47 protein-coding genes (2 of these 47 cut by a window edge) are annotated in these 57,301 nt (G+C 59.3%); 16 read left to right on the forward strand and 31 right to left on the reverse strand.

What is annotated here, in order from left to right:
* Positions 1-7, reverse strand: the 5' portion of a protein-coding gene (locus tag ABEB25_RS20825; RefSeq protein ID WP_345738372.1) for a hypothetical protein. The gene continues 599 nt to the left of window position 1, outside the view; only the first 7 of its 606 coding nucleotides appear in the window; the start codon lies at positions 5-7; its stop codon lies beyond the left edge, outside the window.
* Between the two features lie 84 nt (positions 8-91).
* Between ABEB25_RS20825 and ruvA the strand changes: the two genes are divergently transcribed.
* The gene (gene ruvA, locus ABEB25_RS20830; protein ID WP_345738373.1) at positions 92-700 is read left to right on the forward strand and encodes a Holliday junction branch migration protein RuvA; all 609 of its coding nucleotides are present in this window, start codon (positions 92-94) and stop codon (positions 698-700) included.
* A 9-nt stretch (positions 701-709) separates the two neighbouring features.
* Here ruvA and ABEB25_RS20835 read toward each other — a convergent pair whose 3' ends face one another.
* Positions 710-1,438 carry a hypothetical protein gene (locus tag ABEB25_RS20835; RefSeq protein WP_345738374.1) on the reverse strand — a complete coding sequence of 243 codons (729 nt, stop codon included), beginning with the start codon at positions 1,436-1,438 and terminating at the stop codon, positions 710-712.
* Between the two features lie 83 nt (positions 1,439-1,521).
* Between ABEB25_RS20835 and hemL the strand changes: the two genes are divergently transcribed.
* Positions 1,522-2,808: a glutamate-1-semialdehyde 2,1-aminomutase gene (gene hemL / locus ABEB25_RS20840; protein WP_345738375.1), complete on the forward strand. Its 1,287-nt coding sequence runs from the start codon at positions 1,522-1,524 to the stop codon at positions 2,806-2,808.
* A gap of 195 nt (positions 2,809-3,003) precedes the next feature.
* On the forward strand, positions 3,004-3,786 hold the full coding sequence (locus ABEB25_RS20845; protein ID WP_345738376.1) for an FkbM family methyltransferase: 783 nt from the start codon (positions 3,004-3,006) through the stop codon (positions 3,784-3,786).
* Here ABEB25_RS20845 and ABEB25_RS20850 read toward each other — a convergent pair.
* From ABEB25_RS20850 to ABEB25_RS20860, 3 genes are read right to left on the reverse strand one after another with little or no spacing between them, the layout of a single operon-like run.
* Positions 3,767-5,272 carry a lipopolysaccharide biosynthesis protein gene (locus ABEB25_RS20850; protein ID WP_345738377.1) on the reverse strand — a complete coding sequence of 502 codons (1,506 nt, stop codon included), beginning with the start codon at positions 5,270-5,272 and terminating at the stop codon, positions 3,767-3,769. The two genes, ABEB25_RS20845 and ABEB25_RS20850, sit on opposite strands and share 20 nt — an antisense overlap.
* Before the next feature lie 55 nt (positions 5,273-5,327).
* Entirely contained in the window at positions 5,328-6,485 is a 1,158-nt protein-coding gene (locus tag ABEB25_RS20855; protein ID WP_345738378.1) for a prenyltransferase/squalene oxidase repeat-containing protein, read from the reverse strand.
* Between the two features lie 40 nt (positions 6,486-6,525).
* Positions 6,526-7,836, reverse strand: a complete 1,311-nt coding sequence (locus ABEB25_RS20860) for a class I SAM-dependent methyltransferase (RefSeq protein WP_345738379.1) — start codon at positions 7,834-7,836, stop codon at positions 6,526-6,528.
* Positions 7,837-8,362: 526 nt separating this feature from the next.
* On the opposite strand from ABEB25_RS20860, the gene ABEB25_RS20865 reads away from it, so the two are divergent.
* The gene (locus ABEB25_RS20865) at positions 8,363-8,716 is read left to right on the forward strand and encodes a cupin domain-containing protein (protein WP_345738380.1); all 354 of its coding nucleotides are present in this window, start codon (positions 8,363-8,365) and stop codon (positions 8,714-8,716) included.
* Here the strand turns inward: ABEB25_RS20865 and ABEB25_RS20870 are convergent.
* From ABEB25_RS20870 to ABEB25_RS20925, 12 genes are all read right to left on the reverse strand, one after another.
* Positions 8,713-9,312, reverse strand: coding sequence for a hypothetical protein (locus ABEB25_RS20870; RefSeq protein ID WP_345738381.1), 600 nt, complete (start codon positions 9,310-9,312; stop codon positions 8,713-8,715). The two genes, ABEB25_RS20865 and ABEB25_RS20870, sit on opposite strands and share 4 nt — an antisense overlap.
* Entirely contained in the window at positions 9,309-10,928 is a 1,620-nt protein-coding gene (murJ, locus tag ABEB25_RS20875; protein ID WP_345738382.1) for a murein biosynthesis integral membrane protein MurJ, read from the reverse strand. Before murJ ends, ABEB25_RS20870 begins: the two co-directional genes overlap by 4 nt.
* 66 nt (positions 10,929-10,994) lie before the next feature.
* Entirely contained in the window at positions 10,995-12,524 is a 1,530-nt protein-coding gene (locus ABEB25_RS20880; protein WP_345738383.1) for a sulfatase, read from the reverse strand.
* Between the two features lie 89 nt (positions 12,525-12,613).
* Positions 12,614-15,880: a protein kinase domain-containing protein gene (locus ABEB25_RS20885; RefSeq protein WP_345738384.1), complete on the reverse strand. Its 3,267-nt coding sequence runs from the start codon at positions 15,878-15,880 to the stop codon at positions 12,614-12,616.
* A 202-nt stretch (positions 15,881-16,082) separates the two neighbouring features.
* Positions 16,083-16,406: a hypothetical protein gene (locus ABEB25_RS20890; protein ID WP_345738385.1), complete on the reverse strand. Its 324-nt coding sequence runs from the start codon at positions 16,404-16,406 to the stop codon at positions 16,083-16,085.
* A 311-nt stretch (positions 16,407-16,717) separates the two neighbouring features.
* Complete coding sequence (locus ABEB25_RS20895) at positions 16,718-18,094, reverse strand: hypothetical protein (RefSeq protein WP_345738386.1); 1,377 nt, start codon at positions 18,092-18,094, stop codon at positions 16,718-16,720.
* 22 nt (positions 18,095-18,116) lie between these two features.
* Positions 18,117-19,025 carry a sugar phosphate isomerase/epimerase family protein gene (locus tag ABEB25_RS20900; RefSeq protein ID WP_345738387.1) on the reverse strand — a complete coding sequence of 303 codons (909 nt, stop codon included), beginning with the start codon at positions 19,023-19,025 and terminating at the stop codon, positions 18,117-18,119.
* A gap of 113 nt (positions 19,026-19,138) precedes the next feature.
* Complete coding sequence (pyk, locus tag ABEB25_RS20905) at positions 19,139-20,557, reverse strand: pyruvate kinase (protein WP_345738388.1); 1,419 nt, start codon at positions 20,555-20,557, stop codon at positions 19,139-19,141.
* 83 nt (positions 20,558-20,640) lie between these two features.
* Positions 20,641-21,306 carry a hypothetical protein gene (locus tag ABEB25_RS20910; RefSeq protein ID WP_345738389.1) on the reverse strand — a complete coding sequence of 222 codons (666 nt, stop codon included), beginning with the start codon at positions 21,304-21,306 and terminating at the stop codon, positions 20,641-20,643.
* 1 nt (position 21,307) lies between these two features.
* Positions 21,308-22,342: an AAA family ATPase gene (locus ABEB25_RS20915; protein WP_345738390.1), complete on the reverse strand. Its 1,035-nt coding sequence runs from the start codon at positions 22,340-22,342 to the stop codon at positions 21,308-21,310.
* A gap of 54 nt (positions 22,343-22,396) precedes the next feature.
* Entirely contained in the window at positions 22,397-25,990 is a 3,594-nt protein-coding gene (gene dnaE, locus ABEB25_RS20920; protein ID WP_345738391.1) for a DNA polymerase III subunit alpha, read from the reverse strand.
* A 90-nt stretch (positions 25,991-26,080) separates the two neighbouring features.
* Positions 26,081-28,606 (reverse strand): transglycosylase domain-containing protein, encoded by a 2,526-nt coding sequence (locus tag ABEB25_RS20925; RefSeq protein WP_345738392.1) that lies wholly within the window; start codon positions 28,604-28,606, stop codon positions 26,081-26,083.
* 70 nt (positions 28,607-28,676) lie between these two features.
* Between ABEB25_RS20925 and ABEB25_RS20930 the strand changes: the two genes are divergently transcribed.
* Positions 28,677-29,738: a class I SAM-dependent methyltransferase gene (locus ABEB25_RS20930; RefSeq protein ID WP_345738393.1), complete on the forward strand. Its 1,062-nt coding sequence runs from the start codon at positions 28,677-28,679 to the stop codon at positions 29,736-29,738.
* A gap of 94 nt (positions 29,739-29,832) precedes the next feature.
* On the opposite strand, the gene ABEB25_RS20935 is transcribed toward ABEB25_RS20930, so the two are convergent.
* The gene (locus tag ABEB25_RS20935; protein ID WP_345738394.1) at positions 29,833-30,807 is read right to left on the reverse strand and encodes an SMP-30/gluconolactonase/LRE family protein; all 975 of its coding nucleotides are present in this window, start codon (positions 30,805-30,807) and stop codon (positions 29,833-29,835) included.
* An 88-nt stretch (positions 30,808-30,895) separates the two neighbouring features.
* Between ABEB25_RS20935 and ABEB25_RS20940 the strand changes: the two genes are divergently transcribed.
* Positions 30,896-32,596, forward strand: coding sequence for an amidohydrolase (locus ABEB25_RS20940; protein WP_345738395.1), 1,701 nt, complete (start codon positions 30,896-30,898; stop codon positions 32,594-32,596).
* 18 nt (positions 32,597-32,614) lie between these two features.
* On the opposite strand, the gene ABEB25_RS20945 is transcribed toward ABEB25_RS20940, so the two are convergent.
* Complete coding sequence (locus ABEB25_RS20945) at positions 32,615-34,165, reverse strand: sialate O-acetylesterase (RefSeq protein ID WP_345738396.1); 1,551 nt, start codon at positions 34,163-34,165, stop codon at positions 32,615-32,617.
* A 387-nt stretch (positions 34,166-34,552) separates the two neighbouring features.
* On the opposite strand from ABEB25_RS20945, the gene ABEB25_RS20950 reads away from it, so the two are divergent.
* Entirely contained in the window at positions 34,553-34,996 is a 444-nt protein-coding gene (locus ABEB25_RS20950; protein ID WP_345738397.1) for a TA system VapC family ribonuclease toxin, read from the forward strand.
* 17 nt (positions 34,997-35,013) lie between these two features.
* Here the strand turns inward: ABEB25_RS20950 and ABEB25_RS20955 are convergent, their stop codons facing one another.
* The 4 genes from ABEB25_RS20955 to ABEB25_RS20970 all read right to left on the reverse strand — a co-directional run bounded on the left by ABEB25_RS20955 (position 35,014) and on the right by ABEB25_RS20970 (position 37,667).
* Positions 35,014-35,583: an NADH-quinone oxidoreductase subunit C gene (locus ABEB25_RS20955; RefSeq protein WP_345738398.1), complete on the reverse strand. Its 570-nt coding sequence runs from the start codon at positions 35,581-35,583 to the stop codon at positions 35,014-35,016.
* A 52-nt stretch (positions 35,584-35,635) separates the two neighbouring features.
* Entirely contained in the window at positions 35,636-36,166 is a 531-nt protein-coding gene (gene nuoB / locus ABEB25_RS20960) for an NADH-quinone oxidoreductase subunit NuoB (RefSeq protein WP_184205827.1), read from the reverse strand.
* Positions 36,167-36,272: 106 nt separating this feature from the next.
* On the reverse strand, positions 36,273-36,890 hold the full coding sequence (locus tag ABEB25_RS20965) for a septal ring lytic transglycosylase RlpA family protein (protein WP_345738399.1): 618 nt from the start codon (positions 36,888-36,890) through the stop codon (positions 36,273-36,275).
* Positions 36,891-36,962: 72 nt separating this feature from the next.
* Positions 36,963-37,667 (reverse strand): alpha/beta fold hydrolase, encoded by a 705-nt coding sequence (locus ABEB25_RS20970; RefSeq protein ID WP_345738400.1) that lies wholly within the window; start codon positions 37,665-37,667, stop codon positions 36,963-36,965.
* A 155-nt stretch (positions 37,668-37,822) separates the two neighbouring features.
* Between ABEB25_RS20970 and ABEB25_RS20975 the strand changes: the two genes are divergently transcribed.
* Positions 37,823-39,427, forward strand: coding sequence for an L-fucose/L-arabinose isomerase family protein (locus tag ABEB25_RS20975; protein ID WP_345738401.1), 1,605 nt, complete (start codon positions 37,823-37,825; stop codon positions 39,425-39,427).
* A 119-nt stretch (positions 39,428-39,546) separates the two neighbouring features.
* Here the strand turns inward: ABEB25_RS20975 and ABEB25_RS20980 are convergent, their stop codons facing one another.
* Positions 39,547-40,209, reverse strand: a complete 663-nt coding sequence (locus ABEB25_RS20980) for a transposase (protein ID WP_345738402.1) — start codon at positions 40,207-40,209, stop codon at positions 39,547-39,549.
* A gap of 280 nt (positions 40,210-40,489) precedes the next feature.
* Here ABEB25_RS20980 and ABEB25_RS20985 point away from each other — a divergent pair, with 280 nt between their 5' ends.
* On the forward strand, positions 40,490-41,359 hold the full coding sequence (locus ABEB25_RS20985) for a LamG-like jellyroll fold domain-containing protein (RefSeq protein ID WP_345738403.1): 870 nt from the start codon (positions 40,490-40,492) through the stop codon (positions 41,357-41,359).
* 130 nt (positions 41,360-41,489) lie between these two features.
* Positions 41,490-43,502 carry an FG-GAP repeat domain-containing protein gene (locus tag ABEB25_RS20990; RefSeq protein WP_345738404.1) on the forward strand — a complete coding sequence of 671 codons (2,013 nt, stop codon included), beginning with the start codon at positions 41,490-41,492 and terminating at the stop codon, positions 43,500-43,502.
* A gap of 225 nt (positions 43,503-43,727) precedes the next feature.
* Here ABEB25_RS20990 and ABEB25_RS20995 read toward each other — a convergent pair whose 3' ends face one another.
* The 4 genes from ABEB25_RS20995 to ABEB25_RS21010 form a co-directional block, all read right to left on the reverse strand.
* A complete protein-coding gene (locus ABEB25_RS20995) occupies positions 43,728-45,218 on the reverse strand; it encodes a sulfatase family protein (protein ID WP_345738405.1) in 1,491 nt (496 codons plus the stop codon).
* An 85-nt stretch (positions 45,219-45,303) separates the two neighbouring features.
* On the reverse strand, positions 45,304-47,313 hold the full coding sequence (locus tag ABEB25_RS21000) for an ATP-dependent DNA helicase (protein WP_345738406.1): 2,010 nt from the start codon (positions 47,311-47,313) through the stop codon (positions 45,304-45,306).
* Between the two features lie 147 nt (positions 47,314-47,460).
* Positions 47,461-48,456: a peptidoglycan DD-metalloendopeptidase family protein gene (locus ABEB25_RS21005; RefSeq protein WP_345738407.1), complete on the reverse strand. Its 996-nt coding sequence runs from the start codon at positions 48,454-48,456 to the stop codon at positions 47,461-47,463.
* A 93-nt stretch (positions 48,457-48,549) separates the two neighbouring features.
* A complete protein-coding gene (locus ABEB25_RS21010) occupies positions 48,550-49,545 on the reverse strand; it encodes a malate dehydrogenase (RefSeq protein WP_345738408.1) in 996 nt (331 codons plus the stop codon).
* Positions 49,546-49,846: 301 nt separating this feature from the next.
* Here ABEB25_RS21010 and ABEB25_RS21015 point away from each other — a divergent pair, with 301 nt between their 5' ends.
* The 5 genes from ABEB25_RS21015 (at position 49,847) to ABEB25_RS21035 (ending at position 54,251) form a co-directional block, all read left to right on the forward strand.
* Positions 49,847-50,689 (forward strand): hypothetical protein, encoded by an 843-nt coding sequence (locus tag ABEB25_RS21015; RefSeq protein WP_345738409.1) that lies wholly within the window; start codon positions 49,847-49,849, stop codon positions 50,687-50,689.
* A gap of 108 nt (positions 50,690-50,797) precedes the next feature.
* Positions 50,798-51,316, forward strand: coding sequence for a hypothetical protein (locus tag ABEB25_RS21020; protein WP_345738410.1), 519 nt, complete (start codon positions 50,798-50,800; stop codon positions 51,314-51,316).
* A gap of 262 nt (positions 51,317-51,578) precedes the next feature.
* Positions 51,579-52,514, forward strand: coding sequence for a hypothetical protein (locus ABEB25_RS21025; protein ID WP_345738411.1), 936 nt, complete (start codon positions 51,579-51,581; stop codon positions 52,512-52,514).
* A gap of 91 nt (positions 52,515-52,605) precedes the next feature.
* Positions 52,606-53,133 (forward strand): HEAT repeat domain-containing protein, encoded by a 528-nt coding sequence (locus tag ABEB25_RS21030; protein WP_345738412.1) that lies wholly within the window; start codon positions 52,606-52,608, stop codon positions 53,131-53,133.
* A 176-nt stretch (positions 53,134-53,309) separates the two neighbouring features.
* A complete protein-coding gene (locus ABEB25_RS21035; RefSeq protein ID WP_345738413.1) occupies positions 53,310-54,251 on the forward strand; it encodes a hypothetical protein in 942 nt (313 codons plus the stop codon).
* A 56-nt stretch (positions 54,252-54,307) separates the two neighbouring features.
* Here ABEB25_RS21035 and ABEB25_RS21040 read toward each other — a convergent pair whose 3' ends face one another.
* Positions 54,308-55,150, reverse strand: coding sequence for an AraC family transcriptional regulator (locus tag ABEB25_RS21040; protein WP_345738414.1), 843 nt, complete (start codon positions 55,148-55,150; stop codon positions 54,308-54,310).
* 12 nt (positions 55,151-55,162) lie between these two features.
* Here ABEB25_RS21040 and ABEB25_RS21045 point away from each other — a divergent pair, with 12 nt between their 5' ends.
* Positions 55,163-55,858, forward strand: coding sequence for an orotidine 5'-phosphate decarboxylase / HUMPS family protein (locus tag ABEB25_RS21045; RefSeq protein ID WP_345738415.1), 696 nt, complete (start codon positions 55,163-55,165; stop codon positions 55,856-55,858).
* 7 nt (positions 55,859-55,865) lie between these two features.
* Here ABEB25_RS21045 and pdxA read toward each other — a convergent pair whose 3' ends face one another.
* Positions 55,866-56,861 (reverse strand): 4-hydroxythreonine-4-phosphate dehydrogenase PdxA, encoded by a 996-nt coding sequence (pdxA, locus tag ABEB25_RS21050; protein WP_345738416.1) that lies wholly within the window; start codon positions 56,859-56,861, stop codon positions 55,866-55,868.
* 69 nt (positions 56,862-56,930) lie between these two features.
* Positions 56,931-57,301, reverse strand: the end of a protein-coding gene (locus ABEB25_RS21055; RefSeq protein ID WP_345738417.1) for a sulfatase-like hydrolase/transferase. It continues 946 nt past the right edge of the window; only the last 371 of its 1,317 coding nucleotides appear in the window; its start codon lies beyond the right edge, outside the window — the gene reads right to left on this strand; its stop codon occupies positions 56,931-56,933.

Consider the following 57,301-nt stretch of genomic DNA (forward strand, 5'->3'; position numbering starts at 1 on the left):
GTTTCATGGGGCCTCAATGGAGCACGGGTCCCGCGGCTGCGCCAGCATCAAAGACCTTGCACGCGGGGCGAGTCCCGGCTTCATGGAGCGCATGATCGCATTCCTCCGTGGCAAACTTGCCGAAGCCTACCCGCATCAAGCCATCGTGGACGTCGGAGGGGTGGGTTATGCGACAAACATTCCGCTGACTACCTTTGACAAGCTGCCGCAGCAGGGCGCGGAAGTGCGGCTGCTGACGCATCATCATGTCACGGAACGCGAGCACACCTTGTTTGGCTTTTTCACGGAGGATGAGCGAGACCTCTTCCGCTTGCTGATTGACCGCGTCTCCGGCATCGGGCCGAAGATGGCGCTGTCTGTCCTGAGCGGTATGCCGGTAGCGGCTTTCAAAGATGCGGTGATCCGCAATGACACGGCCGCCCTGGCACGGATCAAGGGCGTGGGCAAGAAGACGGCGGAGCGCATCGTGCTGGAATTGAAGGACAAGGTGGGAGTGGTGGATGCCTGGCAGGCGGCCGAGGTGGCGCGGGGCACGCATGATCCGAAACAGGCGGCCATCAGCGATGCCGTGCTGGGTCTGATCGCCCTGGGTTACAAGCAGAGCGAGGCGCAGAAGACGGTGAATGAGCTGGTCAAAGCGAGCACGGAGCCAGTGCGCGCCGACAAGCTGATCCGCGAGGCGCTGCGGGCGATGCAGTAAACCGTCGTACTACCAGCCAAAGAAGATGGGGCCGGGGACGATCTTCACCCCGCCGCTGCCCAGGGGGTTGCCCTTGGTCTCCTCGATGCTCTCCACGACGTTTTCTTTGAGGTTCACGCTCATGCTGCCGGTCTCCACTTTGATATAAACCACGGTCTGGATAGGCCTGCCCAGCGCATCCAGGCCGGTATTGTATTGGGGGATGCGGTCATAGACGACGTACTCCAGTTTCTCTTCCTTGCCGCTGGCGCTGAGCTTGCTGGACTTGCGGTTGGGCTTGCCCAGGCTGGCGTGGACTTCCTCGCTGGTCATGCCGAGCGCGATTTGCTTGGCGGCGATCAGAGCCTCCACCTCGGTCTGGCGCTGGTGGAGTTTTTTGAGGTTGGGGACGAGGTTGGGGTCGGGGGAAAGTAGGTCGTCCATGCGCATCCAGCCGGAGACATCGCCATGACGGGCGCGGCCGCGAACGCGGTAAGCGGTGTCCGAAAGGCCGACGAGCTTCACCAAAGTGCCAGGGGCCATGGAGCCGAGGGCCTGATCCATCTTGGAGCGGCTGTAGATGGGAGATTCCTGGAGCACCTTGAGAGTGACTGGCTTCTTCAGCATGTCCTCCACATCCATGGTGCCGGGTTCCGGGGCCAGGAGGGAGGATTTGCGCGAGCTGGAGAGCTGCGCGGAAGCCACGCTGCCGACGGCGAGGAAACCAAAAACCACGAGGAAAAGTGGGGCCTTGTTCATGACGGGAGTGAGACTATCAAAGTCTGACGGGTTCAGGAAAGCTTTTGTTCGACGTGCGGGAGCTTTCGCGTATCCGTTTGGCAATGTCTAACGGACCTCTCTCGACCAAGCTCTTCGAACTCGCCAAGCAATACATCCCCGGCGGGGTGAACTCGCCCGTGCGTGCCTTCCGGAATGTCGGCGGGGATCCTTTCTTTGTCCGGCGGGCCAAGGGCTGCCGCATCTGGGATGTGGACGGGCGGGAGATGATTGATTTTGTGGGTACCTGGGGTCCGGCGATTCTGGGTCATGCGCCCGTTTCAGTCATCGAGGCCATCCACACGGCAGCGAAGGACGGGGTGAGCTTTGGCATCCCGAATCCTTACGAGGTGGACATGGCGCGGACGATTTGTGAGTGGGTGCCTTCGGTGAAAAAGGTGCGTTTGGTCAGCAGCGGCACGGAAGCCACGATGTCGGCCATCCGTCTGGCGCGCGGTTTCACCGGGCGGTCCCGGCTGGTGAAGTTCGATGGCTGCTACCACGGCCACTCAGACAGCCTGCTGGTGGCAGCGGGCAGCGGGGCGCTGACTCATGGCCACCCGGACAGCGCGGGCGTGCCAGCGGCCTTTGCGGAGCTGACGAGTGTGCTGCCTTTCAATGATGAAGCCGCCCTGGAAGAGCTCTTTGAAGCCAAGGGGCATGAGATCGCCGCCCTGATCGTCGAGCCCTATCCGGCCAATGCCGGCCTCATTTTGCCGAAGCCCGGCTTCCTGCAGAAGCTGCGCGACATCACCACGAAGTACGGTGCAGTGTTGATCTTTGATGAAGTGATGACCGGCTTCCGCCTCGCCAAGGGCGGGGTGCAGGAGCTGGAAGGCATCACGCCTGACCTGACCTGCTTTGGCAAGGTGATCGGCGGTGGGCTGCCGGTGGGGGCCTTTGGCGGGCGGGCGGATATCATGGATTACTTGGCACCGCTGGGGCCAGTGTACCAAGCCGGGACCCTGAGTGGGAATCCTTTGGCGATGGCCGCAGGTCTGGCGCAGCTTCGCGAGCTGGAGCGCCAGCAGGGCTTTGCGTATCTGGAAGAAATCGGTCAAGTGATGGAAGACGCCGTGCTGGACGTGCTGAAGCGCAAGGGCCTGGGCTACCGCTGGTATCGCAAAGGCAGCATGTTCTGCCTTTTCTTCACGGAGACGGAGGTGCATAACCTGCAGGATGCGAAGACCTCCGACCTGGTGGCGTTCCGGAAGTTCTTCCACCACTGCCTGGACCATGGAGTTTACTTTGCCCCCAGCCAGTTTGAGACCGGGTTCATCAGCATGGCTCACGCCAAGGCGGACATGGAGCTCACGGCAGAGGTGGCCGCAGCGGCCCTCGCGTCTCTGTAATGGCTGTGCAGGTGCAGCTTTCCCGGGCCCAGTGATGTGAGCGGGAGAGGCAGTGCAGGCAGGGAGGTGTGGGCGGCTGAAAGTTGGCCGCCCGCCCCAAAATCTTGTGGCCAAGAGCAAAAAAGTAACCACTAAGAGGCCTGCCTCATCTCCCACAGGTCTTCAGGCACAGAGTTCAGGAAACCAGACCGCCCCATGAAATCCCTCCTTCGCAAAATCCTCGAAGTGTTCTTTGCAAAGTTCGGATACAGCTTGGCCCCGACCAAGAAGTGGGAGGAGTACCAGAAGATCTATCTGCGGGACAAGATCGGTGGCCCCAGCGCCAAGCATCTGGCCCGGCTGCTGGAGACCTATCCGGTGGACTGTGTGTTTGATGTGGGGGCCAATGACGGAGGCTTTGCTGAAATGCTGAGGAATGAGGTCGGCTACAAAGGCTGGATCATCTCCTTTGAGCCGCTGAAAGAAGTCGCCGAGGTGCTGGCCAAAAAGGCGGAGCGCGACCCGAAGTGGGAAGTCATGACCGATGCCCTGGGTCGGGAGACGGGTGAAAAGGAGTTTCACCAGATGGCCGGGGACGTGTTCAGCTCCTTTTATCTGCCGGATCCTGACCAGCCGACAAAATACACGGATTCCAACCGCGTGTTGCGCACACTGCCCGTACAGGTAGAGACCATCAATAATCTCTGGCCGCAGATCAAGCAGCGCCTTGGGGTCAAGATGCTGCTGCTGAAGATGGACACGCAGGGCTTCGATGCTGAAGTCTTTGCTGGGGCCAGCGCCTGTCTGGACGACATCCCGATTGTGATGTCTGAGATTTCCTGCATTCGCCTCTACAAGCAGGCGCTGACTTTTCAGGAGGCGCTCGCTTCTTACGCCGCCTCCGGCTATGTGCCCAGCCTGCTGAATTCGATCAGCTTTGATGACCGCCAGGCAGCCATCGAAATGGATGCCTTGCTGGTCAGGAAGAAGCTCGACTGAGCTTCTTTCGGATCTTCGTCCACACATCGTGGTGTTCCTGTTGGCTGAGCATCAGCACAGGCAGCAGCAGGGCGCAGACGGCGGTATAGCCCGAGCCTGCGAGAAAGAGGCTGGGATACTCCGGTCTCACCATGCCATTGAACAGCCAAATGCCGAGCAAGGGCGGCCCGCAGGTGCGAAGGAAAGAGAGGAACAGATGCTTGAAGAGGTACTCGAAGGGGGAGATGTGAATCACCTTCGCCACCATGATAGGCAGCACGATCAGCCGGGAGAGCAACATCTCCACAGCGATGGCCGTGACTACACCTTGTAGCCCCCAGAAGGAGCCCAGCACCACGCTGAGGATGGCACTGAAGGCCCCCCCGATGATGGACATCCAGGACAGCCAGTGGTTCTTGTCCAGCGTGTACAACAGGTTGTGGGCTGGGTACTGCGCAAAGTAGAGCAGGTGAGGCGCGGCGACGATGTGCAGCACATCGGTGGCGCCCCAGAGATCCGGGCCCACCCAACGGTGAAAGAAGGGAGAGGCCAGCCAGCAGGCCCCGATGACAGCAAACATGCTGAAGGAGGCGGCCCAGCGGGAGCAGCGGAGAAACATCTCCCGCAGCCGCACATCGTCGCCGGCGCCATGCAACTGACTGAAGACTGACATCACCGGCCCGCCAAAGATGGCACCCACCATGTCCTGGATGATGGTGATCAGGCGCATGCCGATGGAATACAGCGGCACGGCGGACAGCCCGCTCACCCGGTCCACCACCACGGGATTGAGATTGCCCCGCAGGGACTCACCGATCATCAGGATGCTGATGGAGCGGGCATAGCGGAGCATGTTCTGACGCAGGTCTTTGACCTCGGTCGTTTCGGCGGCGGGAACGTGCGTGGGCACCAGCGGTGCGGCAAAGCGGTAGAGCAGGAACAGTTCCACCCCTTCCATCAAGATCTGCACCAGGGCCACGCCCACGATGGAGGGGTTGTGGGCCAGCAGCCAGATCAGGAAGCCTGCCTGGAGGAGTGAACGAATGATGGAGGCCTGGGCAATGAGATCGTAGCGCCCGTTGGCCCGCAGAAACACCACGGGAATGCGGAAGCGGAACCTCAGCACCAGCATGAGGCAGACCAGGAGCAGGGCGAGCTGGAAGTCATCGTGCCGGGCACCGGAGACCGTCAGCCCAGAGACCAGGACGATGATGGGCGTGAGGATCAGCAGCAGGCCGGAGATGTATCGAAAATACTGCCTCACGGTGGTGAAAATGAGACCCTGCTGGTCCACATTGCCCACGCCGACAGCCATCCCCAAAAAACGGGAGGCGGAAAAGGTGATGCCCATCTCCAGCAGGGCACCATAACCCGAGATGGAGGTGACGAGTACCCAGAGGCCGTAGCCTTCGACCTTCAGGGATTTGACCATGGCCGGTGTGATCACCAGGGTGATCGCCACCTTGAGGATCAAATCCAGGACGTTGATGCCCGATCCACGAAACAATCTGCTTTCAGAGAACCTTCGTTTGGGCGTTTCAGCGTTCGGTTCGGTGGCCACTCTAGATCTTTGAGGGTGAGGGGGATACGTTTTTTATATCACCTTCCAAAGTGCAGGCATCAATGAGAAACTTGCAGGCCCAGTTAATGAGCTGAAAGCGGCAGTAGTCCCCGCTCACAGGTAGGGAACCTTTCACCCCGCCGCAGAGGGGGGAATCTTCCTCCCCGATATGGAGCGTGCGGCGCACAAACTGGTTGGCCATCTCGGCCGCTTTCAAGTACTCAGCCCGTCCGGTATCCTGGTAGAGCATCAGCCAGCAGATCGCTGTCTGGGAAAGTCCCGTGAGGCAGATCCAAGGCACGGCAGGCTTCCAGTTCGAATCCAGCCGCCCGGGCAGCGCACCTTCGGGCGTGAGGGTTGTGAGCAGGGCATCGGCCGTCTGCACAGCGGCTGCGAGCAGGGCGGGATCGCCGGAAAAGCGGTAACCTTCGAGAATACCGCGCAGCGTGTAGGCGATCGAGTGGGTCAGCGGCGAGTTTTCATCTTTGCCGAGGCCGCAGTCCTGGTACCAGCCATTTTCCTGTTGGCGGGAGACAGCCCAGCGGATGTTGCGCAGTCCGGCCTCGCCATATGAAGCCTCACCTGAGACCCGTGAAGCCTCCAGAAGGCCCCAGGCGACATGGGTTTCCCAGACGTGATCGCCAGGGGTGGCAAAGGGATTTGGATGCCGCCAGGCCCCGTCCGTATCCTGCACGCTCATCAGCCACTGGGCGGCACGATGCATGGAGGTCATGTAGGGGCCTCCAAAGTTTGCTGCCGCAGCGGCGAGACCCAGCAGGATTTGGCCAGTGTCAAAAACCACGGGCGCGACGACCGCAGAGTGCATGTGACTTCCCCGGAAGGCCCCATCGGGCATCTGGATGGAAATCAGCCAGTCCATCATCCGCTGGGCCGCCTCGGCAAGCAGGGGGCAGTTCCGCCGTTTGGCATGCTCCAGCAGGGTCGGGATGATGTAGCCAGTGGTTTCCGGGTAGGAAGCAGCCCAGCCAGTGACCAGGCTGTAATGACGCGCTACGCCACCATCGGCGGAGGCAGAGTTTTTTTGGGCAAGCAGGATCCATTTCAGGCAGGCTTCGATAGCACGGTCCGAGCCCGGATCCTCCTGCAGACCGTGGACAAGATCCCGGAAAGTTTCCCGCTGGGCTTCCCAGGGAACCATCCACCGAGAACTTTTTTTGAAAATGTATTTAGCGGTCTTTTTAAGCGCTCGCATGTGTCGTGCCTTTCAGAAGAGGTGCCGGTTGTCCGTGCGCTTTTCGTTCGCCTACCCAGGCCAGGAACAACCCGTCTGTTCCTGAAATCCCGCCGTGATCAATTTGGTCCAGGACCTTCACGCGGAAGCCGTGGTCCTCCATCCAGCCAGTCATGGTCTCTTTGCCAAACCACTGTTCCCAGTCGCAAATCTGCAGGCTGCCCAGCTTCCGGACATCCTTGTCGAGGATCAGCAGGCGGCCTGTGGGGCTGGTGATGCGGCTCAGCTCGCGGACTCCTGCCTGGATGTTCACGGCGTGCTCCAGCGCCTCCACACAAAAGACCAGATCCGCCAGGCCATCCGGCAGGCCGTTATTCAGCAGCGTGCCTGGGCTGGCGTGAATGCTGGCGGGCAGCTCTCCCAGCATCGTGGTGGAAAGGTCCACGGCATAGGCTTCGATCTCCGGATGCCTTTCCTTCAGCAGCTTGATGAACCGCCCCTTGCCGCAGCCAATGTCGGCGACGACTTTCGGCCGGTATTGGGCCACCAGATCATCCACGATCTTAAAGCGCCCGTCATCGGCCGCGATCTGGGTGGGGAACCTCGGAGCTGTGGCCTCAAAGGTGCAGACCACGCGGTCACGCAGGGTCTCCAGAAAGGTAGCCGCCCGTAGCAGAGGAGAAAAACCGCCCTTTTCAGCAGGCACGGTTCCAAAGAAATTCTTGTGCCCTTTGGATTGTAGAAAGGCCCCATAGGCTGCTTCACCCGCTTTCAGATCCCCGGCCATGAACCAGGCCGAAGCCATTTCCAGCAAGCCGGTCAGGCAGTGCCGCTCCGAGAAGGCAGACTCTGGAAACATGCCCTTCTCGGACTGATGCGCGGCGGCCAGTTGGAGCAGACCTTCTGCCGACGCTCGGTCACCTTGGGTGAGCAAAAGCTTAATGCCGCGACCCAGTTGCTGCGAAGGCAACTGGCCAGAGCGCCAGGCAGCCTCAACGGTAGCAGCCAGTTCGCCACAGGGGTGCGCGGGGCTTTCAGCCGCTAGCCTTTCACGCACTTGCTTTAGGGCATCTCCCTGCCGGAGGATCTCTGGCTTGAGCGAGGCGGTCAGCAATTCGCTTTCCGGAACGGTCTTTGAGAGGGTTTCCAAACCCCAGGCCCGGGGCTGCTGGAGAAGATAGACTTCCAGACTGAGGGCGATTTCACGTTCACCCCACCAAATGAGAAGAGGCATCAGCCGCAACAGGGTGGCCACTTCGCTTGCAGAAAGAGGGTGGGAGTCTCGGATCTGCGGCATGGAATCCCGAAGGATCTTCATGGCCGCCTCAAAAACATCCACCGAAGGTGAGTTTTTGGGGTAACTTAGCCAGTGTTTAGCCCTTAACATCTGAAGCCAGTTATTAAGCTTAAAATACTTAGCGATCACAGTTCTTTAAAGAAAAATATTAGCCAAGTTCTATTGGGCGGATAAGCTCGACTTTGTAGGATAACGGAAAATATGGCGTTATGCAAATAATTAATAATTTGCTGAAAGGGAAATCTTTATCTGTAGATCTGCCTGTTACTCAATGTGATGGCCTGGATTCAAGGATTCGAAAGCATTCGAGAGGTACGATTTACCTTTAGTATAACATAACTTCGCAGACTATCGATTGCCAGAGAGAGTTGCACAATGCCTGTTTTTAGAAATGAGTAGCCATGACTCTCTCAGGGTTAGCTACTAAAGGCTGTTACATTCGTGCAGCTTGCAATCCAAGATTTCAAGAAACGTTTTGATCACAGGGTAAAATTCTGGAGGAAAGCATGTTCACTTGTGAAATGACTTCTGCGTTTCAACCTGGGTCATGTCCTCGCCCCGCTACGCAGTCGCCCAGTTGGATGAAATTCCGCCGACACCCTGTCCCTGTGGTCAGGCCAGACGGGCCTTCAATGAACCCTGGAACACTCTGGCCACCGTGCATCTGACGGACATCCATGCGGATGCGAAGCTGCACTACCACCAGAAGATGACCGAAATTTACATCGTCTTGGAGGGCGAGGGCTATCTGGAACTGGATGGGGAACGCATCCCGCTGAAGCCGATGACTTCCGTGATGATCCGCCCGGGTTGTGTACATCGGGCTGTGGGGAACCTGCGCATCATCAATGTGCCCATGCCGCCCTTTGATCCGGCGGATGAATTTGAGGTGGAGGGTTAACGGCGCAGTCCCTGCAGGCGGGACTGCATGTCCTCCAGCACGGGGGCGAGTTCCATCTTGGCTTTGGTGGAGGCATTGCGGAGAAAGAAGATGGGGTCTTCCTGGATCATGCTGTCCATAAACTCGCGGTCTTGTTCCGAGAGGCGGTCGCCTTCCTGGGCTCCGCTACGCAGGTTTTTCATGTCGCCGCGCATCCGGGTGATGAGGCGTTTGCGCTCCTCTTCGGGGATGGCTTTCAGGCCCCGTTCCAGGCGGTCGAGGTAGGGGTCCACCGTGCGGTTGACGTATTCCTTTTGCTCGTCCTCGGTGAGGGAGGCAAAGAACTTATCCACCACCGCTTGATCGTCTTCACGCAGCCGCCTTTTATGCTGCGCATCCAGGCGGTTGAGGTGGGTGATGACTAAGTTCAGATGTGGCTGGCGGGATTCGCGGCTGCCTTTGGCGTCCCCCTTCAGCCAGGGGCTTGCCTCCATGAGGGCGGTGACTTTTTCCGGCCAGGAGACGAGGTGGTCCGTCTGCTGCATGACCAGGGCGACGCCGCACCAGATCAACAGCAGGGCGGCGGCGGCGATGAGCCAGATGCGCGAACGTTTCATGACTTGGGCCGGAAGCGCTTGGAGACGATGCCCATGAATTCACCGGCCTCCTCCACCCGCAGCTTTTGCGTGATGAGGAAGTACACGCCGCCAGCCACGGCAATGGTGGCCCCCAGGGAGGCGACCTGGGTGATGAAATTCATCGTGGCCCAACCCGCCAGAAGGGTCTTTTGGGCCCCCAGGCACACGGCGGCCATGCAGCCGATGCCCACCATCAGCTTCAGCAGTGTTTGGCTGAGGGAACGGGTTTCCAGACCGTGGGCAAACTTGCGCATGCAGAGATAGAGCGTGGCAAAGTTGGCTGCCAGGCCCACGGCGGTGGCCCAGGCGAGGGCGGTGTGGTCCCAGCCCAGGATGAAGACGCTGGTGTAGTTCAGCACGAGGTTCAGCACGATGATGCCGATGCTGATCAGCATGGGGATGAAGCGCTTATCAATGGTGTAAAAGGCAGGCTGCAGCACCTTGATGGCGGAGTAAAACACCAGGCCAAAAGCGTAGGCTTGGAGAGGGCCGGCGGTGTTCAGCACATCATTCGCGGTGAATTTGCCGTGTTCAAAAAGCACAGAGATGATTGGTTCTGCCAGCAGGGAAAGGCCGACGGCGCAGGGCAGGGTGAGGAAGAGCACCAGCCGCAGGCTCTTGGCCAGGGCACCGCGAAAAGCTGGGGTCATGCCATCCGTCGCCAGGCGGGAGAGCATGGGCAGGGTGACGGTGGCCACGGCCACGCCAAAGAGGCCCAGGGGCAATTGCTGCAAGCGCTGCGCATTGGCCAGCCAGGCCAGGGAGGATTCCTTGCCTGGGGTGTAAGAGGCAAAGATGGAATTGAGCAGCACGGAAATCTGGGTGCCGCTGGCCGCCAGCATGGAGGGCCACATGAGCCGCAGCACATCCCGCACACCGCTGTCCTTCCAGCCGAAATCCAGGCCAAAACGAAAACCCACGCGGCGCAGGGAGGGCAGTTGCACCAGCAACTGCAACACGCCGCCGATCAGTGTGCCAAAGGCAAAGCCGGTGAGGCCCTTTTCAGTGATCTCCCCGTTGCGGAATCCAGGATCAATGAGCCAGGCGAGAACCACACCGCCCACGATGCAGCCGAGGTTGAAGAAGGCCGAAGCCACGGCGGGGATGAAGAAGACCTTCTTCGAATTCAGCATGCCCATCACCAGGGCGGTGACGGAGACGATGGCGATGAAGGGGTACATGATCTGGGCCAGCCAGGTGCCCAGCACCTTGGCCTCCTCCGAAAGGCCCGGAGTCAGCAGGCGAAAGATCCAGGGGGCCAACACCACCCCGGCCAAGGCGACCATCGTCATGAAGCAGATGGCCAGGGACAGCATCTTGCGTCCCAGCACCCAGGCCGCCTCGTCTCCCTCGTTCTTAATCTTCTTGGAAAAGGTGGTGACAAAGGCGGTGGAAAGAGCGCCTTCGGCAAAGAGGTCTCGCAGCATGTTCGGCGTGCGAAAGGCGGCGGTGAAGATGCCGGTGAAGGCGGAACCGAAGAGGCCGTTCAGGAGCTGGTCTCTCACCAGACCCAGCACACGGCTGCACAGGATAGCGATGGAAACGACGCTCGTGCTGCGTGCTTGGGAACCCGTGTCTTTCTTCTCTTCACTCATGATGCAAATGCGGCGGCACCTTCGATGGTGCCGCCGCTCTGGCAATCATATTCCTGAAAGGGATGGTTACGGATCGGTGAGGTTGGGAGCCCACATGCCAGTCTCTTTGACTTTGGGCGTCACGCCATCCGCCGGGTAGGTGGTTTTCACGATGCCAGCGAGTTGGGTAGAGAGCTCCTTGACGGTCGCTGCGTGGTCGGGTTTTTCCGCGAGGTTGGTCAGCTCTTTGGGGTCGGTGTCGTGATCATAAAGCTCCCGGCCTTCTTTGCCATCTGCCCACTCGGTGTAGCGCCACCGCGGCGTGCGCAGGGAGTAGCCAAAGATGCGTTTGCCATTGTCCCCCGCTGCGGCGCTGGCCCCCATGCGCTTGAAGCCGCCACCGCGCACCACCTGGCTGATCACCCAGCCGCGACCTTCAGCCTTGGGGTCTTTGAGCATGGGAACCAGGCTCTGACCCTGGAGATTGGCCGGGGCCTTTACGCCGCAGAGTTCGGTCAGCGTGGGATAGAGGTCAATGAGGCCCACCGGGGCTTGGGCGACAGCTCCTTGGGTGACACCCGGGCCTGCCATGATGAGGGGGACGCGGGCGCTTTCTTCAAAGAGGCTCTGCTTCTGCCAGAGGCCGTGCTCGCCCAAGTGGTAACCGTGGTCGCTGGTGAAGACGACGACGGTGTTTTCGCTCAGGCCCAGGCGGTCCAGGGTATCCAGCACGACACCGGCCTGGGCATCCATGAAACTGATGCTGGCCAGGTAAGCCTGGAGGGCTTGGCGGCGGAGATCATCGGTGAGGTTGTCCTGCTCCTTTTTGTAGCTGCCAAGGGCGTGCTTGGGCAGGTCGGCCTGGTCTTCCTTCACGCCTTGGACCACGGGCATCTTGTCCACTGGGTAACCTTCAAACCAGGTCTTGGGGGCAATGTAAGGCGTGTGGGGGCGGAAGAAACCGAGGGCCAGGAAAAACGGCCGCGACTTGTCCTTGGTGCAGCGTTCCAGCACCCAGGCGGCCTCGCGGGCCATGAGGCCATCGGTATGCTTTTCATCGGGATTCGGTGAGGCATACCAGCTCAGCGTGCCGCCGTAGCTGCCGGGGATGAGGCTGAAGGTGTGGTCCATGTCCTCCATGCGGTCGCTGCCCGTGGGATTGATCTCCATTTCCCAGGACCCCGGGTCATCGTGGCCATTGGTGCCGATGGAAAGGGGGACGTTGTAATGGTAGAGCTTGCCGATGCGGGCCGCGAAGTAGCCGCTGAGGCGGAAGGCCTGGGAGAGGCTCTGGTGGCTGGGGAGGGTCTGGCGAAAAAGCTGGCCGTTGGTGAGGATGCCGTTGGTGTTGGGGTAGAGGCCCGTGAGCATCGAGTTCCGACTCGGGCCGCAGAGGGGAAACTGGCAGGCGGCTTTTTCAAAACGCACCCCGCGTGCGGCCAGCTTGTCGAGGTTCGGCGTTTTCGCCAAGGGGTGGCCGTAGCTGCCCAGGCTGGTATTCAAGTCATCGGCAATGATGAAGAGGACATTGGGCCGGGCTTTTTCGGCAGCGGGCAGGATCGCTGGGACCAGAAGTCCGAGGCACAAAAGGAGACGGAGAGAACGCGCGGCAATCATGGTGGTGAGGTGGGAACCGGCGCTGAAACGCCAAGGGCTGCCCGCTTCTCTCCAAGGAAAATGCCAAAGCGCAGTGGGGCGCAGGGATTTCACTCCCCAGCCATCTTGACCCGGTAGCGCAGGGCCTCGGTGTGGGCACCGGGGTCTTTCTTCTTGGCCAGCTCCTGGACGTACTCTTCCAAGGGTTCATCCTCCTGCGGGGAAAGCGGGCGGATATCGGGGTCGCTCATCAGCCAGCGTGCCCAGCGCATGGCGGTGGCATCCTTGTCGTCTGCCTTTTTGGGCACTTGGGCCAGGGCATTGTGTACCTGGGCCAGCCCCAGGGTCTGGGCTTTGCCGTCTTCGGAGAGACGCCGCCGGGCCTGCGTCTCCGCGAGATTGAGGAACCAGTCCGGCAGCGTTTCCGGTGCCTGCGGCATGGGCAGAGAGAACCAGCCCTGACCTTCCATGCGAAAGACCATCTTTTGACCGTCGGCGCTCACATGCACCTCCGTCAGCCCACTGCCCTGGCGCAGGCCGGGGGTCAACCCATCGCCGGTGCGGGCATCCCAGACGCGGATTTCGCCCTCATCCGTGACGGTGACGAGATGACGGCCATCGCTGCTCATGGCCAGGGCATTGACGAAAGATTCATGGCGGATGGCAATGCCGGTGGCCTTGCCGCTGGGCACATCCCAGAGCCTCACTTCCTGGTCCCGGCCCGAGGTGGCGGCCAGCGTGCCATCTTCCGAAATGGCCACGGCACCGACGGCCGGAGGGTGGGTGAAGGAGGGACCCACAGGCTGGAAGCCGCCCGCCACCTTCAGCACGGAGACACGCCCCATGCCATCTGCGATGGCGAGGTGGGTGCCCGCACGGTTCCAGGCGCGTGTTTGGGCCTCCAGCACGGCGGGCGGGGCATCCTTCGGCAGCGTGGGCGTTTCCAGGTAAAATTCATGCGCCTCGGCCAGGTAGCGCCGGGTAGTCATGCGCTGGTAGGTGCTCCATACCTGCACGCTGGGCTCATGCCGGGGTGCGACGATGAGCATGGAGCCATCGGGCGTGACGCTGATCTGGGCGATGCTGTGACGTAGCCGCTGGGCCACGCGTTCGCCCGTCACCGTATTCCACACCTGCATCTCGCCGTGGCGGGAGACGCTGGTGACGAGCCCCTGCTCCAGGGCCTGGGCAGCGGTGAGAATCTCGCCATCGTGGGCCTGGGCCGGGGTGCGGGGCTGGCCCTTGGTCAAATCCCAGGCGTGCAGGTAGCCGCGGCTGTCGCCCACGGTCAGGGTACTGGCATCGGCATTCATGCTCAGGCACATGACGGAGGAAGGGTGGCCCAGGGGCGGCAGCAGCTCCGTCTCCGTGCGGAAGTTACCGACGTGGACGGTTCCCGAATGCAGGCCGACGGCGATCATTTCGCGCTCGCGATGAATCGCCAGGGAGGAGATGCCGTCCCGGGTTTCAAAAGGGTCGCCGATGGTTTTGCCACTGCTCAGATCCCAGACGACGGCCTGGCCTTTGACGTCCTGGCTTTCCACCACATGGGCCGCAGCCACCAGGGTGCCCAGGTAGTCGAGAGTGACCAGATGGACGGGAAAGGCGGCTGAATTCAGCACCCGTCCGGGCCGGTCCAGATGGCGCATGTCCCAGACCTGGATGGTGCCACCTTCACCACCGACCGCCAGAATCTGCCCATCGCCGGAGAGGGCTAGGCTGAGCACAGACTGCGGCAGCTTTGGCTGCAGCGGTGCATGCGTGCCATCGGTCAGGGACCAGCGTTCCACCTGCCCGTTGTCCAGGGCCAGGATCACGGTCTGTCCATCCTGAGAAACCGCCAAGCAGGTGGCGATGGTCTGGCGGGGCAGGGCGTGGTCGGTGCGCTCATGGGTGGTTGTGTCCCAGATGCTCAGCACGGATTTGGGGCTGCCTTTGTCCGACTTGGGCTGGACGGTGGAAACGGCCACCGCTTTGCCCGCTTGCCGGCTCAGGGCCACCAGTCTGGCCTCCTGCGCTCCAGGTGGCAGCGGTAGATCCGGCGTGGTGGGGTGCAGCAGGTGCTTGTGCTGCAGCAGGCTCAGCAGGTTGGTGGCGGCCAGGCGGTTGCCAGGGTCGGTGCGCAGCGCGCGGGTCAGCCAGGCCACGGACTCGGTGTAGTCGCGCCGCTCGGTGAACTGGCGGGCCATGACCTCATCCGACCGGGAGTATTCCTTTTTCAGGTTGCTCCCGGCCTCCTCGGCGGCCACGCGGTTTTTTTCCGCTTCAAAGTACAAGGCGGTGCTGGTGATGCCGCCGGCGAGGACGGCCAGAGCGATGGACACCCCAGCCGCTACACCGACCTGATGCCGCCGAACAAACTTCCCGATCACGTAGGCGCGGCTGGGGGGGCAGGCGCGCACGGGCTCATGCCGCAGGTAGCGGCGCAGGTCATCGGCCAGATCGTCCGCATTGCCATAGCGGCGGGCAGGATCGCGCTCCAGGGCCTTGAGGATGATCCAGTCCAGATCGCCTTTCAGGGAGGACTCGCGGGAACTGGGTTTGGGTGGATCGCGCTCCACCTGGTCCCGCAGGATCTGGTGCAGGGGCTTTTGCGCGATGTCCATGGGCGTCACCAGGGCCTTGCCGGTGAGCAGCTCCATGAGGATGGAACCGAGGGCATAGACGTCGGACCGCGTGTCCACATGGGAGCTGCCGTGCTCGATCTGCTCCGGGCTGATGTAACCGGGTGTGCCGACGAGCTGGTCCATCCCGGTGGCCAGGGTCTGGCTGACGTCCTTTTGCTCCAGCACCTTGGCGATGCCAAAGTCAATGACCTTGGGGACGGGGTTGCCGTCCTCTTCCATGACCATGACGTTGGAGGGCTTCAGATCCCGGTGGATGATGCCCTTTTGGTGGGCGTGGTTCACCGCCTGGCAGACGGGAATGAAGAGTTCCAGCCGCTGATTGAGCGTGAGGTTTTTTTTGCTCGCGTAACTGGTGATGGACCGGCCCCTCACCAGCTCCATGACGAAGTAAGGCTGCCCGCGCTCCGTTTCGCCGGCATCCAGCACCCGGGCGATGTTCGGGTGCTCCATGAGCGCCAGGGATTGCCGTTCCGTATCAAAACGGGCGATCACCTGCTGCGTGTCCATGCCCGCCTTGAGGATCTTCACCGCCACCAGCCGCTGGATGGGCTGCACCTGCTCCGCTTTGAAAACGAGGCCAAAGCCGCCTTCACCCAGCTTTTCTAAAAGCCGGAACTTCCCTTCCAGCCAGCCGTCGTTGTCCTTCAGCAGATCGGCGGAGCGGACCCCGTTGCCGCGTGTGCGGGTGAGCGGGGCCTGGGTCAGGCTGCTGCGTTGGCCCTGGGTGATCAACGTCACATCCTCGGGCACGTCGCTCGCGCGCTCGGGATTCTCAGAAGGTGATGGAGACGGTGGAGTCACAGCAAGGAGCGAAGCAGCCTCAAGCACGCAGGAGACCTGAGTGCAAATGAAGTTATGTAAACGATGCCGCCAATCTCCCGTCTCTCAGCGTGGGATCAAGGGAAGAGCGATGTAGGAGGTGCCGATCATGCCGATTTTGCCATCGTGTCCATCATCGGTCATCCAGTGCCAGGTGCCCTCGCTGCCAAAGCGGCCACGTCAGTCCTGGGCGACACAGACGTAGCCGTGCTGGGCATAAGATTGGCCCAGTTTTTTCGCCCTGTCCTTGTTGTAGGGCAGGCGTGAGGATCACCGGGTAACGGCCTGGCTTTTCCACGCCGCCCTCCGCAGGCAGGTAGAGATCTGTGGCCAGTTTGACGCCATCACGCATGGCTACCTGCACATTCGTTTTCACCACGGCTTCCTCCGCTAGGGCGGGGGCGGTGAGTAGGCACAGGGTGAAGAAAAGCCAGGGCAGGGAAGGGAGCGAATGCATGACACTCAGACTACGGGCCGACACGGTGCCCTTTTATGCCGAAAGCCAATCTCGGAGGGAAAGTATCGAAGCGCGTCATTAGTGTGAATCACCCGAAACTCCCCGGATCAGCTTCGCTCTGCTGGTGTGTAGCCTTTAGGCGACCTCTCAGTGTCTCGCTGCTTTCCAGAATCGCCTAAAGGCTAAACACCAGCAGAGCGAGCGAGGCATGTCCTTGACGACTACCTTTTGGCTGAGCCACATGCGCTCAATGGGCGCGGCACTGAGGGTGCAGGTGAAAAAGCCAAGGCAGGTGAGGCTGCGAAAAAGGGTCATGCAAGGGAAAGGATCTGGCGGATGCCTGCGCTCATGAGGTCGTCCATGGCAGGGGCGCAATTGGCAACGGTCACCTCATAACCCCCTTGGGGAAAAGCTTCCTTCACCGGGATGTACCAGGCACCGCCATCCCCATAGGCGGCGGTGGCCACGAAGCGGCCAGGCTGCATCTGCTGGGCGCGAAGCTGATACTCCAGAAAGGACTCTGCCGGCAGGTGCAGCATGGAGATTTCATTCACATGCAGGGCACTGAGGATGATGGGCGTGCCTTTGGCGATGCGCTCCATCCAGGCCAGGCGCATGGCGGGGCGGATGCGGTTGGCTGGAAGGTTTTTCGGGTTGGTCAGGGCCGCCTGTTCTGTCTCCTGAGTGAAGATGGGATTCACGGCTGGAAGCAGATCATGGGTCTTCCAGGAGACTTGAGTTACAGGCTGCGGCTTCAGGTTTCTTTCAGACGCCACCATGCCCTCATAAATCCGCCGCGTGAGCTGCACGCGGGCCTCGGGGCTGCCGTCGTTGTATTTGCCTGCGGCGATGTTGCCGGAGGCTCCAGTGAAATAGATGTGCGTGCAGCCGGGTTCCTCTTTCTGCCGCTGCTTGCGCGCCAAGCCTACGAAGTCGCTGCTGACGTGGCCTTTGCCATAGTGGCTCATGGGATGCGTGGCGTAGTAGTGGCAGGCCAGCACTTTTTCCGTGCCGTCATAAAACGCCACGGTCTTCAGCATCGGATCAATGAGGCCTTCTGTGAGCGCGATCAACTCGGCATCCTTGCAGGCGCTGCCCCGCATTTTCAGCACTTTGCCATCGGGCCCCAGGGCCACACGGCGGTTGCTGGCCACCTTTTCCACGCGGCCCTCGCCCTGAGCGACATGGGTGACCGGGCGCGCACGGGGCAGGGCGGCCTTCACGGCCTCGCTTGCGCGTTTCAGGCAGTCATTGAAAAACGGCATCTGCACCAGCGAGAGGCCGGCGTTTTGTTGAGCGGCCAGTTCTTCACCGCGCAGGCAGACAAACGGCGCATCATGCTGATGAACGCACTGCACGGCCACCCGCTCCGGCGTGGTGCCTGCGGCTTCGGCCAGGGCGGTTCTCCAGGCGAGGTGAGCCTCATTGAGAATCCCTGTCCAGTCCACGGCACAGACGACTACGGGCTTGCCAGCACCTAACAAAATGTATCCAATGGCTTCCAGGGCATCCTCGCAGTCCACCACCGGGGTGATCCAGCCGCCACACAAAGGATGACCTGCGGGAGGCGTGACATCGAAGCGGAAAGGGGCAATGCGCAGACTTTCCGAGGAGGCGGCAATGGCCTCAGGAAGAATGCCAGCGGCGAGGGCGGCCTGAAGAAGGCGGCGGCGGGTCAGGGATGGCATAACAAAATATGCTGCAAAAAAATCAGAGGCCAAATGCAGTGTCCATCTGCTGCGAGACTCCAGTAAGGTAGGCCAGATCACCGCCGGCCACTTCAGCCGCCAGCCAGCCGTGGTAGTTGATCTCCAGCAGGGCCTTGCGCACATCGGCATAGTCAATGTCGCCTTCACCAATCGGAGTGAACTTGCCCTGCGCCCGGGAGAAGCCTTTGACATCGAGCTTGAGCACCCGCTTGCCGAGCTGGCGGATCCAGCCGCCCATGCTGCCGTATTTCCAGTGGTTGCCGATGTCGAACTGCATGCCCACCCAGGGGGAGTTGAATTCGTCCACGTATTTCACGAACTTGTCGGCGTTCTGGTCCGCACCGCCGTCGTGGTTGTAGAGGAACTGGTTCCAGACGTTTTCAATCACGATGGAAACACCCAGCTCGGCGGCCAGAGGCACGGCCTTGGCGATGTTTTCCACCGAGCGCGGCCAGATCTCGTTTTCAGGCCCGTCCTCGCCTTTGCCGACGACCAGCAGCACGCTGTGACCGCCGACGGCGCGGGTATCCCGCAGCGCGGTTTTGAGGTCGGCCAGGGCCTGGGCCCGGGTGGCTGCATCGGCACTGGTGTGGCGGATTTTCCAGTGGCTGCCGCAGACGGTGCCATCCACAGGCAGGCCAGATTCGGCGATGGCCTTCTTCGTCTCTTCCACGTCCATGCCGGGGGCGTTCATTTCCACGCCCATGAACCCGGCCTGTTTGGCGGCCTTGAACTTGTCGGTCAGGCTGCCGTCCACCTTGATCATGCCGATCTTCAGTGTCTTATAAAGACGGCCCGCGAGGGCGTGCGGCACCCCGGGAGCGGCGGCGAGATTTTGCCAAGCAGGCAGGGCGGCCCCGGCGGTGAGAAGCGAGGCACGATGGAGAAACTGGCGGCGGTTGGTGATCATGATGGGCGAGTGGGTACAAACGCACCATCAGGCACGTCTTTAGCCAAACGCCCCTCAGGGACCGGCAATCCGGTGCCCTAGTGACGAAAAGACATCTTTTGATGAGATGCCGGTCAGGCATCCCGCAGCAGGATGGCATCCACATTAATGCCGTCATAGAGGGCATCGCTGAGGATCACCAGCGGGTCACCGGCCTTGATGTGGCCATGCTTACGCAGCATCTCGATGGCGTCGCGGATGGCCTTTTCCGGGTTGCCTTCTTCAAAGGCCAGCACAAAGGGCTGCACGCCTCGAGCGGTGACCAGGGTGCGGCTGACGTGGAGATTGGGCGTGAAGGCAAAGATGGAGGCAAACTCCGGGCGCTGATGCGCGAGCAGGTGGGCCATGACCCCGCGCAGGGTGAAGACCAGCAGCTTGGAGTTCGGGATGCTGTTTGCCAGCAGGATGGCAGCCTTGACGGTCTTGTGCTTGTTCGTCTTCAGCGGGGCGTCACTGGCGAAGCGGCCGGAGGGATACTTTTGCTCGATGCGGCGGATGACGGTGTCCAGCACCTCCACGCACTTCTCCGGGTAACGGCCCACGCTAGTCTCACCGCTCAGCATCACGCAGTCCACCTGCTCGATGACCGCATTGAAGATGTCGGTCACCTCGGCCCGGGTCGGCACGGGGTTTTCGATCATGCTTTCCAGCATCTGTGTGGCCACGATGACCTTGCGGCCATGGTAGGAGCAGCGCTCCACGATGTGGCGCTGGATCAGCGGCAAGTCTTCGATGGGGCATTCGCTGCCGAGGTCGCCACGGGCCACCATGATGCCGCCGCTGGCCTCCACCAGCGTGTCAATGTTTTGCAGGGCCTGCTGGTTCTCAATCTTGGCGATCACCCGGGCCTTGCTGCCTTTTTGCTCCAGCAGCAGTTGCAGGTGCTGAATGTGGGCAGGCTCGCGGGCAAAGCTGAGGGCAAAGTAGTCCACGCCCAGCTCACAGCCCAGGTCCAGGTCGGCATAATCTTTCTGGGTCAGCGGCGGCAGGCGCACGGGCACGCCGGGGAGATTGATGTGGCGGCGGGACTTCATTTCGCCCTGGGTCAGGACGGTGCCGATGACGCGCTTTTCACTGATCTCGGTGGCCTTGATCTGGATCATGCCGCCGTCCACCATGATGATGTCGCCCACGTGGAGGTCTTTGCCCAGCTCGGGGTAGTTGACGGTGACGGAGAGGGGCACCGTGGCGGCCACATCGGGCTTGCAGCGGAATTCCACCCAGTCACCCACCTGGAGCTGCCAGGGCTGCTCCACATCGCCCGTGCGGATGCTGGGGCCGGTGAGATCCATGAGGACGGAGATTTCCTTGGCCCCTTTGGCCGCGGCTTCGCGGATGCGGCCATAAACCATGCGCACCCAGTCGTGCGAGGCATGGCTCATATTGAGGCGGAAGATGTCCGCGCCCTTTTCCATGAGATTGAGAATGACTTCAGCGGACTCGGTGGCAGGCCCGAGGGTGCAAAGGATCTTGGTTTTACGCATGTTCGGCATGGTTGAAGGGGGGGCCGGGAGATTCAAGCGGCAATCCTGCCATGAAGCACGAGACAGGCCATGGTTGAGCCTCAGTCAGAGGATCACTCCTGAGACCAAGCCTTCAGATCATCGAGAAACAGTCGCAGACTGGGGGAAACCTTCGCGGCGGCTTCCAGATCCTCACTCGCAGCTTGCCAAAAAAGTTCGTCTCGATTGAGCCCTCGTGATTTCGCAGCTTCATCTCGAAGGTCTTTGAGCTGCGGAGGCGGAGTGTTCGGATAGTATTGCCGTGCTAGGTGACTGTTTGCCTCACTAAAAAGCGGTAACTCTTCCCGGTCTGGTTGAAGGAGGGTTAACACCCAACTCTCGATCATTTCCACAGGCACGGCCAAGGCGACTTCGATGGGCCATTGAGAACGGTCTTTGCCCAAAGTCGCCGTCAGCATTTCGACCAGCTTCGTGTAGCGCGGCTCTTTCTTTAAATCGGCCTTCGGCAAAGGGCGTGGATAAACACAACCCGCTGGATGCCCAGGGGCGCGATCATTGTCAACGGCGATGATCACGGCTATTGGTTGTTTTTCGGACCAACCTTTGAAGCGGTTGATCAGCAAACGAGCGGATGCGATGGCTGTATCATAGCTGGAGCCCCGGCGAACTCGAAACTCCTGATCGCTGTGGAAGGACTGTCCTGTGACACGCTCGGCGATGCGCTCATAGAACATCTCATCCAGCTCGCCTTCGCAGAGGATGTAGAGATGCTTCTGCATGTCAGTTGGCCGGGCGACGATTGATCTTGGCAGGCACTCCCCCGACGAGGCCAGAGAACCACAGATTGCCGAGTGGCATGTCTTCAGGATCTACCGAGTCGTAGTCCAGGTCTTTGAGGCGATCCGCCAGCGTGCTCAGCGTGCTCGCTCCATCCTTTTTCTCCACGATGATCACCGCTTCTTTGTCGTCCTGAAAACAGTCCACCAGATAAGGGTTATGGGTCGTCGCCAGGATGTTGATTCCATGCTTTTCAGCGATGTCTTTCATCATCGGAGCCACATACTCAAACAGTCGTGGATGCAGGCCACGATCAATGTCTTCCAGCAAGATGATCGGTGGTGGATTCTCCTGGTGAACGATGGTGAGGATGCAAAGAACGAGTCGTGTGCCTTCCGAGAGTTCGGTGGCAGGAAGAGGTTTACTGAGACCTCTTTCACGCACTTGAATTTGTTTGGTTCCTTCGGCTGTGGTCCGAAGGCTTAATTTTTCGACTTCAGGAACGTAGCGTTTAAAGTTTTCTTCGATCTTATCAAAGAGGTCTTCCCGATCTCCATTTTTCAGTGATTCAAGAACTTGGGCCGTTCCAGAACCGTTTTCTTTGATCTGTGCGTCAGCTACAATGGCTTCTGCCTCTGAGATACAATCGGCTTCTAAAGCGAAGCGTGGAATAAGGGTTCCAGGCTTCCATGGAAACCGCCAAGTAAGTTGGAATTGGCCCTCTAAGATCTCTTCGGCATGAACTCCGAAATCACTATGGCCGTCATTCATAAAAACATCAAAGCCAGTAGGTTTAGTGGGGGAATTGATGTGTTTAATCCACTGTTGGGCAGTCTCGAAAACTGGTGACTCACCGTTCTTAGCTTCTTCCATAAAAGCTTCGATATCAAAGCTGGGAGCATTGCTAAGGAGTGACAAGAATCTAAGTAAATTCGTCTTCCCCGAACCATTCGCCCCAACGACGAGTGAAAACGGTCGCAGTTTGACCTCCGCGTCCACGAACGAGCGGAAGTTCTGAATTCGGATGCGCGTGATCATTCCTGAAAGGCTACCGTCTGCACTGCGGCCTTGCAAGCTCGACGCGATTTGAGCCTACAGCCAGATCATGAGCTGCTGCACGAGGTCCTTGGTCTGGGTGACGCGGTATTCGTCGCCGGCCTGGAGGCGGACTTTGTTGCCGTCGCTGCAGTTGTTGAACTCAAAGAGGACGGGCAGCTCGCCGGGGAACTGGGTGAGGACTTCGTGGATGCGGTCGAGGTCGATCTGGCTGTGGCGTCGGCAGTCCAGGCGCAGCAGCAGGGGTTTAGGCGGGGCCGGGGGTGGTGCGGGCTTGGCGGGGATTTCGGCACCGGCTTCTCCGGCATTGGCCACGCGGGCTTTTTTCGGGGACAGGGGCTTGGCATCGCCGAGGGTGAGGCGGTTGCCCTCGGTGCGCTGGTCCTTCATGCAGCGGCAGCGCAGGCCCAGCACGGCACCGACTTTGAGGAACTCCTTGAACTTCTCGTACTCGTCGCTCCAGACCATCATCTCGATCTGGCCAGTGAAGTCTTCGAAGGTGAAGGTGGCGAAGGGGCGGTTGTCCTTTTTTGAGTATTTGACGTCGAGGCTGTTGACGATCCCGGCGATGAAAACCGTCTGCGGTTTGGCGCTGGTGTCCACTTCCTCCAGGGCGATGATTTTCGTCAGCTTACTGGATTCAAAGTTGCCCCGGTAGCTGTCCAGCGGGTGGCCGCTGACGTAGAAACCGAGCAGCTCTTTTTCAAAGGCCAGTGTCTCGTCCATCGTCCAGGGCGTGATCTCCACCTGGGCCGCCGCTTTCTTGGGCGGGGCCATGGCAAAGTCATCAAAAAGACCGCCCTGGCCAGCTTTTTTGTCTCTTTGGGCGGAGGCGGCCGAGGCGAGCACCTGCTCCAACTTCGCAAAAAGGGAAGCCCGGTGCTCTTTGGTGAAATCAAACGCGCCGGACTTCACCAGCGCTTCGAGCAGCTTCTTGTTCACCGCCCGGGTATCCATGCGCGCGGCAAAGTCTTCGAGACTCTTGAAAAGACCGTTTTTCTCACGTTCTTCGATGGCGGCGGCCATGGCTCCTTCGCCGACGTTTTTCACCGCACTGAGACCAAATCGGATCGCATTGGGCCCTTCGATGTTGGGATCGGCATCCTTGGTGCGCTCAGGGGAAAACTTGAGCAGGGAGCGGTTGATATCGGGCGGCAAAATCGCCATGCCCATGCGCAGGGATTCGCTGACGAAATTGGCGATCTTGTCCGTGTTGCTGACTTCCAGACTGAGCACCCCGGTCATGAACTCGACCGGGTAGTTGGCCTTGAGGTAGGCCGTGCGGTAAGTCACGATGCCGTAGGCGGCGGAGTGCGATTTGTTGAAACCGTACTGGGCGAATTTTTCCAGCAAGTCGAAGACGGCGTTGGCCTGTTTGTCGCCGATGTCGTTGGTCTTTTTGCAGCCTTCGACGAAGGCGATACGTTGCCGGGCCATCTCGGCCAAGTCCTTCTTACCCATCGCTCGGCGCAGCAAGTCAGCCTGACCGAGGGTGAATCCGGCCAGCAAGTTGGCGGCCTGCTGCACCTGCTCCTGGTAAACCAGAATCCCGTAGGTTTCCTTGGCGATCTTCTCCAGCAGCGGGTGCGGATACTCCACCTCTTCCAGCCCTTTTTTACGCTGGATGTAGTCGGGAATGAACTGCATGGGCCCCGGACGGTACAGGGCCAGAATAGCGATAATTTCCTCAATCCTGTCAGGACCGAGCTGCTTGCAGGTATTGATCATCCCGCCAGATTCCATCTGGAACACGGCGACTGTTTCGCCCCGCTGTAGCATCTCGAAGGTCTTCACATCATCCAAGGGAGCCTCGGATGTGTTGAAGCCGGGCACGCGTTTTTGCACCCACTGCTCCGCCTCCTGGATGACGGTCAGCGTTTTCAGCCCCAGGAAGTCCATCTTGAGCATGCCCAGTTCCGTGAGCGGCTTCATGGCAAACTGGGAAACGATTTCGTTTTCGTTGCCTCGCGTCAGGGCGATGAAATCATACAGGGGCCGGTCGCCGATGACGACGCCCGCCGCGTGGATGCCGGTGCCGCGGGTGATGCCTTCGAGGAAGGTGGCGTGCTTCCACAGCTCTTGCGCGTTGCTATCGTTTTCGATGTAGGCCTTCAGCTCCGGGTTTTTGTCAATGGCCCCGTCAATATGGATCATCTTGCCCGTGGCCTTGTCCTTCTTGTCCTCACCGGCGAGCGTGATGTTCAGCTCGGTGGGGATCATCTTGGAAAGACGGTCCGCATCGCCATAGCTCCAACCGAGCACGCGGCCAACGTCGCGCACCACGGACTTCGCGCCCATGGTGCCAAAGGTGATGATGTGGCTGACGCTGAGGTCGCCATACTTTTCACGCACGTATTGGATGACCTCGCCACGGCGGGTCTGGCAAAAGTCGATGTCAATATCGGGCGGGCTGACACGTTCCGGGTTGAGGAATCGCTCGAACACGAGCTCAAACCTCAGCGGATCAATGTCCGTGATGCCGAGCACAAAGGCGACCACCGAACCGGCGGCCGAACCACGTCCCGGACCCACGGGGATGCCGTGTTCACGGGCCCAGTTGATGAAGTCCCAAACGATGAGGAAGTAACTGGTGAAGTTTTTTTCCGCTAGCAAAGCCAGCTCGTAATCCAGGCGCTGGCGCAGGGCTTCGTCATTGAGTGCGCGGTCACGTCCATAACGACGGATGAGGCCTTCTTCACAAAGATGCCGCAGGTAAGCGACGCGGTCTGGCCAGTTACCCTCCACCCCGTCCATCGGGTACTGGGGGTAACGGTCGATGCTGGTGGAGTCGAGTCGGATGTTGATGTCGCAACGCTCGGCGATCTCCAGGGTGGCATCGCAGGCCTCCGGATTTTCCCGGAACAGCGCCCGCATTTCCTCCGCCGTCTTGAAGTAAACTTCGGGCGAGTAGCTGACGCGGTTGACGTCATGCACGTTCGCGCCGGAGCCCACGCAAATCAGGATGTCGTGGCTTTCATGATCGTCGCGATTCATGAAATGCACGTCGTTGGTGGCGACGGTCTTGAGGTCGTACTGCTTGCCCCACTGGATGAGCTGGCGCGCGACGGTGCGCTGCTGCTCCATGCCGTGGTCGTTGAGTTCGAGGTAAAAGTTCTCCGGCCCGAAGATGTCGCGGAACTCGATCAGGCTCTTTTCCGCCTCGTCCTTGCGGTCCGTCAGCAGGAGCTGGTTGATCTCGCCATTGAGGCAGCCGCTGAGGGCGATGAGGCCCTTGCTGTACTGGCGCAGCAGGTCCTTATCCAGGCGCGGCGTGTCGCCGAATTTGCCGTAAAGATGGGCTTCGGTGACGATGCGGGAGAGGTTTTCATAACCCTCATTGCTGGAGGCCAGCAGGGTCAGGTGCGAGGAGCTTTTGCGTCCCTGCACCTCCTTCTTTTCATGCATGGATCCGGGCGCGAGGTACACCTCGCAGCCGAGAATGGATTTCACCTTGGCCTTCTTGGCCGCCATGTAGAAATCAATGGCCCCATACAGGTTGCCATGATCGGTTATCGCCACCGCAGGCATCCCCAGCTCTTTCGTACGGGAGACGAGGTCATCTATGCGGACCGCGCCATCGAGGAGAGAGTATTCGGAGTGGAGATGGAGGTGGACAAAGGAATCTGCCATTGGCCTGCCCAGCCTAGCCAGAAGACCGCACTTTTCTCGCCAAAAATGTTCCAGGCCGGAGATTCATCGCCAGCCCTCCTGGCAGCGGCCTCAGAGCTCGATTTTCATCGCCGGCGGCGGCTTCAGCTTGATCACGGGCTGCTCGCCGGAATCACCTTCATCCACACCCACGGGGACTGCCCTCAGAATGGGCGTGCCGTCGTCATTCACCGGGCGGGCGCGCAGGATGGGCTTCTCGGAGTTGTAGGGATCGGAACCGAGGATGATGGGCTCCTGGAGGTGCACAGGCTCAATGTTGGCAAATTTGCCAGCTTCTGCCAGCAGGGCGGAATCCGCCGTCTGTGTGATGGCCTGATGGAAAGCTTGGAGATCGGCAGGCAGTCCTTCCCCGGTGTGGACGGGGCAGGTGGTGTTGAAGCTGGTGCCAGGGCGTAGATACTCGGAATAGGTGCTGCGGACGGAACGCTCGACGCCATCGGGCCCCTTCACCTTGTCATAACAAAAATCGGTGGCGCGCAGGCCGCTGACCCGGCAGATCTCGATGCGTTCAGCAGTCTCTGGAGGATTGATCTCCTGGGGGGCGCGAGCTTTGGCGCTGGCATTGATGATGTCCGTCCAGATCGGCAGGACGATCTTGTTGGAGAAGGCCCCCGGATAGATGGTCTTTTGCTTGTCAAAGCCCACCCAGACACCGCAGGTGACGGCCGAGGTGTAACCGAGGAACCAGAGGTCCTTCGACTCGTAATGCGTGCCCGTTTTGCCGCCCGCGGGGAAGTCGCCCAGGCCATACTCAATGGAGGGAGCGCCTGTCCCACGGTGCAGGGCTTCGGAAAGGCAGGTGTGGGTCTGGTAAGCGGCGATCTCGTCCATGGCGCGGACGGGCTGGAGGGTCTTTTCGTCGAGCTGGAAGACGGTGCTACCCCGGAAGTCGGTGATGCGCTGGATCAGGTGCTGCTTGGCCGGGCGTTTGCCCAGGGTGGGGAAGCAGGAGTAGGCCAGGCACATTTCATCCAACTTGGATTCGGTGGCCCCGAGGAAGGTGGAGGGGAACTCGCGCAGCTCGGTATTGATGCCGGCGCGTTTGGTGAAGTCGCGGAAGTCCTGCCGGATGCGGCCTCCTTCCAGGGCGACTCTTTCGCCCAGGCGGACGGTGGCGGAATTGTGAGAGCCGACGAGGGCCTCACGGGCGCTGATGGGGTTGCGGGACCACTTCGGATCGTCCACTTCCATGCCCCACTCGCCCAGAATCCCCGTCAGCCCGCCGATCATCACGCGGCGGTTGTCCAGCGGCTCATCCGCCAGCGGGGTCATGGGGAAGTAGCCGGGCTTTGAAAAAGCGGCGGCGTAAACGAAGGGAGTGAAGGCTGTGCCTACGGGGCGGACGCCGTCGGTGGCGCGGTTGTACTGGCTGTCAATGAAGTCACGACCGCCGACCATGGCGAGGATGGAGCCATCGCTGTTGTCCATGACGATGGCAGCACCTTGCAGGTATTCGGGCATGGGACGTTTTTCATCTTCACCGAGGGTGCCTTTCATTTTTTTGCCATGCCACTCGCCCAAGATGCCGCGGAACTGGGTGTAGGTCTGGTGCGGGTAATCGGGACGGATTTCCACCTCAGCCAGGCGTTTTTTCATGGCCGTCTCGGCGGCCTTTTGCAGGTCCTTGTCAATGCTGGTGTAGATCTGGAAACCGCCGATGGAGGCGCGCTCTTCACCGACCAGGGCGACGACTTCCTGCCGCACTTCGTCAAACACGTAGCTTAGCCTGGGATCACTGCTCTGCGGCGTGGTGACCATCGGCTTCAGCTTCAGGCGCTCGGCATCGTCGCGTTCCAGGCTGCCTTCGAGGACCATACGCTCCAGCACGTAATTGCGCTCCTTGATGGCGCGCTCAGGGTGGCGGATGGGTTCAATGTTGTTCGGGCTTTTGATCAGACCAGCGATGGTGGCGCATTCTTCGATGGTGAGGTCTTTGGCGTCCTTGCCGAAGTAGCCCTGGGCGGCGGCCTGGATGCCGTAGAAGTTTTTGCCGAAGAAGATGCGGTTCAGGTAGAGCTCGAGGATCTCGCTTTTGGTGAATTTGCGCTCAATCCGCTGGGCCACAAAGGCCTCCATGATCTTGCGTTTGTAGCTCTTTTCCATCAGACCGAAAGTCTGGCGAGCAAGCTGCTGGGTGATGGTGCTGGCGCCTTGGGTTGTGCGCCCTGCTTTCACGTTTTCGATCACGGCGCGGGTCAAGCCGATGTAGTCCACTCCGTCATGCTGGAAGAAACGGCTGTCTTCCTGGGCTGTCAGCGCATCGATGAAATGTTGGGGCACTTCCTTGATCGGGACAGGGGTGCGGTTGAGCACGTAAATGCGGGACAGTTCCTCGCCATTGCGGTCATAGATGATGCTGGCCGCCTCCAGTTTGCGGATTTCTTCCAGGTCATACTGCTCCGCTTTTTCCCGCAGGGGAGCCACCACGACGGCATAGATGCCCAGGGCCGTCACACCCGCGAGAATGAAGAGCGCCATCAGGGCACTGAACCAGACACGCCGGTAGAAGGGGAGTTTCAGGCCGGACTCGCCGCGCCAGTTCGTCTGGGGTTTAGGTTCCAAATCTTTGCCGAACATGAGGAGATGCCCTTGATTGCAAGGGGTGGTAATCTAATGGCAGTGACGCCACCCCGCCACTTGTTTCCCAATGACCCCTCTGACGAGCATTTTGCATGACACCCTGGCCACCTCGCCCCAGGCGAGGCTGACCTTTGCAGACGTCATGCAGGCAGCCCTTTACCACCCTGAGCACGGGTATTATGGCCCGGGCCCTCGGCGTATTGGCCGCAGCGGTGACTTTTACACGGCTGTCTCCGTGGGCTCGCTTTATGGTCGGTTACTTGGCAATCTGGCGCGGCAGGTGCAGGCGGAACTGGGAAACCCGACCGGATTTGCCGTCATCGAACAGGCCGCGCACGATGGGCAACTGGCCGAGGATGTGTTGTCCGCTACCGATTTCCCCTACTGGATCGTCGAGCCGAATCCACGCTATGAAGCGGTGCAGCGGCAGCGGCTCGCGTCTTTTGGCGAGCGGGTTCGCTGGGTCCCTTCACTGGCCGCTTTGCCCCCGATTCCGGCCCTGTTCATCTGCAATGAACTGCCGGACGCCATGCCCGTCCATCTTGTCCAGTGGGAGGGCACGGCGTGGCGGGAGCTCTGGGTGCAGTCGGCAGGGGAGGCGCTGGAGTTTGTTCCCGGGCCACTTTCATCGGAGGCGCTGGCGGCGGAAGTCGCTCGCCTGCCGCAGGACCTGCCTGCGGGCTACACCACCGAGGTGAATCTAGCGGCGCTGAACTGGATGCAGGAGCTAGGGGAAGCGCCGTTTCACGGGGCGGTTTACATCGCCGACTATGGTTTTGACGACCTGGAACTGTATGCCCCAGAGCGCACAACGGGCACCTTGCGGCGTTACCAAAAGCACCAGACGGATGACCGGGTGCTGGAAGATTTGGGCGAGTGTGATCTCACCACGCATGTCAATTTCACCCGCCTGACCAAAGTCGCCGAATCCGCCGGGATGAACCTCCGGGCCTACGAGCTGCAAGGCCGCTTTCTGGGCAAGCTGGGCCTGCCCGTGCTGGCCGCGCTGGAGGGCCGTGTGGATGCCTCCACGCAGGCCCTTTTGCGGCAGTATCACTCCCTCACGCACCCGGCTTTCATGGGGCGCTCGTTTCGGATCTTAAGCCTGAGTAAGGGGTCTAGGGCTTGAGGCGGATGGGGGACGTGTTTTGGACTCCGTTGGCTGGAGCCCCATCCGCTCTAGTGACCAAAGCTTCCAAAAGCCCATTCCTCGGAAGTGAATATTACAAGCCTTTGACCTGGGTCTTCACGCGTAGCAGGAACATGTCTGCCGTGACGTACATGACGTCTTTCTCCGGGCCGCCCCAGGCGCAGTTGCCGGTGTTTTGACCGGTGAGGATGGTGCCGAGGTGTTTGCCTTCAGGGTTGATGATCAGCACGCCGCCGGGGCCGGTGGTCCAGATATTGCCCAGGGTATCCACTTTCATGCCATCGCAGCCGCCTTTGCGCTCAGCGGACTTCAGCGGCTGGGCGTGGAAGAACAGACGACCGTTTTTCACGCTGCCATCGGCCTGGAGATCATAGGCCATGACGCGGGTGTCATCCTTGTCGGAAACGGCGATGTAGAGGGTCTTTTCATCGGAGCTGAGGGCGATGCCATTGGGCCAGAGGATGTCCTGGATGATGAGGCTGACTTTGCCATCTGTGTCCAGGCGGTAGATGCCGTGATAGGGGGCGTCCTGCGGGGTGCCTTTCTTCATGCCGTAGGGTGGGTCCGTGAAGAAAAGGCTGCCGCTTTTGGCGATGACGAGGTCATTGGGGCTGTTGAAGCGTTTGCCTTCAAACTTGTCGGCCAGGGAGGTGAAGCTGCCGTCTTTTTCCAGCCGAGCGATGCGGCGCTCGCCATGCTGACAGAGAATGAGGCTGCCCTTGGCATCTACTGCCAGGCCGTTGGAGCCCTGGCCATCGCCGCTGAGGCTGCCGCTGGGTTTGAGGACGGTGGTGGCGCTGGCATCGCCTTCTTTCCAGCCGAAGACGGTGTTTTCGGGTACATCGGAAAAGAGGATCTGACCGTCCTTCCACACGGGGCCTTCGGACCAGTTGAAGCCGGTGGCCAGGATCTCGATCTTCGCGTCTGGGGCGATGAGTTTATCTAGGGCGGGGTCCAGCCGTTCAATGCCGCCTTTGAACTCGGGCACCGGTTCGGCAGCGAAGGCAGCAGTCAGGCTCAGCAAGGGAAGCAGGAGGCATTTTTTCATGGAAAGCGAAATTCTAGGGGGTCACGCGCCGAGAGGGCAAGCGTTCAGTTGTTCGCACAAATCGTCGTTGGCCCATCGTTGATAGCTCATGCGCTTCCTTGCCTGCTGCCTGTGCCTCACGGTCTCCCTTCACGCTGCTCCGGACCTGATTTTGCATCATGGCCGCGTCATCACCGTGGATGAAAAGTTCAGTTATGCCGAAGCGGTGGCAGTGGAGGCAGGGCGCATCGTCGCGGTGGGCAGCAATGACGAGGTGCTGGCGCTGAAGGCTGAAACGACGCAGCTCCTGGATCTCGGTGGCAAGACCTTGCTGCCCGGCCTCATGGATTCGCATGTGCATGCGGCCGCCGCGATGACGGAGTTTGACCATGAGATTCCCACCATGGAAACCATCGCCGAGGTGCTGGTCTACATCCGCACACGGGTGGCGGCCTCCAAGCCGGGCGACCTCATCGGCCTGCGGCAGATTTTCATCACGCGGCTGGAAGAGCGCCGTTACCCGACCCGGGCCGAACTGGACCAAGTGGCTCCTGAAAATCCGGTGGTCTTTTCCACCGGGCCCGATGCCATGTGCAACAGCTTGGCTCTGAAGCTGGGAAAGATTGACCGTGACTTCAAGTTGCCAGAAGGCCATCCCGGCAAGGTTGAAAAGGATGACGCAGGCCAACCCACCGGCCTGCTGCGTGGCTTTGCTCCAACGATCAAAGCTCCACGCAAAGAGAAGTCCCCCACTGCCGAGGACACCTACCGGCGCACCTTGGAGTTGTTTCGCGACTACGCCTCGGTCGGCCTAACCACGATTGCGGACAGAAACTCCAGCGCCAGCCTGCTTTCGCTTTATCAAAAGATGCGGGATCAAAAAGAACTGCCGGTGCGGGTGCGAGTCTCCATGGGGCTGAATGCCATGAGCCTCTGGCCGGCGATGGAGAAGTCCATGGAGGAGATCATCCAGCATCCGCTGACGAAGCCGGATGCGGAGTTGCAAATCATCGGCACAAAGGTGTTTCTCGATGGAGGTATGCTGACGGGCAGCTCCTTCATGAGCAAACCCTGGGGCGTGAGCGAGGCCTATGGCATCAGCGACCCCACGTATCGAGGTGAGCAAAAGATCCCGGCGGACCGTCTGCGCCAGATGGTGGCGAAGATCACCGGGGCGGGGCTGCAGTTCACCGCGCACTCCGTGGGGGATGCGGCGGTGGCCACGCTGCTGGGGGTTTATGAGGACGTGGATCGTGAAGGGTCCATCCGCGCCAGCCGCAGCAGCGTCACGCATTGCAACTTCATGCAGCCGGAGTCCATCGCCCGCGCGGCGAAACTGGGCGTGTGTGTGGACCTGCAACCCATCTGGCTGCACATGGATGGCCGCACCTTGACCGGCCACTTTGGCGAGGAGCGCATGAAGCTGTTTCAGCCCCTGCGCGCCTGCTTTGATCAAAACGTCATCGTCGGCGGTGGCAGTGACCACATGCAGAAAATCGGCTCCTTTCGCAGTGTGAACCCCTACAATCCCTGGCTGGGCATGTGGACGGCGGTCACCCGCCAGGCACGCAAGTTGGACCGCCCGGTGCACCTCGAAAACGCCCTTACCCGGGAAGAGGCGCTGCGCCTTTACACGACCAACAATGCCTACCTGCTGAAACTGGAGAAGGAGACCGGCTCCATCAAAGAGGGCAGGCTGGCAGACCTGATCCTGGTGGATCGAGATCCGCTCACCTGCCCCATTGAAGACCTCCCGCAGACCGTCGTTTTGAAAACTTGGTTAGGCGGGAAGGTGGTGTTTGAGAAGTAAGACCGGAAGTGCCTGAGCTTATTCCTTCGGCTTCGTCGTCATCGGGAAGTCGTCTGTGCGGAAGGGGGTCACGGGCAGACCTTCGATGCTGAGGAGGTTGCACACGGGGTTGTTGGCCCAGGCATAACGGACGGCCACAGGCTTGGCCACTTCGGTAGCGGTGACTTCCACTTTGTCGCGGCCCACGATCTTGGCGGTGGCCCAGACCCATTTCTTGTCTTCACCGCAGATGGCAAAACCCTTGACCTCGCTCACGTCCACGGTGCGCAGGGTGGAGCCGAAGGTGTCCAGGGTGACGGTGGCTTTGTTGCCTTCGATGGCCACGGATTTGTACTCAGGGCTGCGATAGGGGAGCTTGAAGCCGTAGTCTTTCACCAGGGCAAGGCGAGCGAGACGTTCTGCCACGTCGCGCTTGTTTTTCGGGTGGATGTCGTTGGCTTCGCCGAGATCAATGATGACGGCCTGACCGCCATTCTTGATGGCGTTCTGGGTCTTGGTCTGGCTTTCGCGCAGCTCGGCCCAGGCGCTGTCGCCAGGGGTGGGGACTTCAGCCATGAAGTCAGCCAACTGCACCCAGTAGAAGGGGAAATCGCCCTGCTTCCACTCTTTGCGCCAATGCTCGATCATGAACGGGAAGAGGGAACCGTATTCATAAGCGCGTCCTGAATTGGACTCGCCCTGATACCAGATGGCCCCTTTGATGCCGTAACCGATGGTGGGCAGCAGTACACCGTTGTAGATGTTTCCAGGGCGGGCATTGCCCGTCAGCCAGCTTTGAGGAGAACTGGGCTGGCGAGGGATGGGCTGGCCAGCTTTTTTGGCTTCGTCCGCCTGGGTCTTCCACTTGGCCAGAGCCACTTCGTAGTCCTTTTTGGCTTTCTCAGAGTTCATGGCGGCTTCCGTTTTCACGGTGTTTTCCATGAGGCCTTTGAAGCGAGCATCTTTCTCCAACTCGTCACGACGCACCCAAGCTTCGGCAGCACTGCCGCCCCAGGCGTTGTTGATCAGGCCCACGGGCACATCCAGCATGCGATGCAGAACGCGGCCGTAGAAATAACCGACGGCGCTGAAAGGGCCAACGGTCTGCGGTGAGCATTCCACCCACTGACCTTTAAAATCCTGCTGCGGCTCCTGCGTGCCCACCTGGGGCACGGAGATGAGGCGGATATTTGGATACTTCGCCGTAGCGATTTCCAGATCCGCATCCCACGAGGCATTCACACTCCACTGCATGTTGGACTGTCCGGAGCAGATCCACACCTCACCGACGAGCACGTTCTTCAGCTCTTTGGTATTGGTGCCTTTGATGCCGATGGTGGCTGGCTGCGCATTGGCAGGCACGGCATCCAGCTTCACGGTCCATTTGCCATCCGCGCCTGCTTTGGCGGTTTTGGTCTGGCCTGCAAAGGTCACCGTCACCTCCGTGCCGGGCGTGTCCCAGCCCCAGATTGGGTTGGCCTGCTTTTGCTGCAGGACCATGTTATCGCCAATGATGGCGGGCAGTTTGATTTCCGCCCTGGCCGAAAAGGCGAGGGCAGTGAGGAGTGAGGTGAGTGCGAGTGTGCGCATGGATGGGTAAGAGAGCGGGGTAGTACGTCATCTCAAAGATGAACCCTTCGTAGATCCGAAAATAATGCAGGTCTCATCGTGTCTTAAATGATGTCAAATTGACATCGATTTAAGGCGATGTAATATTAACATCATGACACGCACTCAAATTCAGCTCCCGGATGAGCTCTACCAACGAGCCAAAGCTCTGGCAGAGCAGAAAGAGCTTTCTCTGGCAGAGATTGCGAGGCGTGGAATTGAACTGTTTTTAGCTCGATTCCCACAGCCGACACCCGAACCTCAAAAATGGGTTTTGCCGCAGGTGTCTGCGGGGCGCTCTTTGGTTCCGCTGGATCAATTAAGAGACATTTCCAGTGAGGAAGAATCCATGCGGGGCCTCACTCAGCCATGATAGCTCTCGACACGAACATTTTGCTGCCCGCTGTCAATGCAGACCATCCAGATCATGCGCGGGCGGTTTTGTTTGTGAACGGTTTGCTGGATAGTGATGAAGTGGCTATTTCGGAATTCGTTTTAGTCGAACTCTACGGATTGCTGCGAAATCCAGTGGTGCTTTCCAATCCGCTGAACGCTCCGGAAGCAGCGGCTGTTTGTGAGGCTTTTCGTTGTCACCCTCGATGGCAGACTTTGGGTTTTCCCCCGGACAGCAAGATGTTTCACGACCTGTATTGGCCACATCTCCGCGTAAAAAATTTTGCGCGACGGAGAGCTTTTGACCTCCGAATTGCGCTGTCGCTCACGCTTCAAGGCGTCACAGAGTTTGCCACCGCGAATCTGAAGGACTTCGAAGGAATGGGTTTTAAGCGTGTCTGGAATCCACTCCAGGGATAACCGCTGACGCCAAAAAACTACTCCACTCGCTTCGCGCGTGGCTCGCGGGCCACGGTGTCTACGGCACCCGCGCTGGTGACGAAGGGGCCATCGGCCATGGGGGCGATGTTGGTGAAGCCGACTTCGGGCATGTCGCTGGGTTTGCCGGCAAGGGGGAAGTCTTTGCGCAGTGGGAAGTAAGGGTAACCTTCCCACATGAGGATCCGGCGCAGATCGGGGTGACCGGCGAATTTGATGCCCATCATGTCCCAGACTTCACGCTCATGCCAGTCGGCCGTGGGCCAGATATCGCTGACGGTGGCGGGCTCCTCTTCATCGGGGATCTGCGCCTTGATGCGCAGGTGCTGGTGATGGCCGTAGCCATACACTTCATAGACCATTTCAAAACGCGGCTCCTGGCCCATATGGTCCAGGCTGGAGATGTCCACCAGGTAGTCGAAATTCAGTTCATCGCGGCAGTATTTGAGCAGCGGCTTGGCACTGGCCAGGGAGACTTGCACGGTGTGCTCGCCCCGGAATTCGGTGGTGCTGAGGACGGCATCGCCGAATTTTTCCTTCAGAGCGGTGACCATTTGCGCGGCGTTCATGATGCGATTCGTGGCGGCTTGTTGACCTTTTGACGATTTTTGACCGGGCTAATTAAGACAACTCGTTGATGAGTTCCTGTTTCTGCTCGGAGATGGAGTGCTCGCCTTCGATTTTGCGCTGCAGGCGCATCAGGCCTTCCATGAGAGCTTCCGGGCGGGGAGGACAGCCGGAAATGTAAACGTCCACAGGGATGAGGTGATCAATGCCCTGAAGCACGGCGTAGCTGCGATACATGCCACCGCTGGAGGCGCAGGCACCCATGGCGATGCACCACTTGGGCTCGGGCATCTGGTCCCAGACACGCTTCACGGCCAGCGCCATTTTGTAAGTCACCGTGCCGGCGACGATCATCACATCCGCCTGCCTTGGGGAAAAGCGCATCACCTCCATGCCGAAACGGCTGAGGTCATACCGGCTGCAAGCGGAGGCCATCATCTCGATAGCGCAGCAGGCCAGACCCATGGGCATGGGCCAGAGGGAATTCTTGCGCATCCAGTTGACCGCAGAATCCAGCTTCGTGACGACGACATTGCCCTCGATCTTGGAATCGTAAGAGGCTTCGGTTTCAGCAGGGGCGACCATGGCTTGGGAAAAAGGGGTTAACGGTGGAAGAAATACGCCCCGGCTCCCCCCCCGGCAACCCGTTTGTGAAAGTTTTCACAAGCTTCGCCTCGCCTGGAATCCGGGCTTAAAACGTCTTCAGGCCGGGAGGAGTGGCCGAAGCCCCTCCATACGAGGGTGCCATCGGTGCGGAAGATGGCGCAGGCTGCTGCACCTGATAGCTAGGGACAGAATAGGCTGGTGGGGTGGATTTAGGGGTGTAACCGCCGTAGGCCGGCTGCGGTGAATAAGCTGGAGGTGTGGCGGCGGGCTGGGGGGAATAAGCGGGCTGCCGGGCATAGCCCCCATACTGAGGTTGGGCAGGGGCTCCGTAGTTTCCACGGGCAACGGATTTAGCCGTCACCTCCACCTGGCCCATCTGCATGTAGGGAATGCCGATGTGCTGGGCTGCAGCGCTGGAGAGATTGATCACGCGGCCCTGGTAATAGGGGAAGCGGTCATTGACGGTGACATTCACCGTGCGGCCATTGAGCATGTTTTTGACCGTCACGACCGTGCCAAAGGGCAGGGTGGTGTGGGCAGCGGTGTAGGCCTGGGGATAATAGATCTCCCCCGAAGAGGTAGGCCGCCCTGTGTATTGGTCCGCGACATAGGAGGCCCATCCTTGCTCCCGGTGGGCAGGTGGACGAGAGGCGCAACTGACCAGGGCCAGCATGGAGAGACAGAGAAACCAGCGACAAAACATGCAGGCATGGTTTTTACACACAGAAGTGCCCTTCGTCACTCTTAGAAATTAAGAAAGCTTCGACAATGGGGGCTAGGAGGATGCGGGAGATAGGCTGTCAGCCATGGCCCACTCCGTGTGGGAGATGAAGGCACCTTCCTTTAAAAAACGCTCCACAGCCCGCAGCACCCGCGGCCGCCACATCATGAATGTGTGGTCTGCCTGTGTGACCATGAAATCGGCCTGCCCCGCCACCCAACCTCCTGCGACGGTGACGATGCCATCGGACTCGGGGCCTAAGAGATCGCGGAAAAGACTGATCACGGGCTTATTTCCCATGATGACCCCGGTGCCAGGAGGCACGGCACCCAGTCGACGAGGGGTGCTGGTTTCATCCACTCCTAGTTCATGAATGACGGGGCCTAACAAACGACGTAACCAGGGTGAATGCCCCAGCTCTGCCAGCACTTCGCTGCCTTGATTCGGCGGGCCTAACATCACGGTGCGGCCTAATGGGAAGGACGGATCTCGATTTTCTGCCCAGGCCCGGAACAAGATGCCGCCCAGGGAGTGAGTGACAAAATGCACGCGGGTGCCTTTGGTTAGTCGCAGTTTGGCCAGGGCCGGTTTCAGCCATTGATCCACCGCCGTTTGCACGGTGACGCGGCGGGAAGGGTAGCTAACGCTGATGACCTTGTAACCCGCGCGCCATAACCAGAAACGCAACGCCAGTAGGCTGCGAGGCGAACGCCCGAGCCCGTGGATCAGAACCACGATGTCGCGCTGGGTAGGTTTCATAAGTTAATAATGCAGCTAGATCATCTTTTGGTCAACCCGCGCCTGTGCAGGACAATCGGAGTTGGCCAGGGTCAAGAATCGTCAAATACCCAGCAAGAATCAGCAGCAGCGTGGCATTGCCTGGGTGGGCTGCTTTGGAAGATGCTTAGGCGATCATGCCCAACCATCGCACCATCCAGCTCGTCGCCAGCGGCGACCTCCGACTTTCTGCCAACCAAACCTGCTGGCCAGCCCAGAAGGCCATGGAAGACGCTTTGGCCAAGGCCCTCAAGGCCGAAGGGTATGAAGTCAAACGTGCGCATCCTTACGATGCCAAGAAAAAGCATGGCTTCATCGCCAGTCAGCGCGAAGGCATCGAAGTCTTTCGCACCGTGGACCCCGATGCGCCCATCATCGTAGCGGAGGCGGTGTGGCAGTACTCGCATCACGTGCTAGCGGGGCTTAGCACGCATCGCGGGCCCATTTTGACCGTGGCGAACTGGAGCGGCCAGTGGCCCGGCCTCGTCGGCCTGCTGAATCTGAATGCCTCGCTGACCAAGGCGGGCGTGACCTACTCCACGCTCTGGAGCGAGACCTTCACGGACGCCTATTTTAAAAACGGCCTGCGTGAATGGCTCGATACGGGTGCAGTGACGCATGACCAGTCTCATGTGCGAGATCTTTCACTGTTAAAACTGCCGCAGGAAGATGAAAGCCTAGGCAGGGACTTCGGGCGTCGCTTCCGCAATCACAAGGCCATTCTTGGCGTCTTCGATGAAGGCTGCATGGGCATGTACAATGCCATCATTCCGGACAATCTTTTTCATGCCACGGGCTGTTTTAAGGAGCGCCTCAGCCAGTCCAGCCTCTATGCGGCCATGCAGACCGTGAGCGATGAGGACGCGGCGGAGGCTTATGCCTGGCTGAAGAAGAAAGGATTGCAAATGCAGTTAGGTCTGAATGAGGCGACCGAGCTCACCGAGTCGCAGATTCTTCTTCAGTGCAAAATGTACATCGCCGCCGTGCGCATGGCGGATGAATTCGGCTGCGATGCCATCGGCATCCAGTATCAGCAGGGGCTGAAGGACCTCACCCCAGCCAGCGACTTGGTGGAGGGCATGCTCAACAACGCCGACCGCCCACCCGTGCGCAGTGTCGATGGCAAACGTGTGCTTTTTGAGGGGGAGGCCCTGCCGCACTTCAACGAAGTGGACGAATGCGCCGGCCTGGATGGCCTCGTGACCTACCGGCTGTGGCGCGAGCTCGGCTTTGCCCCTGAAAACACCCTGCACGATCTCCGCTGGGGCCAGAAGTATAACAAAGATTATGTCTGGGTGCTCCTCATCAGCGGCGCGGCCCCTCCGGCCCATTTCATCGGCGGTTGGAAAGGAGCGAGCACGGAACGCCAGCCCGCCATGTACTTCCGCCTCGGCGGTGGCACGATGAAGGGCATTAGCAAACCTGGCCACATCGTCTGGAGCCGCGTCTTCGTCATGGATGGCGCGCTGCATTGCGACATCGGCGTGGCCGAGGTGGTCAAACTTCCTGCCGAGGAAACCGAACGCCGCTGGCAGGAAACCACCCCCCAGTGGCCCATCATGCACGCCGTGCTGAAAGGCGTGTCGCGAGATCAGATGATGGCCCGCCACAAGTCCAACCACATCCAAGTCGTGTACACCCCCAATGAAAAGCAGGCGCATCGTGCTGCCCGCATCAAGGCCGCCGCCATGAGCGAACTGGGCATCCATACCAGCCTGTGTGGCGATGTGAAGCTGGGGTGAGGGCGGTGAGGTGCTTCTGGCTTTGGCTTGGGACCAATTTCGGTGCTGGGTTTGTGGGGCGGAGATTCGCCTCCTTTGGATGTGAGTCTTTCTCCATGGCTCGCGTGTGTTTTGGCCAATCAAGGTGGGGGCGAGCTAAAGCTCTGGATTACTTTGCCGGAGCCGACGACAAACCCGTGCTTCAATCCTGCTTTCAGGGGGTTCTCAGCGATGTATTTTCGGAAGTGTTCCAACTGAGATTCACTGCGCACAATGTGATCGAAGGGCTCTTTTTGCCATAGGGCTCCGCTCTGGCCTAACAAACGGTTGATGTCATAAGCGCTACCGCCTTTCCAATGGCGGATGATCTCCCCTAGATCGCTATTTTTCGCGGGCTGTACCAAGGCGTGAAGATGGTTTGGCATGATGCACCACGCATCCAGCCAGTAAGATTTCTCATGCCCGGCGCTGAGTCTTTGGAACAAGAGGTCAGCGCAATCCGAGCTTGCTAGCACACACTGCCCGTGTCCTGCATCCAGGAGTTCATGAAATCTAGCCGTGAATTCACGGTGATATTCATGGCGCTTTTCGTCCTCCAATCTTGTCAGTTCGGCAGGCGATTTCAAACCATGGCGATTCAACCATTCATCACGTTTCATCCTCCAACCTTCCATTACCTTTTCGGGAAGAGAATCTGCCAGTCTCGAGGTTACAAAATAAGTCGTCTCCCGCTGACGCCAATGCGGCAGATTTTCCCGATGGACGTGGAAATCCGCGCTCGGATCGAACGGAATCAAATTCATTTTCAGTTACTCGGCTGCTCCTCAACGACGCGCAAGCGTCAAACAAAGTACTCTAGAGCTTTAGCTCGAAAAAGATCGCTTTCCCTTCGCTGTCCGGCATGGCCATTCGACCTTTCAGCGAGCTCAAGCTCGGGAGTACTTTCCTCTGCGTCTCATGAAAAAGTTCCCCCAGGACCTATCACCAAAAGGCATCTCAAAATGACCTGTGTGGCCTGTCTTTAAAGAAACGGTCTTTTGAGGCTGTATTGAGGGAAGCTTTTCTTCTGTCCCTATCACCATCATGAGACCTTCCTTCCTCCTCTGCCTGGCCAGTGCTTGGCTGCCATTGACCACCTTTGCTCAGGACCTCAGCGCTTTGCGCTCGGCCCTGACCTTTCATGCGTCGTTTGATCAGGATCTCCAGGCCGATTTCTCCAAGGGCGACAAACTCAGCTACGTGAAAAAGGGCAAGGAGCTGGTGGCGGCGGTGCCGAATGAGGAGGCAAAGATCGCGCCCGGAGAGGGCAAGTTTGGCAACGCGCTGTGGTTCCCGAAAAAGGGTGTCACTCGTCCACAATACAAAGACGCTGGAGTGCTGGGTTACAATGGCCAAAGCTGGAGCAGCACCGTCTCCGTGTGGTTGCGGTTGGATCCAGACAAGGACCTGGAACCGGGCTATTGCGATCCCCTGCAGATCGTGGGGGATGACGGCAAAAAGGGCTTCATTTTCCTGGAGTGGTCCAAGGATGAAACACCCCGCTATTTCCGCTACGCCATCCGACCTTTGTTTGAGATCTGGAATCCCACCAACATCCAGTGGGCAGACATCCCTTTCGATAAACGCCCCATGGTGCAGGTGGAGCGGGCACGCGCGCCGTTTTCCCGCCAGGCCTGGACGCATGTGGTCTTCACGGTGGAGAACATCAATGACAAGACGCGTAAGCCTGCTGGACGGCTTTACATGAATGGCGAGCTGAAGGGCAGCATTGAAAACTGGGACCTCACCTTCGCTTGGGACCCTGCTCAAGTCTGGCTGGTGCTGGGCGCTGCCTACGTGGGGCACATGGATGACTTGGCGGTCTTTAACCGGGCTTTGACAGCGGTCGAGGTCAAACAACTGGGCAGTCTGAAAACAGGCGTGCAGGAATTGCATGCGCCCAGCCAGAAGTGAGGCTTGCCTGTTTTCACCAAGTCAAACATCGTCAATCACCCAGCAAGAATCCGCAGCGGCAAAAGTTTGTGCTTTCTGACAAACTCTCTCATGCTGCGGGTGGACTCCCTGTCTCCCCAACCGACCGACCATGAAGCCTTCCCATCTCTGCCTCGCTGCGCTCACGGCGCTGTTTTCCGGCCATGTTGCCGCGAATGATACGCTGACCCCGCTGAAGTATAACAATCCTGGCCTCGTGGTGGATCTGGGCGTGGGTCTGTGGGCCTGGCCGATGCCGATGGACTTCGATGGCGATGGCGACCTGGACCTGGTGGTGAACTGCCCGGACAAGCCTTACAACGGCATCTACTTCTTCGAAAATGCGACGGGTGATACAGCTAAAAACAAGATGCCGGTGTTTAAGCCCGGAGTCCGTTTCAGCAAAGGCGCGCAGAATGTCCAGGTCAGTTATGTGGATGGCAAACCGGTGGTCATGAGCCCGGGTATGGTGCACCCAGATTTCCTGAAAACGGGCATCGAAAAGGAGGTCAAACTCGGGCCTGAAAAGAACATCCACATGAACAAGGTGCGCGCCAACATGTGGCGTAGCGTGGACTACGATGGCGACGGTCAGCAAGACCTCATCGTCGGGGTGGGTGACTGGACCGAGTATGGCTGGGACAATGCCTACGATGCCAACGGCCGCTGGATGAACGGGCCCATTCGCGGGTATGTTTATCTGCTGCGTAATACGGGCAACAATGACAAGCCCACCTATGACAAAGCGAAGAAAGTGATGGCCACGGATCGCCCGGTGGAAACCTTCGGCTGGCCGTCGCCGAACTTCGCTGACTTTGATGGCGATGGGGACTTGGACCTGCTGTGTGGCGAGTTTCTGGACGGCTTTACCTATTTTGAAAATACGGGCAGCCGCACCCAGCCGAAGTATGCGCTGAGCAAGCGCCTGAAAGCCGAGACGGGGAACTACCTAACCATGGACCTGGAGATGATCACCCCCACGGCCTATGATTGGGACAAGGATGGCGATCTGGACCTCATCGTGGGTGATGAAGACGGTCGTGTAGCCTTGGTGGAAAACACGGGCAAGCTGGTGGAAAAAGCGCCGGTGTTCAAAGAGCCTGTTTACTTCCAGCAGGAGGCGGATCAGATCAAGTTTGGTGCCCTCGTGACACCGGTCGGTTTTGACTGGGATGGCGATGGTGACATGGATCTCATTTGTGGTAACACCGCTGGTTATGTCGCCTTCATTGAAAACCTCAGTGGCAAAGGGGTGGAGAAGCCCAAGTGGGCAGCGCCTGTGCGCCTGGAGGCCGAAGGCAAAGCGATTCGTCCGATGGCTGGCCCGAATGGTTCCATCCAGGGCCCTTGTGAGGCAAAGTGGGGTTACACCACGCAGACCGTGGCGGACTGGGATGGTGATGGACTCCCGGATCTTGTGCTGAACTCCATTTTGGGGAAGGTCGTGTGGTACAAAAACATCGGCACCCGTGCCAAGCCGAAGCTGGGTGCAGCGCAGCCTGTGGATGTGGAGTGGAACGGCCCTCAGCCTCACCTCGCCTACGGCTGGCTCAAGCCCAAAGGCAAAGCTCTGCTGACACAGTGGCGCACCACTCCGGTGGCGGTGGATTGGAACAAGGACGGTCTCATGGACCTCGTCATGCTGGACCAGGAAGGTTACCTGGCCTTCTTTGAGCGAGCCAAAAAAGACGGCAAGCTCATCCTCCAGCATCCGAAGCGCGTCTTCTGTGCGGACAAAGAGGCGAAGGCTCCCGGTGTTGTGGACAAAGCGCTTGCCCATCTGAAAGTGCGTAACCCGGTGGACATGAAGGCTGGTGAAGCTTTGCGCCTGAATGCAGGCATCGCGGGAAAAAGCGGTCGCCGTAAGATCTGCATCATGGACTGGGATAGCGATGGCAAGCTGGACATCCTGCTGAACTCTGCGAACGCCAACTTCATCCGCCAGACTTCCGATGCCGACGGGAAGTGGTTCTTTGCTGACATGGGCCTGCTCTCCGATGCCAACATTGAAGGTCACGACGTGAGCCCTACGACGGTGGATTTTAATGACGATGGTATCCCTGACTTCGTCGGTGGTGCGGAAGACGGTCACCTCTACTACTTGCGCAATCCGAAGTCGAAGTAGTGGGTTCGGCATCGTTTGTTAGGCGAGTTGGAGAGGGATCCCCCAAGGAGCGGCACTTGCCAAGTGCCGTGTCTTGGAAAGCACTCGCTGCCAAAGTCGCCGTCTTTTTTGATGGCAATCTTCTGGGGCTACGGGGCCTCCCAGCAAGACGGATAATCCGGCGGTGGGGTGGAAGAGCTTTGGCATCTTCAGCGCCGGACACATCCGTCCTACGAATTGAATCCGTTAGCGGGGGCCGGGGGCATTGATTTTGGCGGCTTCGCGGTCCCAGCCGGCGGGGGTGCCGCGATAGGAGGTATCGCGGCGTTTGTAGAGGGACTCGCCGGTTTCACGGCCAAACATGTCTTTGGAAACATCGACGGGGGCGCTGTCGCCAGTCTGTTCGGTCCATTGGTCCAGGAGTTTGGCCCGCCGGGCTTTTACCGAGGCATAGTCGGGATCATTGGCCAGGTTGGAAAGTTGGTTAGGATCGGCGGCGGTGCGATAGAGTTCCTCCGTGGGACGTGGGGCCAGGAACACATCGGCCTGGGCGGGGGTGAGCTTGCCAGCGTCGCGGGCTTGGCGCAGTTGCAGGTAGGATGGAGACCGCACGGAGTCTGCCGGTCCTTGCCAGGGCTCCTGGGGGCGGTTGTTGCGGATGAGGAGAAAACCTTCGGATCTCACCGCGCGACCATGGGCGGCGTAGTCATGCCAGTTGTGCTCTGAGAAAGCATGCTGACGAACGATGGCATCAGGCTTGGCCAAGACGGGAGCGAAGCTCACGCCTTGCATGCTTGGGGGCACGGGGACCTGAGCGAGGCCGAGCATGGTGGGGGCAACGTCAATGGCGCTGACGAGGCTCTGGCTGGGGGTGCCGGGTTGGCCGATGCCAGCGGGCCAGTGGGCAATGAAGGGCGTCTTCATGCCGGAGTCATGCAGGCGAGTTTTGGCGCGCGGAAAGGCGCGGCCGTTGTCCGCCATCATGAGCAGCAGGGTGTTGTCCAGCGCACCTTGTTTCTCCAGCTCCGCCACCACCTGACCCACAAAGTAATCCAGCCGCGTGATCTCATTGGAGTGGGAGGCCAGATCTTGCCGCGTTTCTGCATCGTCATTCAGGAAAGGCTGCACGATGACCTTGGCAGGGTCGTGCTTGGGACCATAAAGATCTTCTTTCCAGTCCTTGTCCGCATCCCAATCGCGGTGGGCATCCAGCGAGGCGAACCAGCCAAAAAAAGGTTTGTCTTTTGGGCGCTCTTGCAGGGTTTTCACCCAGGTGGCATGCCCGCCTTTGTTGCCGGGCCCATTTCCAGCCTCGACGAGATCGAAAGGCGGTGGCTGCGGCTTTTCACCCTCGGCAGGCTTGTCGGAGGTCATGTGATGCTTGCCCACCAGCGCGGTGTAATAACCGGCGTCTTTCAGCAAACGTGGGAACCACGGCAGATGGGCGGCGATGGGCTGATGCAGCTCTGAGGCACGGCCATTGTTGTGCGGGTAACGGCCCGTGATGACACTGGAGCGACTGGGGCTGCAACTGCTGGCCGTGAGGTAGGCTTCATCAAAACGGCGTCCTTTCGCCGCCAGCTTGTCGAGGTTCGGCGTACGGGCCGCGCTGTTGCCATAACACCCTAGGTCATCCCAGCTCACATCATCCGCGATGATGAGGATCAGGTTAGGTCGTTCAGCAGCGCTAACAAACGATGCGAAAAGGAGCGTGAGGGAAAGAAGGGCGCGGAACATGGGAGGCGTAGATTCCCTGCTAACGTTGGGAAGCGACCTTTTATCCAGATTTCCAGCACATTTCTGTGCTGCTCAAAGTGGACTCTTATCCCACAATCTCTGTCGGGCAATCCGGCAGGCTGGCCATGAAGGCGCGGCCGTAGGGTTTGGTGAGGATGCGGTTGTCGAGGATGACGACCATGCCCTTGTCGTTCTGGGTGCGGATGAGGCGGCCTACGCCTTGGCGAAGTTTCAGGATGGCCTCCGGCACGCTGTATTCGCTGAAGCTGTTTAGGCCCTGCTCCTCCAGGTACTCTAGGCGGGAGGCGGTGACGGGGTGATCCGGCACGGCGAAGGGCAGGCGGGTGATGATGACGTTGCTGAGGGCCTCGCCCGGGACGTCCACCCCGGTCCAGAAGCTATCCGTGCCGAACAAAATGCTGTGCGTGTCCTTCTTGAACTCATGCAACATCTGGTGCCGGGGCATGCCGCGCCCCTGCACGAGCAGACGCCAGCCATGATCCAGGCAGAAGTCCTCGATGCGATCCGCCAGGGCGGTCATCTGGCTGTAGCTGGTGAAGAGCACGAAGGCGCGGCCTTTGGACAGGCCGAGGAAGTACTCGATCTGTTCGATCATCGCATCCTGGTATTCGGGCCGCCCGGGTTCGGGCATGCGCTTCACCAGGTAAAGCTTCATCTGCTTTTTGAAATCGAACGGGCTCTCGATGGTGGCGGCTTGCGCCTTGTAAGCCCCCACGCGTTTGCGGAAGTAGTTCAGCTTCACATCATCGCCCACGCCCAGGGTGGCACTGGTGAAGACACAGGCCTTGGTGCCGGTGAAGAAGATGCTTTCTAGCTTGGGGGCCACATCAATGGGCGCGCTGTGAAAGGAGACGATCTTGTTGTCCCCACCGCTGCGTTCGGCCCAATACACATGGCCTTCCTCGCTTTGATCCAGGAAGGAACTGATGGCGAGGCGCAGGGCCCCGAGTCGTTTGGCGATGTCTAGCAGCTCCAACTTTTGGCCTTCGCTTTTGGCGGCGTCACCCGCCTTTTGGGCGATGCGTGCCACGCGCTGCAGGGGCAGGGAAAGGGTATCCTCCACCAGCTCCGGCTCGCGCACGCGAAATTCCTTGGCGTAGGGGCCGGTGAATTTGCAGGCGTTTTCCGCCGTGCGGAAGAAACTTTCCACCATGCCCAGGCACTGGGAGACCTCGCGGGTGCCATCTTGCTCGCCCAGAGATTGGAAGAAGCCTTTGCGCGTTTTCGGATTGAACAGACGGCCCAGCTCAAAACGAATGTTGGACTCGCTGACGTGAATGCCGAAGGCCTTCGCGGCGATGTTTTCGATGGTGTGGGCTTCGTCCAGAATAACGAAGTCACGCGGGAAGATGAAGTTGGTATCATCCGCCAGCGGGCCTTCTTCGGCGGAGGCAAGCAGGGTGAAAAACAGCGTGTGGTTCAGCACCAGTACATCGGCCTCGGCCATGCGGCGGCGCACGTCCTGGTACACGCAGCCACTGCCGGGCGGGCAGCGGCGCGGGGTGCAGGCATGAGGCTCACTGCACACTAGGGACCAAACTCGGGCCCCGGGGGTGAAGTCCATCTCGCTCAGCGTGGCGGAGGGATTGTCGCGAAAGAAGTCTTCGATGAGCTGCAACTCCGCCGTCTCGCTGCTGCTGAAGAGATCGCCACTGTGGGAGTAGGCGTTCTTCAGGCGGGTGGGGCAGAGGTAGTTGCTGCGGCCTTTCAGTAGCTCGGCATGGAAGGGGCCGAGGATCTTTTTGACGATCGGGATGTCCTTGTGGATGAGCTGCTCCTGAAGGTTGATCGTGTGTGTGCAGATGATGGCCTTGCGGCCCTGCTCCAGCGCGTATTGGACGGCAGGAATGAGGTAGGCCAGGGATTTGCCGACGCCTGTGGCAGCCTCCACCACTAGAGGTTTGTTCTTCTCCAGCGCGCCCGCCACCAGTTGGGCCATGCGCTGCTGCTGTGGTCGGTATTCAAACTGGGGGGAGAGGGCCAGTTTTCCCTCCGTGGAAAAGGCCAGGTGCATCCTCTCCGCAAGCGTCGGCCCGCCGAGAGCACCTTCAGAGGCCTCGAGAATACTGATCATCTGCACATCATGCCGGGGTCGGCGGGTGGTGCAAGCGGGGACGTGAGCGAGGAGCGAGGCAGGGGAGGGGAATAGCGGGGCTAGAAGACCCCGGAGCAAGTAGATGATAGAGCGAACGTTCCACCTGCTGGCGCAGGCAGCTACGGATTACAGTCCGATCAACAACTGGACAAACTGCAGGCCGCTGACGGTGATCTGGCCGCTGTTGCTCACCAGGCCGCGGGTGTTGTAGTAATGAGGGATGGGGTCATCTTTGACCCAGGAAACGACAGGTTTTTGGACGGCCTGATCAGCCGCGCGGACGCTGACGGGGAGGCCCCAGCGTGTGCAGCGGATCTTCCAGGCATTCACGGGGCCGGTGGGCACATCGCGCAGCCACGGGTAGCGTTTGATAAAGTCCATCTTGGCGGTGGCCGGGACGGTCAGCTCAAACCAAGCCTCATTGCCCTGGATGAATTCAGACAGGGTGATGGCCGGGTTTTTCTGATGGGCCTGGTAAAGCGCCTGGAGGTCCACACCCAGCAAGTTCATGCCATTGTAGGGGCCGTGATGGTTGGGGGAGCGAAAGTGGCTGGCGTGCCAGGCTTCAAACTCGGGGTTCAGCAGCAGGTTCAATTCCACATGCAGGTGGGCGCGGCGCTGATCAATGCCACTGCCAGTGTAGCCCATGCGGCCGAGCACGGAGCTGTGGGTCACCTTGTCGCCCACAGTGACATTCGAAGAGGCGAGGTGGGCGTACAGCGAAAAGAAAGCGCCCTCGGTGAGGTCATGCTGGACGACGATGTAGCGCCCATAGTTGCTCTGACCCGCGCTGGCCGTGACATAAACCACTGTGCCAGGGAGGATGGGGTGGATGTCATCCAGAGGATTGCCTTTGGCATCCCGCTGGGTGGGTTTCACGTCCATGCCCTCATGAAAGCGGGCAAAAGCGATGCGCTGGCCCACGCGGCGGGCATCCCGTACGAAACCGAACTGGCCGCCTTCCCAAGGAGTGGATTTCACCCCTTCGAAGTCCCGGTCCACAAACTGGAAATACCCCGACCCATCCCCGACGAGCAGGGCTCCGTTGTCGGTCGGCAGTCGCAAATCCAGCGCACTGGCACTGGTGACGGCCGCTAGGAAGAGGGCGAAGAAACGGGACATAAGGGGGAGGAAACCTGCATTCCAAGATCGGGCCCGAGCCAGGAATGGATGTGCCCATCCCCCAAGTCAGGCCCGATTTCGGAGCCGGACGGATCAGATCAGGCCCAGTTCGGTCACGGCGTCGCGCTCTTCGCGGAGCTCGGTTTCCGTGGCCTTGATCTTTTCCTGGCTGAATTCATTCACGGGCACGCCCTGCACGACTTCCCACTTGTTGCCGTCGGTGCGGATCGGGAAGGAGAACATGAGGCCTTTTTCGATGCCATAGCTACCATCGGAGCAGACGGCCACGCTGGTCCAGTCGCCTTCAGGTGTTGGGCGGGTGAGGCTGTGGACGGTGTCGCAGGCGGCATTGGCAGCGGAGGCGGCAGAGGAAAGGCCACGTGCGGCAATGATCGCTGCACCGCGCTGCTGGACCGTCTTGATGAAATCACCTTTGAGCCAAGCGTGGTCGCTGATCACGTCCGTGACAGCTTTGCCGTCGATCTTGGCGTTGAAGAAGTCAGGGTACTGGGTGGCGCTGTGGTTGCCCCAGATGGCCAGGTTGGAAACGGTGCTGTGATGCACACCAGCCTTGGCGGCGAGCTGGCTCTTGGCGCGGTTTTCGTCCAGACGGGTCATGGCAAACCAGCGGTCTGCAGGCACGCCCTTGGCGTTGTTCATGGCGATGAGGCAGTTCGTGTTGCACGGGTTGCCCACCACGAGGACGCGCACGTCACCAGCGGCGTTTTTCTCGATCGCTTTGCCCTGGCCAGTGAAGATGCCGCCGTTGATTTTCAGGAGGTCCTTGCGCTCCATCCCTGGGCCACGTGGCACGGAACCGACGAGGATGGCCCAGTTGACGCCCTGGAAGCCGACGTCCAGTTCGCTGGTGGGGGTGATGCTATTGAGCAGGGGGAAAGCGCAGTCATCCAGCTCCATGCACACGCCGTTGAGCGCGCTCAGGGCTTTCTCGTCATTGCGCTCGATCAGGCGGAGATTCACTGGCTGGTCGGCTCCGAAAAGGGCACCGGAAGCGATGCGGAAGAGGAGGGAATAACCAATCTGACCGGCGGCACCGGTGACTGCGACTGTGATGGGGGCTTTGCTCATGGTATGGAGCGTGAACGATTCGCAGCGGATGCCTGGGGGCAAGGGAAAAAAGCCGACGTCTGAGAAAGCGAAAGAGGGGCTAAATTCACCCCCTGCAAAAGGGTGTGAGTACATTGTACAGCCATGGATTATGGCCTAACGCTTAGTGTGTAGCAAATAATATGTACCTTGTGTCCTTCATACGTGTACCTAAAACCATAGAAACTTCATTTACTTTCCCTTTGACGAAGACTTATCCATGTAACAGATTCGTCACATCTTCTGGGAAAAACCGGAAGATGCTCCCATTAAAACACCCAGTATGAATAAACCACAGTTCCTGAAGGCTTTCTGCCTTGCCATTCTTCCTATCGCATCCCAAGGTTTCAGCGCTGACCCAGTGCCGGCGTCCGCTTCCACCTTCAGCCTGGCTCTCACCGTCAGCAGCACTGCTAACGCGACGGTGGCGAAAAATGCGAGTGGCGTGCCTATCAAAGGCGCCGCGTTAGTTGATTCTACGACCTACACTTCAACGAAGAATGGTGCCACCATCACGACCACTGAGCAGGTGACCAAAATCGTTGCCTCCAAATACACGGTGAAAGAATTCCTCACCGACCTCACAGGCGAAGAAAATCCCCTGATCACGGACATCAAGGGCTGGAGCATCCAGAAGATCCAGGCGACCACCAACATTGAAGGTGACCTCAACATCACCGCTCCGTCCTACTTCCTGGTGAAGAAAGGCGCGGCCCCCATCTCCCTAGGCAACCGAATCTCCTCTAACAGCACGGTAAAGAAGAGTGGCCTCAACCAGAAGGTTGTGACTTCCTCGACAACGACGACCGGCGAAGAGCCTGTCACGACGGTTACCCCTGTTTCCACCAGCTACTCGGAAGCTCTGAAATTTGCAGGCGGTCTCACATTGGTCGTGAAAGGCAAAACCTTTGGCCTTGCTGGTATCTACACTGGCAGCCAGAAGCTGGCTTTCACCAAGGCTAAAGACGAAGTGATCCTTTCTGGCGCTGGCAAGTTCACCTCCCTCGCTGGCTCCACCAATGAGCAGGCTATCCTGGAAGGTTCTGCTGCACTGACCGCCGGTATCGCTACCGACGTGTCCACCTACCCTGGTTTTGTGGTGGTTGAGGACGTGCCGAATCCCTAATATTCGTCAGAGGCCTTCATCTCCCTGATGAAAGCAGACTGATCCCAAGATCTCGCCACCTGCCGAAATGCAGGTGGCGTTTTTTTTCCCACAATCTCATCATCTCCAATGAACAACTCCCCCAAGATCCTGTTAGTCGGGGTGGCCGTGGCTGCCGCCGTGTGCGGCGTGTTCTTTTTCATGGCTGGCGGCCCTCAAAACAGCGTTGGTAAACGCGCCCAAACGGCTCCTGGAAAGAGCCCAGCACCCCTTGAAACCCCTCGTCTGTCGGGTCCGACCAATCCTACTGGTGTGGGAGAGGCGCAGCCCCTCCTAGCACTCGTCGAACGGCCCTCAGTTCCCAAAGTGGAAACGAAACCCCAGATTTTCGAGGCGATTCATGATGCTGCGGTTTCCTACGATGCCAAGGAACTACCCAAGATTCAGCCTTACCTGCTTCATCCCGATCCGGAAATCCGGGCGGCAGCCCTTCAGGGCATGATTGATTTGGGCGATGCGGCGGCAGGCCCTCTGCTACGGGCGGCTGCACCACTTGCCCCATCCCCAGCCGAGGCGAAGAACCTGAGGGAAGCGGCTGACTTTGTGGAGCTCCCTTCAGCGTCGCTCATTAACAGGCCGGAAAAGTAGAGCCAGTTTGTTTTGACTGGAGGAAAGAAGGAAATTTGCAGCAGCAGGGGACGCAGTTTTGGGGATCTCTCTTCGAGCCCTCCTTGCCACCAAACAAGGATGCCTTTGCATCATGCGGAAAGGGGGGGGGACATTTTCAAACGACTCTGGATAAGCTTTACGGCATCTGGTAAAAACTTTATTTGAGGTGTCGCTTACGGTTGACTTCCATTTAGACAAACTTTACTCGCTCTTGCCTTGCTCTTAAATCATTCATCTAGCTATGAAAATTGCTCTCCTTCCCTTTGCCCTACTGGCACTGTCTGTTTCATCCGTTAACGCTGCCGTTCCCGGCTCCGTGGCGAACGTGACATTTGCCCTCACTCTGACCAATTCGACCCCAGGCACGGTGTTCAAAGATTCCAGGGGCGTCCCAGTCAAGGATCCTGTGACGAAACCCGCTTATATTAACCAGTGGGTCATCGCGAATGATGCCGCCAAAACAGTGGTGAGTAATTACGAAGACATCTCCAAGATGAAGACCGTGAAATTCGGTAACAAGGAGCTTTTGACGGAGCTAGTGGATCAAGGAATCCTGCCTGAATACGGTGACAAAGCCCCTTACATTGCAGGCTGGACGATTGTGAGCGTCAATGCGTCCGGTTTCGCAAATGAATTTGGCGAAGGGTTTCAGCAGTATCCGAGTAAATTCTACGCCGTGCACAAGGCGGAAGGGGACATTGTGGATCTGAGCAACCACATTGATTATAGCTTTGGTTCGGACTATGCTGAAACCAGCACTTACAAGACCGTGGAGAAGTTTATCAATTACAACACTCCACAGCAGTCAACAACCTTGTCTCTGACCAATACCTCCAACTGGAAGGAAACCGTTTACTACGAAATTGATTTCGAGGGTTTTAATAGTGGAGCAACAGTCACCGCCTTGTTGGATGGATTTGAATTCGCTGGCGTCTCCGCCATTGGCAATAAACAGACCTCTATCGGGGTGGGATTGGAAAAGATGGATGTGTTTGTGGATACGGCTGGCAAGACCGCCAGCATTTCGGGTGCAGGCCCTCGTATCGAAGAAGATGGTGATCGCGCCGTGGTGGAGGGTAGCATCAGCTTCTCCGCTGGCAAAGTCGAAGCGGATGTCACGGTCTATCCAAATCTCCAAACGGCTCCGACGCCAGACCCTGTAAACCCGCTGGAATAGTTCTTGGCTTCCAGTCTTGAACAACGCACGCCTTCGGTGAAGTTCACCGAAGGCGTTTTTGTGGAAAGTGCCTCTAGTGATTGAAACAAACATGAAATCTTCTCTTGTCTGGCTTCTGACCGCTGTGCTCGCAGTGGGTGTTTTGATGATGGTCGCCTTCCAGGCAGGCGGCAGTCCTGAGAAGCCAGGGGTGCCTGGGGCCGCGACGCCTCCCGCGACCTCACTGCCCGCAGCCGATCAGGCTGCAAGCAAGCCGGAGCCTGTGACCGCACCCGTTTCGAAGCTCGTCCCGGACGATGCGCCGCGTGAAGTCCTCCTGGAGGCCATCAACGACGTGGCCATCACTTATGACCCGGTGGAACTGCCGAAGATCAAACCCTACCTGCTTCATCCAGATGCAGAGGTCCGTAAAGCGGCCTTGGATGGCATGGTCGTGTTAGGAGATGCGGCGGCATCGCCAATGTTGCGGGATGCGGCCCGGCAAGTCACCTCCACCAAAGAAGCCATCGAGCTGATGCAGGCCGCCGAATATTTGGAGCTTCCCTCGGCGACAGGCTTGCTCAAGAGTGGAACCACCAAAGCCGAGACGGGTCCCCGCAAGGGGGGCATGCCGCGCTAATTTAGCTGCTCCACTGAGCGGATTCAGATGATTTAGCTAGGCGCAGTATTGAAAATACGGGTTTAATGTGAAGGCTCATGTTTAAATCCATGAGGCATGGAATGCGGTTAGTTTGAAATGCGGTTTGACCTCTCTTGGGCTACCCTTATCGGTCACTGGTTGGCATAAACGTCATTATGAAAAAGTTAATCTCCACTTCCTCTTGGATCGCTTTGCTGGCGATCACAGTTTCTGCCAATGGCCAAGGCCCTCTACCTGAAATTCCCGGTACGGTCTCGTCCGTCACGATAAGCCTGGCGTTCACCACAACGGTGGATGGCACGGTGAAAAAAAGCGTGACCACGGGTAGGCCACTGACGGGGACTGACGCTGCTCCGACGGACTACAATTACTGGGCAGTCGTGAAGGATGGAAAAAGGATTGAGCAAGCTGAAGAGGTGGTGACCAAGATGTTAACTTCCAAGTATTCCAATAAAGAATTCCTCTTGGATTTGAAGGACGCGAACGTGATCACGGACATCAAGGGCTGGAGCGTCACGAAAGTTCAGGCGACGATCGAAGGGCCTGAAGTCACGGCAGTGGGTCGAATTGTTAACGTGGAGAATGGCCCCGTTCGGTTGTATCTCACTCACAAGACTCTCCCTTCGATTCCAATTGATGAATACATCAGTGTTCAGGGGTTAGAAGCCGAAACCGCGATAGCGCTGGCTTTGAACAGTAAGAGACTGGCAAAGTACAATGCGCAGGAAGTGCCCACATCTGACGTCACGACTCACAACGTGAGCCTGAAAAGCATGGGTTTCGTGAGAATTTCCTTCAGCCGATTGGTGACTGTGGATGAAAGCGAAGTCCGCTTTCTAGACGAACTTCAATTAACTGGAGCATCCATGGGTGGCGAAAAGCTGGGTTTCTATGGACCACGAAAACTTCAGGTTTTGGTCCCGGCAGCCGGCAAGCTTGGGCCTTTGGTTGGCTTTTACCAATATTATGATCCGAGCGAACGCGATGGTTTTGTTTCAAGGGTCGAAGGCTCTGTTTCGCTGGGCGCTGGGGTGGTGAAAAACGTGGGCGTTTTCCCCGATGTTACTGTGGATCCAGATCCAGAAAACGTGCAGTAATTTCGATTTCAGCTTTGGCTTTTGAATAGAGGTAGCGGGTAACCGCTGCCTCTTTTTTAGATTCGATTGCGGTAGCTGGAGGGAGTCTGGCCTGTGCGTTTACGAAAGTGCTGCGTGAAGGCACTTTGATCCGTGAAGCCGCAGCGGCAGGCGATTTCGGAGACCGAGAGCGCCGTCGTTTCCAGCAGGCGGGCCGCTGCCAGCACACGGGTCTTCAGGAGGAACTCCTGGGGCGAAAGGCCAAAGGTGGTCTGAAATCGGCGCTGCAATTGCCGCAAGGACTGGCCGCAGGCACGGGCCACGTCTTCAATGAGCAACGGCTTGCTGAAGTCCTGGCGGATCATTTCCACAGCCTGGGCTACGGTTTGGAAAACCGGCAACCGACGTTCGGCCTCATCGGGTCGGCGCAGCAGGCCCATGACTCCCTGGATGTCGCCCTGGGTATCCAGCACCGGCAGCTTGGTCACGAGGAACCAGTCTGGCATGCCCTGCCGGTCCCACCAGAGTTCAATGCGCTCGATGCTGGTAGCCTTCCCAGTGAGGAGCTGGTCGTCGTCATCCACATAAGCCTGGGCCATGCTGCCAGGGTTGAGGTCAAAGTCCGTCATGCCCAGGATCTCGCCCTCCTCATGCATGGAGTAGCGCTGCCGGAGGCCCTCACTGGCAAACATGAGGTGGCCTTCACGGTTCTTGGCAAAGAAATAGACGCCGGGGATGTGATCAAACAACCGATGGAAGAGCGAGGTGGGGGCCAGGGTGGCCACCCAGCGGTCGCGCTCCTGCTGCCAATGACGGACCACGCCCTCAGGCCGCTGGTGCAGCGTGCGTGGTTTGAGGAGAGTCGCATTTCGCATCATCTTTGTCGTGACGATGATGCCTGGGTTTGTGTAAAGCTGCAATCCCCCAACCGCATGAAACCCATCGTCCAGATTTCCCTCGACCTGACCAACATTGACGAAGCCCTCGAAACGGCGGCCCTGGCCATGCGAGCGGGAGTGGACTGGCTAGAGGCCGGCACGCCGCTGATTTTGGCCGAAGGGCTGCATGGGGTGCGGGCACTGAGAAAAGCCTTCCCCAACACGCCCATCGTGGCGGATCTAAAGACCATGGATGGTGGCTACCTGGAGGCCGAAATGATGGCCAAGGCGGGTGCTACCCATGTGGTGGTGATGGCCCGGGCGCATGCCGAGACGATCAAGTGCGTGGTGAAAGCGGGGGCGGATTTCGGCTGCAAGGTCATGGGGGATAACATGGTGTGCCCGGACATGGTGGAAGGGGCGAAGTTTCTCGAAGACCTAGGCTGTGACTACGTCATCCACCACATCGGTTACGATGAGCGTCGCGGCATCGCCGCTGCGGGCCATCGCATGCCCAGCCCCATGGACCAACTGCGAGAGGTGGTGAATGCCGTCAAAATTCCCGTGCAGGCTGTTGGCGGGCTGAGCCTGGAGCAGGCCATCCAGTGCCCGCAGTATGGGGCACCCCTGGTGGTCCTGGGGGCCCCGCTCACCATTGATGCGGATTCTTTTAAAACCGCCGATGGTAATCTGGAAAGCTCCCTGCGCCTGATCTGCGAGGCCGTGCATGCGCAAACGGTGGTGCGGTAAAAAAGCTTCAGCTCGCCAGCTTCGCCGCCAGCAGCACAGCCTCGACGAGACTCTGCCCGTTGGCTTTGCCCTGCCAGGCAATGTCACAGGCCGTGCCGTGATCCACACTTGTACGCGGCACGGGCAGGCCTAGGGTGGTGTTGACGGCGGAGTCGAAGGCCAGGGCCTTCAGTGGGATGAGCGCCTGGTCATGATACATGCAGATGTACGCATCCACCGTCTTGCGTTTGGCAGGGATGAAGGCGGTGTCAGGAGGCAGAGGACCTTCAATGGTCATCCCCTTGGCACGGGCAGCGGCAATAGCGGGCTCGATGAGGGTTTCCTCCTCGCGCTGGCCAAAGAGGCCATGCTCGCCTGCGTGTGGATTCAGCCCGCAGACGGCCAGCTTCGGTTTCCGGCCCAGGTGGCGCTGCACGGCATCAGCAGTGAGTTCGATCACCTCTAAAATTCGCGCGGAAGTGAGCGAGGGCACCACGTCCTGATAACCGATGTGGACGGTGACGAGGCTGCAAATCATGACCTCAGAAAAGAAGGCCATGCAGGAGCGGGCGGCATCCATTTTCTCGGCAAACATCTCCGTGTGTCCTGGATACATGATCCCCGCCGCACGGAGAGCTTCTTTATTGATCGGGGCCGTGGCCACCGCAGCGACCTGGTCTGCCAGCGCAGCCTGGATGCTCTTCTCAATGTAAAGGTAACTGGCGGCTCCCGTGCGGGCGCTGACGGTGCCGGGGGTGAAATCCGCCGCATCGAACCCGAAGAGATCCAACACCGCAGGCTCCTCCAGCGAGGTCGCTTTTTCTGCCCACTCGATCTCGGAGAGGATGCGTTTTGGCGCAGGCAATCCCGTCTGGCGGGCGCAGCGGGCCAGCAGCCGGGCATCCCCAAAGATGACTGGGGTGGCGATTTCGCGTACAGCTTCATTCGCCAGCAGTTGCAGGCAGATCTCCGGACCGACCCCGGCAGGGTCGCCCATGGTGACAGCGATGATGGGTTTGGGCATGAGTCTTCCTCAGCTATGGGGAGGTTCAGCGCTGTCGTCAATCCTATGCGTGCAGGTGCCTGTTGTGGGTCAGCGTTTTCTTGATCGCAAGGGGGCCTCCCCTCGTTCCATCGCCGTCATGGCGGCTTCCCCGAGGCCGGCGCGGAGGTGCATCTTCAGTTCTTGGGTCAGTTTCGCGGCGAGGTGGGGATTTTCTCGGGCTAGATCGCGGGTCTCGCGGAGGTCTTTTTTGAGATCAAAGAGCAGGCCTTCATGGCTGTCCCAAAAGTACAGCAGCTTAAAATCGCCGCGCCGGAGGGCGGACTGGTGATGGGCCACCTCCACGGCCTGATGCCAGACAAAACGATCCACCGGACGCTGCATCTTGCCGGTGCCGTCTTTGACCAAAAGGGGTTTCCAGCTTCCACCTTCGAGGTCTTTGGGCAGGGAGAAACCAGGGG

This window comes from Prosthecobacter algae (assembly GCF_039542385.1).
Taxonomy (GTDB): domain Bacteria; phylum Verrucomicrobiota; class Verrucomicrobiia; order Verrucomicrobiales; family Verrucomicrobiaceae; genus Prosthecobacter; species Prosthecobacter algae.

What these genes read in the sequence shown, in the direction of transcription:
- ABEB25_RS20980 (WP_345738402.1), bottom strand. Translation starts at nt 40,209, where the DNA reads ATGAATTTGATTCCGTTCGATCCGAGCGCGGATTTCCACGTCCATCGG.
- ABEB25_RS21020 (WP_345738410.1), top strand. Translation starts at nt 50,798, where the DNA reads ATGAACAACTCCCCCAAGATCCTGTTAGTCGGGGTGGCCGTGGCTGCC.
- ABEB25_RS21005 (WP_345738407.1), bottom strand. Translation starts at nt 48,456, where the DNA reads ATGTCCCGTTTCTTCGCCCTCTTCCTAGCGGCCGTCACCAGTGCCAGT.
- ABEB25_RS20925 (WP_345738392.1), bottom strand. Translation starts at nt 28,606, where the DNA reads ATGTTCGGCAAAGATTTGGAACCTAAACCCCAGACGAACTGGCGCGGC.
- ABEB25_RS20860 (WP_345738379.1), bottom strand. Translation starts at nt 7,836, where the DNA reads ATGAAGATCCTTCGGGATTCCATGCCGCAGATCCGAGACTCCCACCCT.
- nuoB (WP_184205827.1), bottom strand. Translation starts at nt 36,166, where the DNA reads ATGGTCGCCCCTGCTGAAACCGAAGCCTCTTACGATTCCAAGATCGAG.
- ABEB25_RS21035 (WP_345738413.1), top strand. Translation starts at nt 53,310, where the DNA reads ATGAAAAAGTTAATCTCCACTTCCTCTTGGATCGCTTTGCTGGCGATC.
- hemL (WP_345738375.1), top strand. Translation starts at nt 1,522, where the DNA reads ATGTCTAACGGACCTCTCTCGACCAAGCTCTTCGAACTCGCCAAGCAA.
- ABEB25_RS20955 (WP_345738398.1), bottom strand. Translation starts at nt 35,583, where the DNA reads ATGAACGCCGCGCAAATGGTCACCGCTCTGAAGGAAAAATTCGGCGAT.
- ABEB25_RS21010 (WP_345738408.1), bottom strand. Translation starts at nt 49,545, where the DNA reads ATGAGCAAAGCCCCCATCACAGTCGCAGTCACCGGTGCCGCCGGTCAG.
- murJ (WP_345738382.1), bottom strand. Translation starts at nt 10,928, where the DNA reads ATGAGTGAAGAGAAGAAAGACACGGGTTCCCAAGCACGCAGCACGAGC.
- ABEB25_RS20970 (WP_345738400.1), bottom strand. Translation starts at nt 37,667, where the DNA reads ATGAAACCTACCCAGCGCGACATCGTGGTTCTGATCCACGGGCTCGGG.
- ABEB25_RS20900 (WP_345738387.1), bottom strand. Translation starts at nt 19,025, where the DNA reads ATGATCACCAACCGCCGCCAGTTTCTCCATCGTGCCTCGCTTCTCACC.
- ABEB25_RS21015 (WP_345738409.1), top strand. Translation starts at nt 49,847, where the DNA reads ATGAATAAACCACAGTTCCTGAAGGCTTTCTGCCTTGCCATTCTTCCT.
- ABEB25_RS20855 (WP_345738378.1), bottom strand. Translation starts at nt 6,485, where the DNA reads ATGGTTCCCTGGGAAGCCCAGCGGGAAACTTTCCGGGATCTTGTCCAC.
- ABEB25_RS21030 (WP_345738412.1), top strand. Translation starts at nt 52,606, where the DNA reads ATGAAATCTTCTCTTGTCTGGCTTCTGACCGCTGTGCTCGCAGTGGGT.
- ABEB25_RS20975 (WP_345738401.1), top strand. Translation starts at nt 37,823, where the DNA reads ATGCCCAACCATCGCACCATCCAGCTCGTCGCCAGCGGCGACCTCCGA.
- ABEB25_RS20950 (WP_345738397.1), top strand. Translation starts at nt 34,553, where the DNA reads ATGATAGCTCTCGACACGAACATTTTGCTGCCCGCTGTCAATGCAGAC.
- ABEB25_RS20995 (WP_345738405.1), bottom strand. Translation starts at nt 45,218, where the DNA reads ATGTTCCGCGCCCTTCTTTCCCTCACGCTCCTTTTCGCATCGTTTGTT.
- ABEB25_RS20880 (WP_345738383.1), bottom strand. Translation starts at nt 12,524, where the DNA reads ATGATTGCCGCGCGTTCTCTCCGTCTCCTTTTGTGCCTCGGACTTCTG.
- pyk (WP_345738388.1), bottom strand. Translation starts at nt 20,557, where the DNA reads ATGCCGAACATGCGTAAAACCAAGATCCTTTGCACCCTCGGGCCTGCC.
- dnaE (WP_345738391.1), bottom strand. Translation starts at nt 25,990, where the DNA reads ATGGCAGATTCCTTTGTCCACCTCCATCTCCACTCCGAATACTCTCTC.
- ABEB25_RS20895 (WP_345738386.1), bottom strand. Translation starts at nt 18,094, where the DNA reads ATGCCATCCCTGACCCGCCGCCGCCTTCTTCAGGCCGCCCTCGCCGCT.
- ABEB25_RS21000 (WP_345738406.1), bottom strand. Translation starts at nt 47,313, where the DNA reads ATGATCAGTATTCTCGAGGCCTCTGAAGGTGCTCTCGGCGGGCCGACG.
- ABEB25_RS20890 (WP_345738385.1), bottom strand. Translation starts at nt 16,406, where the DNA reads ATGCATTCGCTCCCTTCCCTGCCCTGGCTTTTCTTCACCCTGTGCCTA.
- ABEB25_RS20835 (WP_345738374.1), bottom strand. Translation starts at nt 1,438, where the DNA reads ATGAACAAGGCCCCACTTTTCCTCGTGGTTTTTGGTTTCCTCGCCGTC.
- pdxA (WP_345738416.1), bottom strand. Translation starts at nt 56,861, where the DNA reads ATGCCCAAACCCATCATCGCTGTCACCATGGGCGACCCTGCCGGGGTC.
- ABEB25_RS20990 (WP_345738404.1), top strand. Translation starts at nt 41,490, where the DNA reads ATGAAGCCTTCCCATCTCTGCCTCGCTGCGCTCACGGCGCTGTTTTCC.
- ABEB25_RS20870 (WP_345738381.1), bottom strand. Translation starts at nt 9,312, where the DNA reads ATGAAACGTTCGCGCATCTGGCTCATCGCCGCCGCCGCCCTGCTGTTG.
- ABEB25_RS20930 (WP_345738393.1), top strand. Translation starts at nt 28,677, where the DNA reads ATGACCCCTCTGACGAGCATTTTGCATGACACCCTGGCCACCTCGCCC.
- ABEB25_RS20965 (WP_345738399.1), bottom strand. Translation starts at nt 36,890, where the DNA reads ATGTTTTGTCGCTGGTTTCTCTGTCTCTCCATGCTGGCCCTGGTCAGT.
- ABEB25_RS20940 (WP_345738395.1), top strand. Translation starts at nt 30,896, where the DNA reads ATGCGCTTCCTTGCCTGCTGCCTGTGCCTCACGGTCTCCCTTCACGCT.
- ABEB25_RS20915 (WP_345738390.1), bottom strand. Translation starts at nt 22,342, where the DNA reads ATGATCACGCGCATCCGAATTCAGAACTTCCGCTCGTTCGTGGACGCG.
- ABEB25_RS20935 (WP_345738394.1), bottom strand. Translation starts at nt 30,807, where the DNA reads ATGAAAAAATGCCTCCTGCTTCCCTTGCTGAGCCTGACTGCTGCCTTC.
- ABEB25_RS20985 (WP_345738403.1), top strand. Translation starts at nt 40,490, where the DNA reads ATGAGACCTTCCTTCCTCCTCTGCCTGGCCAGTGCTTGGCTGCCATTG.
- ruvA (WP_345738373.1), top strand. Translation starts at nt 92, where the DNA reads ATGATCGCATTCCTCCGTGGCAAACTTGCCGAAGCCTACCCGCATCAA.
- ABEB25_RS20945 (WP_345738396.1), bottom strand. Translation starts at nt 34,165, where the DNA reads ATGCGCACACTCGCACTCACCTCACTCCTCACTGCCCTCGCCTTTTCG.
- ABEB25_RS20845 (WP_345738376.1), top strand. Translation starts at nt 3,004, where the DNA reads ATGAAATCCCTCCTTCGCAAAATCCTCGAAGTGTTCTTTGCAAAGTTC.
- ABEB25_RS20910 (WP_345738389.1), bottom strand. Translation starts at nt 21,306, where the DNA reads ATGCAGAAGCATCTCTACATCCTCTGCGAAGGCGAGCTGGATGAGATG.
- ABEB25_RS20865 (WP_345738380.1), top strand. Translation starts at nt 8,363, where the DNA reads ATGTCCTCGCCCCGCTACGCAGTCGCCCAGTTGGATGAAATTCCGCCG.
- ABEB25_RS21045 (WP_345738415.1), top strand. Translation starts at nt 55,163, where the DNA reads ATGAAACCCATCGTCCAGATTTCCCTCGACCTGACCAACATTGACGAA.
- ABEB25_RS21025 (WP_345738411.1), top strand. Translation starts at nt 51,579, where the DNA reads ATGAAAATTGCTCTCCTTCCCTTTGCCCTACTGGCACTGTCTGTTTCA.